Genomic DNA, 56,253 nt, shown 5'->3' with positions numbered 1-56,253 from the left:
ACGGATGGCCCAGCGGACTGGCCGCACTGGTGATGTACAGGGTTTTGAGGTCTGAACCGCCGAACACGCAACTGGTGGGACGACTGACCGGCAGTTCGATGATCCGATCGACTTTGCCGTCCGGGCTCAACCTGAGCAGGCAGCTGCCGTCCCAACGGGCATTCCAGATAAAACCTTCGGCATCCATCGCTGAACCATCCGGGCCGCCACGCTCGTGCGGACCAAACCAGACCTGCGGCGCATCGAGGGTTCCGTCGGTACGGATGAAATGTCGATACAAGGTGCCGTCGAAGCTGTCGCCGAAATACACGCTGGTGGCGTCATCGCTCCACAGCAGCGTGTTGGGAATGCCCAGATTGCGCAGCAACGGCGCAACCCGCCCGGCGCGATCGATGCGGAACAGTCCACCGGAACGGTGGACGATGGGCAGGTCTTCGCCGTTTGCGCCGATGTTGTTTTGCATGGTGCCGAGCCAGAGCCGGCCTTGGGCGTCGCAACGGGCTTCATTGGGGCGGTTGCCCGGTTGCGGATCGGCAACGCAAAACAGTGTCAGGCGCGGCGCCAGGCCCGGTGAATCGAGATCGAGCCGATACACGCCGCTGCTCAATGCCACCAGGGCATCGCCGCTTTCGCAGGGAATGAACGCCGACACGTGCTCCGGCATCTGCCAGATCTGCACGTTGGCGCCGATCAACCGCAACGCCTGCTTACCGGCGATATCCACCCAGTACAGGGCTTGGGTCGGCGCATCCCAGAACGGGCCTTCGCCCAGTCGTGCCCGATGCTCGGTCACCGCAGTCCACGCCATGAAACCTCCTGCGTTGTTCTTGTTTTTATTGTGTAGGAGCCAGCTTGCTCGCGAAGGTGTGCCAGTCGACCTGGTGGTAGCTGAATACACCATCGCGAGCAAGCTCGCTCCTACAGTGGTTCGAGCTGTCAGCTGGCTTTTTTATCGGCCATGACTTGCGGGTAGTAACGCTTGATCGCAAGGTCCGCGTTATCGATCAGGGTCATGCAGGCCCAGACACCCCGGGCGGTATCCCGGGCTGCGATAGCCTCGGCCAGGTCCCGGTGAATCGGCAGGGTGCGACGCAGTTCATCCGGGTCGGCGGCGGACACTTCAAAGGCCACCGCCAGCAACGCGCCGAGGGCGGGAACCATTTGTTCAATGAATTGATTGTGGCTGGCGGCGAGGATGCACTCGTGGAAGAACTGATCGGCGCGGTTGTAATCGATGCCGCTGTCCACCGCCCGTTCCAGCGCGTTGCAGGCCAACAGGATCTCGTTCACCTGTTCGCCGGTTGCGCGCTCGCAGGCCCAGCGCACGGCCATCGGTTCGATGGTGCGGCGCAGGTCGAGCAGATCGTCGACGAAGTTTTCCGGTAAGCCGCTGCGCGACAACCAGCCAACGACTTGTGGATCGAAGAGGTTCCAGCGCCGCACTGGCAATACCCGCGTGCCGACTTTCGGCCCGACCTCGAGCATGCCTTTGGCAACCAGGGTCTTGATGGCTTCACGGATGACCGTGCGGCTCACGCCGAGTTGTTCGCCGAGGTCGGCTTCGACCTTGAGTGACTCACCTGGCTTGACCTGCCCCGTGGCGAGCCAGCAACCCAGCCAGTCAACCGTCGATGCATGAAAGCTGCTGGACATGGACACCTCAATGCCGTTCGCAATGGAGGCCCACGCTAATCATCATATGATTGGATGTCAATTTGATTTTTTGAGTGTTCGCAGAAACCACTGTGGGAGCGAGCTTGCTCGCGATGACGGAGTAACAGGCAACATGGATGTTGAATGTTATGCCCTCATCGCGAGCAAGCTCGCTCCCACAGGGTTATGGGTCAGGGTTCGAGACCGATGGGGAAGAACTCGCCGCCACTCCATACACCGAGCCAGCGCTGGCCGTCGATCTCGCGACTCACCGCCAGCTCCACCAATTGATAGAACACGTTGCGATGGATCAACGCTTCAAGATTGCTGCGCACATGCACGTAAGGGGCAGGCTCTTGCGTTACCGGGTCGATGACCACACGCATCGGATGATCGGCGCCGGCCTCGGTGGTTTCATCGACGTTGGTGGTAAAGCGCAACACCTGCGCCTCGCCCTCGCCTTCCACGTCCACCGCGATCGCCACGAACGGCGCATCGTCAACCTTGATCCCGACCTTTTCCACCGGAGTGATCAGGAAATAATCATCGCCGTCGCGGCGAATGATAGTGGAGAACAGTTTGACCATCGGCTTGCGCCCGATCGGCGTGCCCAGGTAATACCAGGTGCCGTCCCGGGCGATGCGCATGTCGATGTCGCCGCAGAAATCGGGATTCCACAGGTGCACCGGCGGCAAGCCTTTGGTCTTGGGGATTTGCCCCAGCAAGTCGTTGGCTTTTTGCGGGCCACTCATGGCGTTCTCCTTGAAATTACTGGTCGCTGAGCCCCAGCAGGCTGCGCGCGTATTGCTCCAGCGGCGGGCCCATCAGGTCTTCGGGTTTTTTATCGTGGAACGTCAGTAAACCGCCACGACTCTTGATGGTTGCAGTATCAATCAAATACTGGGTGCTGGTCTCGATCAACATGATCTGAATCATACCGCTGTCGATGCCGAGACGATCCAGGGCTTCCTGGTCCAGCCACTCGTCCGAGTTGCCGATACGGTCGTCAGACTTGGCAAACCGGGTGTAGAGCAGATAGTGCGCACCGGCCGCACGGGCTTCGCCCATGGCCTGGTCGAGGCCTTCCGGCGTACGGGCACGGCGGACCATCGGGAAATATTCGACGAAGCCGTCGAACGCGACTTCGGCAATCACGTTGGGCCGTGGATAAACGGCGCTGCCCGGCGGCATGAAAGCGCCCTGGGCGATGTAGACGAACGAGTCCGGCTGAATGCGCAGGTTGTTTACGCGACGACTGTCACTGTGATCAAGCAGCCCCGCATCGCTCATATGGTAACGAGTCCCTTCGGCCATATCGCTGACGTTCATGCAGCCACCAAGTGCCAAAACGGCCAGCAGCAAAACCAGGCTACGCATCCTATCCTCCAGAGGCCGGTGTCGGAAAACCGGCGAATGGCCGTAGGATGCAGCTTCCGCGCCAGCTCATTAACATCAGCATCTGACAGACCGAATCGCGAGCAAGCTCGCTCCCACAGGGGATTGCATATCACCCGTGGGAGCGAGCTTGCTCGCGATTGCGCAGGTTCAACCGCCGATAATCTTCATGACAGTCGCGCCGCCAGAGAACGCCACTTCCTGCTTGTCACCCAAGGCTTTCACCAGCAGCCGCTGCAAGGCCGGCAGGGCCTGATGGCGTGGCTTGTCCAGCAGATCACCGATGTAATGGCGATTGCTCGACGACAGGCAGCCATGCAGCCACCCGGTGGAAGACAAACGAAGTCGCGAACAGGTACGGCAGAAAGGCACGCTCTCGTTGGCGATCACGCCGAAATAACCCTGGCCGGGAATTTCATATCGAACGGCCGTCGCATCGACCGGGGCATCGGCTTGCAGGTATTCGTAGCGCTCGCCGATCAGGCTCAGCAATTGCTGGAGACTGACGAACTGCTGCAGAAAAGCATTGGCATCGTTGGCCAGGTGGCCCATGCGCATCAGTTCGATGAAGCGCAATTCATAACCGCGCTCCAGGCAGTAGTCGAGCAGCGGCATCACTTGATCGAGGTTCTGTCCGCGCAGCGGCACCATGTTGACCTTGATCTTCATGCCGGCCGCACTGGCCTCGCTCATGCCGTCGAGCACGGTGGCCAGGTCGCCGCCCCGGGCAATACTGCGGAACGCACTGGCGTCGAGAGTATCGAGGGAGACGTTGAGGCGCCGAATGCCGGCGTTCACCAGCAGCGGCAGTTTCTTCGCCAGTAACTGTCCATTGGTGGTCAGGCTGATGTCTTCCAGGCCCATCTGCCCGACCGCCGTCATGAACGCTTCGAGTTTCGGGCTGACCAGCGGCTCGCCGCCGGTAATGCGCAGACGCTCGATGCCCGCCGCTTCAATCAGATAAGCCACGCCGCGCGCCATGGCTTCGGCCGACAATTCATCCTGCGCAGCCACCAGCCGCTTGCCGTTGGGCACGCAGTAGGTACAGGCGTAATTGCAGGCTGAGGTCAGACTGATTCGCAAGTTGCGAAAACGCCTGCCTTGACGATCAACGATCATGGTCACTCCGGCGGAAGAATATCGGGCCGCTAAAACTTGACTCAGAAATCAAGTTTTAGCAAGTCCTCTACCTGAGTATATTCCTGCGCTACTGCGCCATGTAGCGAAATCATGGCGCAATAAGGCAACTGAATGGCTCAGTTGCCGGAAGTGTCGGTGTCACGCTTGCGCTTGTTGCCCATGCGCACGCCGATGTCCATCAGGAACTGGAAGAAACCTTCCTGATCTTCCAGCACATTGCTCCAGAACGGCGAGTGATACAGCGCGACGGCACCGTGCACCAGCGCCCAGGACGCGCAGTAGTGGAAGTAAGGTGGCACGTCTTCCAGCTTGCCTTCGCTGATCCGGCCCTTGATCAGCAAGGTCAGGCGTTCGAAGTTCGAGGCACGGATCTTGTGCAGCTCCTCGATCATCTCCGGCACCTGGTTGCCCTTGACCACTTTCTCTTCGAGGCGGTCGAACAGGCGATAGCGTTGTGGATCGCGCATGCGGAATTCGAAGTAGGCCCGGGACAGGGCTTCCTTGTCCTTGTCGACATCGGCCGAATGCAGCAGAGCGTTCAAATCGCGCTCGTAGTCGAGCATCAGGCGCAGATAGATTTCCGCCTTGGATTTGAAGTGCTTGTAGATCGTGCCTTTGCCGATACCGACGGCATCAGCAATCATCTCGACGGTGACACTGTCTTCACCTTGTTCGAGGAACAGCTTGAGCGCGGTATCGAGAATTTCCTGCTCGCGGCGACGGAATTCACGGACCTTACGAGGTTCTTTATGCATAAGAAAAGGTCTGTCGGGGTCAAAATTCGAAGCCGCGTATTATGCCTAACTTACGCAAAAATGCACGGATCATCCGACCATATCTGCGCTTTCTGGTCATTCCGCGTACGTTTACAGGGTGATGAGAACTCTTCCGAAGCGCACGTATTCCAAATTTGTTTAAAAACCCGGACCGGTAAACTGGACGAGGCGCAATCCTGATCAATACTTGAACTGTCGGCGGGGCATCTCCCCCAAGTGTCACGCCGATATTGGTACCAACGGACCGCGTGCCATTGTTTTACTCCTAATGGTCTTAACCCGGATTCACCCCCCAGAACCCGGGTTTTTTTTGCCTGCGATTTAACCTTTTACGTGTGCCAGCGGGAACAGTCGCTTGAAATTCGCCGTGGTTTGCTCAGCAAACCGCTCGTAGGGCTCACCGCGCAACATTGACAGAAATTCCGCAACTTCACGCACGTACTGCGGCAGGTTTGGTTTGCCGCGATAGGGGATCGGTGCCAGGTACGGCGAGTCGGTTTCCACCAGCAAACGGTCGGCCGGCACCTTGCTGGCCACATCACGCAATGCGTCGGCATTGCGAAAAGTGACAATCCCGGACAGGGAAATGTAATAGCCCATGTCCAGCGCGGCCTTCGCCATCTCCCAGTCTTCGGTGAAGCAATGCAACACGCCTGCCTGGGGCAGCGCCGCGTCCCGCAGCAAGTCCAGGGTATCGGTGCGGGCGCCACGGGTATGGATGATTACCGGTTTGCCGGTCTGCTGCGCCGCTTGCAGGTGCAGGCGGAACGATTCCTGCTGCAACTCTGCCGCTTCCGGCTCGTAGTGGTAATCGAGGCCGGTTTCGCCAATCGCCACCACCCGCGGGTGATTGAGCTCCTGCAACAGCCAGTCCAGCGCCGGCGCGGCCCCCGGCTGCACATCCAGAGGGTGCACGCCTACCGAGCAGTCGACATCGTCATAACGTTCGGCCAGGGCCTTGACGTCGGCCGCGTTGTCCGCGCTGACACCGATACACAGAAAGTGCCCCACCCCACGCTGCCGGGCAGCTTCCAGGGCAGCATCCAGGGAGCCCTCGTGGGCGGTCAGGTCAAGGCGATCAAGGTGACAATGGGAATCTACGAGCATAAAGGGCTGCAACTTGTATGGGTGGGACGGTCGGATGTTCTGATACTCAGAGTCTAGGCGCAGACAGTCATCGTTGGGCAGGCAACGACACCCATTGCACCAGCAATGCTTCCAGCAACAAGGCCGGGTTGAGGTTGGCCTTGCTCAGAACTTTCTGCCGCTGGGCGAGGATCCAGTCCTGAATATCGAGGACTTTGCCCTGGGCGCTTTTCTGCGCCAGGTATTGCACGACCTTGCGCATGTCGGTCAGGCCGAGGCCGGCTTCATCCTGAGTCAATTGATAGCGCAGGATCAGGCTCGACCAATCGCAGAACCAATCGAACAGGCGCAACATCGGAATGTTTTTCCATTCTTCGGCCAGTTGCGTCGGCGACTGCTGTTGCTTGAGGAGTTTTTTCACCCCTTCCACCACTTGCGCGCGCTGTTCACGCACGCCCTGGGCCTGGAGATTGACCGCCGCCAGCGGCGAACCGGCAGCCAGCGTCAGCAGTTCGACGCGCTCATCTTCGGAGCACTCCGGCAACGCCTGGGCCAACCACTTCAAGCTCATGGCCTCGCCCGGTAGCGGACAGGCCTGCTGCACGCAGCGACTCTTGATGGTTGGCAACAAGCGGCTCGGCTGATGGCTGACCAGCAACAGAACGGTATCGCCGGACGGTTCTTCAAGGCTTTTGAGCAAGGCGTTGGCGGCGTTGATGTTCATCGACTCGGCCGGCTCGATCAGCACCACTTTGCGCCCGCCCAACTGCGCGGTCTGCACCACGAAACCGACCAGGTCGCGAACCTGGTCGACCTTGATCGCCTTGTCGGCTTCTTCCGGCTCCAGGATGTAGTTATCCGGATGGCTGCCAGCCTTGAGCAGCAGGCAGGATTTGCATTCGCCGCAGGCTTGCAGCGCGTTCGGGCGCTGGCACAGCAAGCTGGCCATCAAGCGCTCGGCCAGTGCCCGCTTGCCGATTCCGGCAGGGCCATGCAGCAGGTAGGCGTGCGCATGCTGGGTGCGACCGGCCAGTTGCTGCCAGAGGTTTTCCTGCCACGGATAGGCCTCAGCCACGGCTCAACTCCAGCAGGCGCGGCAGCAAGGCATCCAGCGATTGCTGAACCTGTGCCAACGGCTGGGCAGCATCGACCAGCACATAACGCGCCGGATCCGCCTTGGCCCGCTTGAGGAAGGCACTGCGTACCGCGTCGAAAAAGGTCCGGCCTTCGAGCTCGAAGCGATCCAGACGACCACGAGCGCTGGCGCGGGCCAGGCCGACCTCGACAGGCAGATCGAAAATCAGAGTGAGGTCCGGGCGCAGATCGCCCTGGACGAAGGTTTCCAGGGTCGCGATGCGCTCCAGCGACAAGCCGCGACCGCCGCCTTGATAGGCGTATGTCGAGTCGGTAAAACGATCACACAAGACCACGGCACCGCGGGCCAGCGCCGGGCGAATCACCTCGGCCAGATGCTGGGCACGCGCCGCGAACACCAACAGCAACTCGGTATCCGGGTTCATGACTTCATCGACCGGGGCCAGCAGCACTTCACGAATGCGCTCGGCCAACGGCGTGCCACCCGGCTCGCGGGTCAGCACCACCTCGATGCCGGCGGCGCGCAGGCGCTCGGCCAGGTATTCGCGATTGGTGCTCTTGCCGGCGCCTTCCGGGCCTTCCAGAGTAATAAACAAGCCAGTCACAGGCAGTCCTTAATCAGAGTCATTGCGGGCTTTTCGGTACGCTTGCATCGGGTTCGGGCGTTTCAGGGGCTGGCGCAGGATCTTGCGCCGGTACTTGTGGCAGCCCCTCGGGAGCCGTGTTCGGTGAAGCGGCCGGGATCGGCGCCTGCTCCTGCGAAGACTTGGCCTCCTGCATACCGTTTTGCTCAGCCTGGATTGGCGGCATCTCGGGCGCAGTAGCGGGAGCCGGGCTGGAGCGGTAATCGGCGCGGCGCTTGATCTGGAACTCCTTCACGGCATTGTTGTGGGCATCCAGGTCGTCGGAGAACACATGGGTGCCATCGCCACGCGCCACGAAGTAAAGGCTGTTGCCGTCCACCGGATTGAGTGCCGCATGGATGGCTTCGCGACCGACCATCGAAATCGGCGTCGGCGGCAATCCCGCATTCATGTAAGTGTTATACGGCGTCGATTCCCTGAGGTGAGCCCGGGTCAGCTTGCCGCTGTAGCGGTCGCCGAGGCCGTAGATCACCGTCGGGTCGGTCTGCAGCAGCATGCCCATCGCCATGCGCCGCACAAACACGCCGGCAATCTGCCCGCGCTCCTGCGGTACGCCGGTTTCCTTTTCCACCAGCGAAGCCATGATCAGCGCCTGGTAGGGTTCGGTGTACGGTGTATCTGCAGCGCGCTTCTCCCACTCCTTGGCGAGCACTTCATCGAGGCGGTCGTAAGCGGTTTTCAGCACCTCGACATCGGACATGCCCCGCACGTAGCGATAGGTGTCCGGGAAGAAGCGCCCTTCCGGAAAAATCCCGGTGTGGCCGAGCTTGTCCATGACCTGGCTATCGCTCAAACCGTCGAGGCTATGTTCGAGCTTCTCTTCCCTGGCCAGCGCTGCGCGGACCTGACGGAAACTCCAGCCTTCGACCAGGGTCAGGCTGTACTGAACCATTTCCCCGCGTTTCCACAGGTCGATCAGGCCTTCGACGGTCATGCCGGGCTGAATGCGGTATTCACCGCTGTGCAGGGGTTGTCTGGCGAGGTTGAAGCGCCAATACACCCGCAGCCAGAATGCGTCCTTGATGACGCCGTTGGCTTCGAGTCGGTAGAGGGTGCGGGTCGGCGTGGTGCCCTTGGGCACATCCAGCAATTGTTCCTGGGTAATGTTCAGCGGCTGTACCAGCGCCGAATGAATCTTCCAGGCTGAAGCACCCATCAGCAGCCCCGCCAGAACCACACCGGTTTCCAGCAGCAGCAAGAGTTTACGTCTCACGTATCAAGCATCCAGTAGCACACGGGCAATGGTTTGGAGTTTACGGGTGAGCGGCCCAACCGGCCAGTGAAGAGCAGCATAGGCGCGCACCGGCCAGACACCATACACGCTGTTGCAGACAAAGACTTCGTCAGCCCATTGCAGCTGTTCGAGGGGGATATCGGTGATTTGCGTGGGAATTCCCAGCGACTTGGCCTGAAACAATATTTCTGCGCGCATCACGCCTGCCACGCCGCAGCGCTTGAGGTCCGCTGTGATGAGCACGTCATCCCGCACCAGGAACAAGTTGCTGAACACACCCTCAATTACGCGCCCGGCCTGATCGAGCATCAAGCCTTCGGCATGCTCGGTGTCCTGCCATTCGGCACGGGCGAGGACTTGTTCAAGACGATTGAGGTGTTTGAGGCCGGCCAGTAATGGCTGCCTGGACAATCGCGTGGCGCAAGGAAACAAACGAACACCCTGTTCACCATGCGCGGCAGGGTAAGCCGCAGGTGGACTGCCTTGCACAATGCGTCGGGCCTGGGCCGAAGGATCGGGGGCATAACCGCGCAGACCGTCGCCACGGGTGAGAATGAGCTTGAGCACCCCGTCACCCAGTGCCGCGGCGTAGGCCAGCAGTTCGTTGCGGATCAGCTCCTGCTCGGCCGTTATCGCCAGGCGCGAACAGCCGTCCGCCAGACGCGACAGATGCCGGTCCAGCAACACGGGCTGGCCGCTGCGCACGGCGATGGTCTCGAACAGACCATCGCCATAAGCCAGGCCGCGATCCTTCAGCGACAAAGCGTCAGCCGGCTGACCGTCGACCCAGCTGTCCATCAGCCTGCGAACCGACGGAACACCAGCGAACCGTTGGTGCCGCCAAAACCGAAGGAGTTGGAAACGACCACATCGATATCCATGTTGCGCGCCGTGTGCGGCACAAAATCGAGATCGCAGCCTTCGTCCGGCTCATCGAGGTTGATGGTCGGCGGCGCTACCTGACTGTTGATTGCCAGCACGCTGAAGATCGCCTCGACCGCGCCCGCCGCACCCAGCAGGTGACCGGTCATGGACTTGGTGGAACTGACGGCCAGCTTGTAGGCGTGCTCGCCGAATACCGACTTGATCGCATTGACTTCGGCCAGGTCGCCTGCAGGAGTCGAGGTGCCGTGGGCGTTGATGTACTGCACTTGATCGCCATTGATTTTGGCATCGCGCAGCGCATTGGTGATGCAGCGCGCAGCACCCGCACCATCGGCTGGCGGCGAGGTCATGTGGTAGGCATCGCCACTGGTGCCGAAGCCGATCAGCTCGGCGTAGATGGTCGCGCCACGCGCCTTGGCGTGCTCGAGTTCTTCCAGTACCAGCGCACCGGCACCATTGGACAACACGAAGCCATCGCGGCCCTTGTCCCATGGACGGCTGGCGCGGGTCGGCTCGTCGTTGCGGGTCGACAGCGCGCGGGAAGCACCGAAGCCGCCCATGCCCAGACCGCAGGCCGCCATCTCGGCGCCGCCGGCAATCATCACGTCAGCTTCGTCGTACATGATGTTGCGGGCAGCCATGCCAATGCAGTGTGTACCGGTGGTACAGGCCGTGGCGATGGCGTAGTTGGGTCCCTGTGCACCGAGGTGGATGGACAGGAAACCGGAAATCATATTGATGATCGAGCCTGGCACGAAGAACGGAGAGATCCGTCGTGGGCCGGTCTCGTGCAGCGTGCGGGCGGTTTCTTCGATATTGGTCAGACCGCCAATACCCGAGCCCATGGCAACGCCGATACGCTCACGGTTGGCGTCAGTAACTTCCAGACCGGCATTGCGTACCGCCTGAAAACCTGCGGCCAGACCGTATTGAATGAACAGGTCGAGCTTGCGGGCTTCCTTGACCGACAGGTATTCCTCGACATTGAAGTCCTTTACCGAGCCGCCAAAACGGGTGGAATAGGCAGAAAGGTCGGTGTGTTCGATCAGACCAATGCCACTGCGGCCAGCCAGAATGCCCTGCCAGCTGCTCGGCACATCCGTGCCCAGTGGCGACAACATACCCATACCGGTGACTACGACGCGTCTACGCGACACAGCACTCTCCTTTTTTCAAATGACGACTTTGCATCAGGCCTAAAGAAAAAACCGCACGCCATGATGGCAGTGCGGTTTTTCCATGACAGCGAGCAACGATTACAAACTATTACGCCTGGTGGCTAGTAACGTAGTCGATTGCAGCTTGTACAGTAGTGATCTTCTCGGCTTCTTCGTCAGGGATTTCGGTCTCGAATTCCTCTTCCAGAGCCATCACCAGCTCAACGGTGTCAAGGGAGTCGGCACCCAGGTCTTCAACGAAGGAAGCAGTGTTGACCACTTCTTCTTCTTTAACGCCCAGTTGCTCAGCAACGATTTTCTTGACGCGCTCTTCGATGGTGCTCATACCTTGTTTTCACTCCTAATGGACAAATTCAGGCAGCTGGCCAGTGGGTAAGTGTATAGAAAGGCTTTTCAGCTTTTCAACTGAAAGCTTCACTCCTCGAACCCGGTGACCCTCTGCCTATAAATAGATTGCAGCTTTATAACGGATTTTAGACAGCTCGTATGACATTTTTTTGAAGCAATCCGTCACATTTGAATTACATGTACATCCCGCCGTTCACCGGGATTGTAGCTCCGGTAACGTAAGCCGCACCGTCCGACGCAAGAAAAGCGACCACGGACGCAATCTCTTGAGCCTGCCCCAGACGACCCAGCGGAATCTGCGACTGCAAGGCTTCACGCTGTGCCTCGGGAAGTTCACGGGTCATATCGGTATCGATGAACCCAGGAGCCACCGAGTTTACCGTAATCGAACGCGAACCGACTTCGCGCGCCAGAGCACGGCTGAAACCTTCCAGACCGGCCTTGGCGGCAGCGTAGTTTACTTGGCCTGCGTTGCCCATGGCACCCACAACCGAGCCAATACTGATAATTCGGCCCCAACGAGCTTTGGTCATGCCGCGCAAAACGCCCTTGGACAGGCGGAACAGACTGTTCAGATTGGTATCGACAACGTCGTGCCACTCGTCGTCTTTCATGCGCATCATCAGGTTATCGCGGGTGATACCGGCATTATTGACCAGAATCGCCGGCGCACCGAATTGCTCCTGAATGCTCGCCAGAACACTTGCCACGGACTCGTCGCTGGTGACATTGAGTTCCAGGCCAGTGCCCTGAATACCGTTTTCCTTCAGGGTCGCAGCAATGCGCTCAGCACCCGACGCGGAGGTCGCGGTACCAACAACGATGGCGCCCTGACGACCCAGTTCCAGGGCGATAGCCTGGCCGATGCCACGGCTGGCACCGGTGACCAGTGCAACTTTACCTTGCAGACTCATGCAAGCTTCTCCTGATTCAGGCCAACGCTGCACGGGCGGCAGCGAAAGCGTCTGGGGTATTGAGGTTGGATGTCGACACGCCTTCGGCGCAACGCTTGTTCAGACCGGCCAGCACTTTACCCGGGCCACACTCGACCAGGTTGGTCGCGCCCTTGGCGGCCAGTGCCTGGACCGATTCAACCCAGCGTACTGGCTTGTACAGTTGCTCGAGCAGATCGCGCTTGAGGGTTTCCAGATCGGCCGGCACCTGGGCACTGACGTTCTGCACCACGGGAATCTGCGGTGGCTGCCAGTCGATCGCCGCGATCGATTCGGCGAAACGCTCGGCAGCCGGGCACATCAGTTCGCAGTGCGACGGCACGCTGACCGGCAACGGCATGGCACGCTTGGCGCCACGCGCCTTGCAGCCCTCGATGGCGCGCTCGACGGCAGCCTTGGCACCAGCGATGACCACCTGGCCCGGCGAGTTGAAATTGACCGCGCTGACCACTTCGCCTTGCGCCGCTTCGGCACAGGCTGCCAGTACGTCGGCATCTTCCAGACCCAGGATGGCGGCCATGCCGCCCTGCCCGGCCGGAACGGCTTCCTGCATCAGCTGGCCACGACGCTCGACGAGCTTCACCGCATCGCCCAGGCTCAGACTGCCTGCCGCGACCAGCGCGCTGTATTCACCCAGGCTGTGCCCGGCAACGTAAGCCGGGCGCGCACCACCTTCGGCCAGCCACAAACGCCACAGGGCGATAGAGGCGGTCAGAATGGCTGGCTGGGTTTTATCGGTTTGATTGAGTTGCTCTTCCGGCCCTTGCTGGGTCAGTGCCCACAGGTCGTAACCCAGTGCATCGGAAGCTTCTTTGAATGTTTCAAGGACAACCGGATGTTGCGCGCCCAGCTCGGCCAGCATGCCGAGGGACTGCGAACCCTGTCCTGGAAAGACGAATGCGAGGGAAGCAGACATGTAACAAGCCCCTAATGATCTTGTCGTCGGAGAGTTGGCGCCCCGCTTTGGGGACGCAAGAAACTGACAGTTGGATGGCCCATCGAACCAAGCGGTCACATTTAAGCATTGTCCGACGAAAACGCCTAAAGCAACAAATCCTCCAGACGACCGTGCAGGCGCTCGGGAAGATTCTCCTGAATCTCGATCAAGGCGCGCTGAATGGCACTCTGAAACCCCTGAACCCCTGCAGAACCGTGGCTTTTCACCACAATGCCCTGCAAGCCGAGAAAGCTCGCACCGTTGTGCCGGGCAGGTGCCAGATCGGCCTGCAGGCGCTTCATCAACGGTAGTGCAAGCGCACCGACCACGCGAGAGGCTACGCTCTTCCTGAACAACGCTTCGATGCGCCCGGCAATCATGGTCGCCAGACCTTCGCTGGATTTGAGCAGGATGTTGCCGACAAAACCGTCACACACCACCACATCCGCTTCGCCACGGTACAAACCGTCGCCCTCGATAAAGCCGATGTAATTGATGCCACGGGCGCCTTGCAACAAAGTCGCGGCCAGCTTGACCTGTTGATTGCCCTTGATGTCTTCGGTGCCGATGTTCAGTAACGCCACCCGAGGACGCGCTATGCCCAGGGTCTCGGCCGCCACCGAACCCATGACCGCAAACTGCAACAGATGCTCGGCACTGCAATCGACGTTGGCGCCCAGGTCGAGCAACTGGCAATAACCCTTTTGTGTCGGAATCGCCGCCACCATGGCCGGACGGTCAATGCCGGGCAAGGTCTTGAGCACGAACCGCGACAACGCCATCAGCGCACCGGTATTACCGGCACTGACACAAGCCTGGACCTTGCCATCACGCAACAACTCAAGCGCCACGCGCATCGACGAGTCGGGCTTGCCGCGCAAGGCCTGGGCAGGCTTTTCGTCCATGGTGATGACTTCGGACGCTGGCATTATTGACAGGCGCGCGCGATCCACAGCCGGATGGCCAGCGATCAGTTCTTCAAGAAGGGAGGGTTGACCGACGAGGGTCAGGTGCAGCGAGGGTGTAGCAGACAGACAAGCAAGGCTGGCCTGGACAATGCTGCGGGGACCGAAGTCCCCGCCCATTGCGTCAATCGCGATGACTTGAGCGGACAAGTGATTACTCGTCAGCGCCCTTGTCGATCACTTTACGGCCACGGTATACGCCTTCTGGCGATACGTGGTGACGCAGGTGAACTTCACCGGTGGTTTTTTCTACAGACAGGGTGCTAGCCTCGAGAGCGTCGTGCGAACGGCGCATGTCACGGGCAGAGCGGGATTTTTTGTTCTGCTGAACAGCCATAATTGATTAACTCCTAAACGTTTGGGTCACGCTTTAACTGCGCCAATACACTGAACGGGTTGGACCGCGTTACCTCGTCCTCGCTCGGTTCGGGCTCATCTGCTCCCGCCGGCTGCTGGCATTCTTCCGGATGATGAGCAGGCACAATGGGCAAGGCGAGCAGAAGCTCCTCCTCGATCAGTGACTGCAGATCCAAAGGATCTTCGCCCAGTTCCAGCACGTCATAACCTTTCGGCAACGACTGGGTATTCGCACCCTCCTTCACCACAGCGTAACTGCATTCGCTATGGATCGGCAGGGTGACCAGCTCAAGACAACGCTGGCAAACCATTTTGACTTCAGTGTCGATAAAGCTGTGGATGACCACAGATTTACGTTCATCTCGTTCAAAAACGAATTTAGCCTGCACCGTACCGACATTGTCGGAAAGCGGGTCGCAGAGTCTCTCCAAATCGGCCAGCAGCATTTCACCTTGAAGGGTGGTGCCACGATCAGCCAATTTGCGCGGGTCAACGTGAGGTGGAATCGGGTCATTCAACATAGGCGCAGCATTATAGGGATGCACCCGCCCATGTCAAAGGAAATTCAGCCCTGTCCGTCACTTGGAAGCCTCGCTAGAATTCGCACACGCCTTATGGAGTTGTGCATGCTGCCTTTATTACTCGCTTCCAGCTCGGCCTATCGCCGGGAATTGCTGACCCGCCTGCAGCTGCCTTTCACTTGCAGCTCGCCGGATATCGACGAAAGCCATCGCCCGGGTGAGTCCGCCATCGAGCTGGTCAAGCGCCTCGCCGAAGAGAAAGCGCGCGCCCTGGCCGACAGCCATACCGCTCATCTGATAATCGGCTCCGACCAGGTCGCCGTGCTGGGAGAGCGGATTATCGGCAAACCCCACACATTCGAAAAAGCCCGGGAACAACTGCTGGCCGCCAGCGGTGCCAGCGTGACGTTCCTCACCGGCCTGGCCCTGCTCAATAGCCAGACAGGGCGCTGCCAGGTCGATTGCGTGCCGTTCACCGTACACATGCGCACACTCGACGCACCTCGCATCGAACGCTACTTGCGCGCCGAACAACCCTACGACTGCGCAGGCAGCTTCAAGGCCGAAGGCCTGGGGGTCAGCCTGTTTCGCAGCACCGAGGGACCTGACGCCACCAGCCTGATCGGCCTGCCGCTGATTCGCCTGATCGACATGCTGCTGACTGAAGGCGTACAGGTTCCCTGAATCCCGATACCAAAAAACCGGCCACGCAGGCCGGTTTTTCATGTCACATCAGAATCAGCGCAGCGACGGACCGTTAAAACCCATCCACATCGCCAAATGCTCAGCCACGCTGGCGCCGAGCTTTTTCGAAAAGCGATCGAATGGCGATTCCTGAACGGTGAAGTCCACCAGTTCTTTCTCACCGATCACATCCCGCGCAACCGAACTGGCATTACCCAGCCCATCGATCAACCCCAATGGCAGTGCCTGCTCGCCGGACCAGACCAGGCCAGAGAACAACTCCGGATGCTCCTTGTCCTTCAGGCGGTCGCCACGACCCTGCTTGACGCTATTGATGAACTGCTTGTGGGTCGTATCGAGCACGCCCTGCCAGAAGGCGGTTTCTTCCGGCTTCTGTGGCTGGAACGGATCGAGGAACGACTTGTGCTCGCCAGACGTGTAGGTACGACGTTCGACACCCAGCTTCTCCATGGTGCCGACAAAGCCATAACCGGCTGCCGTCACACCGATGGAGCCGACCAGGCTCGCCTTGTCGGCGTAGATCTGATCCGCCGCACTGGCGATGTAGTAAGCGCCGGAAGCCCCCAGATCGGAAATCACCGCATACAACTTGATATCCGGGTGCAGACCGCGCAGACGCTTGATCTCGTCATAGACATAACCCGACTGCACCGGACTGCCGCCCGGGCTGTTGATGCGCAGGATGACGCCCTTGACCTTCTTGTCCTCGAAAGCCGCACGCAAGCTGCCAACGATATTGTCTGCACTGGCCGACTCCTTGTCGGCAATCATGCCTCTCACATCGATCAACGCCGTGTAATTGGCACTAAGGGTGCCGGCCTTTTCCATATCCATCAGAGGCGAAAACAGGACAATGGCGCCGAACAGATACACAAAAATCAGAAACTTGAAGAATATCCCCCAGCGACGGGACCGGCGCTGCTCCTGTATGCCGGCCAGCAGGGTCTTTTCCAGCAGCTTCCAGCTTTTGTCGTCACCGCTCTCTGCGCTTGCCTTGGCGGGCGCCTTCCATTCGTCGGTCATGCCATCCACCCCAAAAACAACCGGTTAAGCCCGCTGATTCAGCCAGGCATGCAATTCTGAAAAACGGTCGATGGCCAGTCGCGGCTCATACAACCTCAACGCATCGATCGATTGAGCGCCATAACTGACGGCCACCGAACCCATGCCGGCGTTGCGCGCCATCTGCAAATCAAAGGACGAATCACCCACCATCAACGCCTGTTCCGGGCGGACCTCGCAATGGGCGAGAATCTGTTCGAGCATCAGCGGATGGGGCTTGCTGGCGGTTTCGTCGGCGGCGCGAGTGATATCGAAGTAATTCTCCCAGCCATGGGACTTCAACACCCGATCCAGCCCGCGACGGGCCTTGCCGGTCGCCACAGCCAGATGATAGCCCTCGGCACGAAATGCCTCGAGCGACTCGACCACACCCTCGAACAGCGGCGAAGGCTCAGCCTCCGACGCGATGTAATGCTCAGCATAGTGCTCGCGGAACGCGATCAGCTCGGCGTCGCCGATTTCGGGGTACAGGGTGCGAATCGCTTCCGGCAAGCCCAGGCCGATGATGCCCTTGACGGCCAGATCATCGCGCAGCTCAAAACCGGAACGCTGCGAGGCAACGTGCATCGCCTCGACAATCCGACCAATGGAATCGGCCAGAGTGCCGTCCCAATCAAAGATCAACAGCTTGTAGTCAGATGGGCGCACTCAATCGCTCCACGGTTTTGGCCCACATCTCGTCGACCGGCGCTTGCAGCTTCAGCTCACCACCATCGGGGAGCGGCACCGTCAGCATGTAGGCGTGCAGGAACAGGCGCTTGCCGCCCAGATCGCGGATTTCCTTGCTGAAACCTTCGTCGCCATACTTGGTGTCGCCAGCGATGCAATGCCCGGCGTGCAAGGTATGGACGCGGATCTGGTGAGTCCGGCCGGTAATCGGCTTGGCTTCGATCAGGGTGGCAAAGTCGCCGAAGCGGCGCAGGACCTTGAACACGGTCACGGACTCCTTCCCCTCCTCCTCGTCGACCTCGACCATGCGCTCGCCGGAGCGCAGATTGCTCTTGCCCAGCGACGCACGGACTTGCTTGATCGAGCTCGCCCAGTTACCGCGGACCAGCGCCATGTAGCGCTTGTCGACGCCATCACCGCGCAATGCGGTGTGCAAGTGGCGCAACATGCTGCGCTTCTTGGCGATCATCAACAGGCCGGACGTATCACGGTCGAGACGGTGAACCAGTTCGAGCTCTTTGCAATCGGGGCGCAACTGACGAAAGGCTTCGATCACCCCGAAAGTCAGGCCGCTGCCACCATGAACAGCAATGCCCGCGGGCTTGTTGATCACGATCAGCGCCTTGTCTTCGAAGACAATCGAGGCCTCGAGCCGCTGCAACAGGCCTTGTGCCAGCGGCACCGGTTCGTCGCGCTCTGGCACGCGAACCGGCGGCACGCGCACGATATCGCCCGCCTGCAGCTTGTACTCGGGCTTGATCCGACCTTTGTTCACGCGCACTTCGCCCTTGCGCAAAATGCGATAAATCAAGGTCTTGGGCACGCCTTTGAGTCGGGCGAGAAGGAAATTATCAATGCGTTGGCCGGCATATTCCGGCGAGACCTCAAGCAGTTGTACGCCTGGAGTCGGGGGGGTAGTCGTCGTCATGGCGCGGATGATAACAATTTTTTATGGAATTGAAGCACTTAATCATTGCTGCTATAGTCGCGAACGTCGCCAAAAGCGGCCTGGACAGCGGACCAACGGTCAAAAACCGGCCCTGACCAACGCAATTCACCAGGACGCGAGGCCGTCCTACGGGGCTTTCGCTACGTAACGGTGGAGTTTGCAGGTGTAACGAGCGCAGGTGACATGAGGCCTGAATCACGCCACAAAGCAGAGTTTTCCACTCGTTTTGCGAGCCATATTCACGGCCAGTTCACAAAGTGCAGTCAGCTGCGAATGACCCCGAGCGAAGGCATCGGAAACAACGCCTAAATTAGCCATGATGCGTGACCTCCCCTTTCGGAGCTCACGGTAAATGCCAACCCGCTGCGGATTCTGCGCGCGGCAGCACCCGAATTATCAGGGATACGTGTAGGGTGGAGATGCACAACCGCCGGACTGTGTAGCAACAGGCTTTCTCAAGACGCTTCATCTCGTCCACAGCCGCTGGTTGATTCCTCCTCCTGACTGAGTGCTTAAGTAGCCACAGCAAGCAGGACGCGTACGTCGCGATGAAGGCCCACATTGGCCGGACTTCGCTGGACACGGGAAATGGCCAACCACTCCCGACGCACCTGACACCGACCGTGAGAAGTCGTGTGTGCCGAACGCCGTTTCCGGCAGCCCGGAAACCGACGGTACTACATGAAAAGAATGCTGATTAACGCAACTCAACCCGAAGAGTTGCGTGTTGCACTGGTAGATGGCCAGCGCCTCTACGACCTGGACATCGAATCCGGTGCACGCGAGCAGAAGAAGGCCAACATCTATAAAGGCCGGATTACTCGCATCGAACCAAGCCTCGAGGCTGCCTTTGTCGATTTCGGCTCTGAGCGCCACGGCTTCCTGCCCCTCAAAGAAATCTCCCGCGAATACTTCAAGAAAGCCCCGGAAGGTCGCGTCAACATCAAGGACGTCCTGAGCGAAGGCCAGGAAGTCATCGTTCAGGTCGAAAAAGAAGAACGTGGCAACAAGGGCGCCGCCCTGACCACCTTCATCAGCCTGGCCGGTCGTTACCTGGTGCTGATGCCGAACAACCCGCGTGCCGGCGGTATCTCCCGTCGCATCGAAGGCGAAGAGCGCAACGAACTGCGTGAAGCCCTGAACGGTCTGGTTGCCCCGGCCGACATGGGCCTGATCGTGCGCACTGCAGGCCTTGGCCGCAGCAGCGAAGAAATGCAGTGGGACCTCGACTACCTGCTGCAACTGTGGACCGCCATCAAGGAAGCTTCGCTGGACCGCGCCGCGCCATTCCTGATCTACCAGGAAAGCAACGTGATCATCCGCGCGATCCGCGATTACCTGCGCCAGGACATCGGCGAAGTGCTGATCGACAGCGTTGAAGCCCAGGACGAAGCCCTGACCTTCATCCGCCAGGTAATGCCGCAGTACGCCAGCAAGATCAAGCTGTACGAAGACAGCGTTCCGCTGTTCAACCGTTTCCAGATCGAAAGCCAGATCGAAACCGCTTTCCAGCGCGTTGTCGAACTGCCTTCCGGCGGTTCCATCGTGATCGATCCGACCGAGGCCCTGGTGTCCATCGACATCAACTCGGCGCGTGCCACCAAAGGCAGCGACATCGAAGAAACCGCGCTGCAAACCAACCTTGAAGCGGCCGAGGAAATCGCCCGTCAGTTGCGCCTGCGCGACATCGGCGGCCTGATCGTCATCGACTTCATCGACATGACCCCTGCCAAGAACCAGCGCGCCGTGGAAGAAAAAGTCCGCGAATGCCTGGAAGCCGACCGCGCTCGCGTGCAAGTCGGTCGCATTTCGCGCTTCGGCCTGCTGGAAATGTCCCGTCAGCGCCTGCGTCCATCCCTGGGTGAAAGCAGCGGTATCGTCTGCCCGCGTTGCAACGGCACCGGCATCATCCGTGACGTTGAATCGCTGTCCCTGGCGATCCTGCGCCTGATCGAAGAAGAAGCCCTGAAAGACCGTACCGCCGAAGTTCGTGCACAAGTGCCGATCCCGGTGGCGGCGTTCCTGCTCAACGAAAAACGCAACTCGATCACCAAGATCGAACTGCGCACCCGCGCCCGCATCGTCATCCTGCCGAACGATCACCTCGAAACGCCGCACTTCGAAGTACAGCGCCTGCGTGACGACAGCCCGGAAGCCGCGACCAACCAGTCCAGCTACGAAATCGCCGCTGCCGCTGCCGAAGTCGAAGAAGTCCAGCCAGCCGCTGCGACCCGCACCCTGGTTCGCCAGGAAGCTGCGGTCAAAACGGCCCCGGCCCGTGCCAACGCTCCTGTGCCAACAGAGGTGGCCGCTCCAGCCCCTGCCCCGGCCGCCGTACCGGAGCCAAGCCTGTTCAAAGGCCTGGTGAAGTCGCTGGTGAGCCTGTTCGCCACCAAGGAAGAGCCTGCCGCACCGGTTGTGGTTGAAAAACCTGCCGCCGAGCGTCCGGCCCGCAACGAAGAGCGTCGCAACGGTCGCCAGCAGAGCCGCAACCGTAACGGTCGCCGCGATGAAGAGCGCAAGCCTCGCGAAGAGCGTGCACCGCGTGAAGAACGCGCACCACGTGAGCCGCGTGAAGAGCGTCAGCCACGGGAAGTGCGTGAACCTCGCGAAACCCGCGAAGAAACGCCAGCGGTAGCCCGCGAAGAACGCGCACCACGCGCGCCTCGTGAAGAACGTGCACCGCGCGCTCCGCGTGAAGATCGCAAGCCACGTGGCGAGCGTGAAGAACGCGTTCGTGAACTGCGCGAGCCTCTGGATGCCGCTCCGGCTGCTCCGGCCGCCGCTGCTACCGCTACGGCAGCTACCGCTGAAGAACGCCCGGCTCGTCAGCCACGTGAAGAACGCGCGCCACGCCCACCGCGTGAAGAACGTCAGCCACGTGCCGAACAAGCTGCCGCAGCCGCAACTGAAGAAGAACTGACCACCAACGAAGAGCAATTGTCGGAAGACGGTCAGGAAAGCGCCGAAGGCGATCGTCCACGCCGCCGCTCCCGCGGTCAGCGTCGTCGCAGCAACCGTCGCGAGCGTCAGCGTGACGCCAACGGTAACGTGATCGAAGGTTCGGAAGAGTCCGAGTCCGGCGAAAACGCTGAAGCGCCAAGCACTGCCGATCTGGCCGCCGGACTGGCTGTCACCGCAGCTGTTGCCAGCAGCGTGATCAGCGCTCCAGCAGAAGCTGAAGCCAATGTGCAAGCCGAACGCGCCACTGCCGCGACCCTGGAAGCAGCTCCGGTTGAAGCACCAGTCGTTGAAGCGACCACACCGGTCGAAGTCACCGCCTCGCCGGAAATCGAAGTGGCGCCAGCGCCAGAAGCTCAGCCTGCTGTTGAAGCGGCTGCCGAGCCAGCGCCAGTGGTAGAAGCACCTGCCCAGGCTGCGGAAGCGGTTGTTGAAACCGTGACAGACACCGTGCGTGAAGTTCGCGAAGAGCAAACCGCATTCAACTGGGTTGCCGAGCCAGCCGTCGCTGAAGCCGCTGCACCTGCCGCTGAAACCCAAGTGGCTGAAACCATGGTTTCCGAGCCGGTGGTTGCCGCAGCAGAACCGGCTCCAGCACCGGTGGTTGAAGCGCCAGTCGTTGAAGCACCGGTCGTTGCCCAGGCACCTGCTCCGGTAGTCGAAGCCGCTCCTGCCAGCGCCCTGACGCCAAGTGGCCGTGCGCCTAACGACCCGCGTGAAGTGCGTCGTCGCAAGCGTGAAGCCGAGCGTCTGCAGAAGGAAGCTGAACTGGCTGCCGCTGCGGCTCCAGCTGAAGCGGTTGTCGCCGCCGAGCCTGCACCGGTTGCTGCTGAAGTGGTTGAGGCAGCTCCTGCCCCGGCTGCCGAAGTGGCTGCCGAGCCGGTTGAGTCGGTGATCCACGAAGCACCGCGCTCCGTTCAGGAAGCGGTAGAGCAACACGAGCAAGCCCTGGAAAAAGAGCACGAGCCTAAACCTCTCGTCTGATTCCATCGGCCACTAAAAAGCCCCGCCTGGTGATCCCAGGCGGGGCTTTTTTTACATCTGTGAAATCACACCATTCCCCTGTGGGTGCAGCCGGTCGACGCTCGATTGCTCGCGATGGCGGAATGACATTCAACATTGGTGCTAGCTGATCCACCGCTATCGCGAGCAAGCTCGCTCCCACAAGGATCTATGCTGGCCTGAAGGTTAGTGCTTCAGGCACATCCACATCCCACACCACACCAGGATCATCCACGCTCACTTCAACCACCCGGCCTTGGGCGAACAGCGGCTTGGCGCCGCGATCCCCCGATAACGCCATCAACCCCGCCGCGAAGTCCCGTCCGAACCCGACCGGATGCCCGTACCCGCCGTCCTGCACGGGCACGCTGATACTGTCATCGCCAATCCCCGCCACCACTTGCTCGATACTCGATGGCAGGATGAACGGCATATCCCCCAGCACCATCAGCCAGCCATCGAGTTGCTTGCAGGCAGCGACTCCCGCGGCAATGCTGTCGCCCATTCCCGTCGATTCGATCAGCACAATCTCGCAGCCATAGGCCTGAGCCATGCGAATCACTTGCGGGCGGTCAGCAGTGGTCACCAGTACGCGCTTGTCCAGCGTCGCCGGCAGGTTGACCAATGTGTGCTCGATGACGGACCGCACCACGCCGTCACGCCCGATGCAATCGGCCACCAATTTATCCTTTTCGGCACCCGCCACCTGACGAAACCGGCTGCCCTGCCCCGCCGCCAACACGATAACGCCGATGGATTTGCTCATACGCTCTCCCGCAGGACTTTCTTCTGTTTCAGTTCGATGCCGTTTTTGACCGCCACGATTTCCGCTATGAGCGACAAGGCAATTTCCGCTGGATTATGACTGCCGATGTGCAAACCGATCGGACCATGCAAGCGGTCAATCGCCGATTGCGACAACCCCAGTTGAGCCAGGTTTTCCCGGCGCTTCTGGCTGTTGACCCGCGATCCCAGCGCTCCGACGTAAAAAGCCCTGGAATCCAGGGCCGTGAGCAGCGCCATGTCATCCAGACGCGGATCATGGGTCAAGGCCACGATAGCCGTGCGTTCATCGGTCTGGATATTCAATACCGCCTCATCTGGCATGCCCGAAACAAATCGTCCGTGCTGTTCCTCCCAGCCATAGACGAACTCACTACGCGGGTCGCAAATCAGCACCTCGAAATCCAGCAGCCGGGCCATTTCCGCCACATAGCGCGACAGCTGCCCCGCGCCGATCAGCAGCAAGCGCCAGCGCGGGCCATGGATCACCCGCAGGGTCTGCCCGTCGAACGTCAACACGTCATCTTTACTGGCCGGCTGCAAAAGTACTTCGCCGGTGGTCAGGTTCAGTTCACGCGCAACGATTTCATGGGCCTCGCAACGGGCGAGCAATTGCTCGACCCAATCCCCATCGTCGATACGCTCCTCGGTCAAGCGCAAGGTGCCACCGCAGGGCAAGCCGAAACGCGCGGCCTCCTCGCGGGTCACGCCGTAGGTGATCAATTGCACCGGCGGCCCGTCAAGTGCGAGGCGTCCGTCGTGCAGCCGGGCAATCAAGTCATCTTCGACACACCCGCCCGAGACCGAACCAATCACCATGCCGTCTTCGCGCAGGGCCAGCATGGCGCCGGGTGCCCGGGGCGCAGTGCCCCAGGTTTCGACCACGCTGTACAACACCACCTGCTGACCGGCGCGATGCCATTGCAACACGCTGCGCAGGACGTTCAGATCGGCACTGTCCATCAGGCGCCAGCCTTCTGCCAACCCGACAGCTGATAACGAACCGGCAAATTGCGGACGCGTTTGCCGGTGGCGGCGAAGATCGCGTTGCACAGTGCCGGCGCAATCGGTGGCACGCCCGGTTCACCCACACCACCCAACGGAACATTGCCCGGCGGCGTCACCAGATGCACCGCCACTTCTTTCGGCGCCAGGGACATGCGCGCCACTTCGTACATATGGAAGTTATCCTGCTGGACCTTGCCGTCCTTGAAGCTGATTTCCCCCAGCACCGCATTACCCAGGCCCATGACGCAGGCGCCTTCGAATTGCGCGCGAATCCGCTCGGGGTTGATCTGCGGCCCGCAATCGACGGCGATGTCAGCCTTGTGCACCACCAGCGTACCGTCGTCCTTGACCTCCACCTCGATCACCGCCGCCACATACGTCACGAAGCTGTAATGCACTGCCAGGCCCAGGCCGCGTCCCTTGGGCAACTCACGCCCCCAACCGGCGGCTTTGGCGGCGGTCTCCAGTACCGTGCGCAGGCGCGCGGTGTCGATCGGATAACGCTCGGGGGATTCGCCGTAGTTCCACTCTTCACTCAAGGTACGCGGATCGATCTGACGGTCCGGGCCGAGCAATCTGATCTGGTACTTCAGCGGATCCTGCCCGGCCTTGTGCGCCAGTTCATCGATAAAACTCTGGATCGCGAAACCATGGGGAATGTTCGACACCGAGCGATACCAACCTACCCGGGTATGCACCGTTGCCTCGGGGTTTTCCAGGCGAATGTTGGGGATCGCATACGCCATGTTGGTGAACCCCATGCCCAGTTCGAACGCCGCCTCATGGTTCATGCCCGGCGCAAACAACGCGGTGATGCTCGGCGCCACCGTACGGTGCAACCAGCCGGATGGCAGGCCATCCTTGTTCAGGCTGGCCTTGAGGTATTCGGCCGACACGGTGTGAAAATAGGAACAGTGGATGTCGTCTTCGCGGGTCCATTGCACCCGCACCGCTTTGCCGGGGAATTCCTTGGCGAGGATGGCGGCCTCAATGATGAAGTCAGGCTTGGACTTGCGCCCGAACCCGCCCCCGAGCAGAGTCACGTTGAACGTGACCTTGTCGAACGGCAGGCCCAGGCGCTCACCGATCCGTTCCCGGGTGACCTGCGGCGCCTGGCTTGGCCCCCAGGCTTGGCACGCACCGTCCTTGAACCGCGCAATGGCGACCATCGGTTCCATCGGCGACTGTGACAAATGCGGCAAGTAGTAGGAGGCTTCCAGCGTGCTATCGGCGCTGACCATGGCCTCATCGAGGTTGCCGGTATTGCGCACCACCTTGCCGGGCTTGAGCGAGGCGGCTTCGAGTTCCTTGCGATAGGCAATCGAGTCGTAGCTGGCGTTGGGGCCGTCGTCCCATTCGATTTTCAGTGCCTCACGGCCCTTTATCGCCGCCCAGGTATTGCTCGCCACCACGGCGATGCCGCCCAGGGGTTGGAACTCCGAAGGCAACGGACGGCTTTCGATCTGTACCACTTTGACCACGCCTGGGACTTTCATCGCCGCGCTGCCATCGAAGCTTTTGACCTTGCCGCCATACACCGTAGGCCGCGCGATGGTCGCGTACAGCATGCCGTCGAAATGCACGTCGGCGCCGTACACCGCACGACCATTGACGATGTCCTCACCGTCGATGGCCTTGGTGCCTTCCTTACCGATATATCGAAATTCCGCAGGTTGCTTGAGTCTCAGGCTTTCACGCGCAGGCACGGCCAAAGCGCCAGCGGCGGCGGCCAGCGCGCCATAGCCCAGTTCGCGGCCCGACGGTTTATGAATGACTTTATGAAGTTGCGCCTGGCACTCACCGACTGACACTTTCCATTGGTCAGCGGCGGCTTGTTCCAGCATCGCGCGTGCGGCGGCACCGCAGCGACGCATCGGCTCGTACCAGTGACGCATGCTGCGCGAGCCGTCGGTGTCCTGGTTGCCGAAGCGCGCTTCATCGCCGGGGGCCTGCTGTACCTTGACCATCGCCCAGTCGGCTTCCAGTTCATCGGCCACCACCATGGTCAAGCTGGTGCGCACGCCCTGGCCCATCTCCGAGCGGTTGCAGATAACGGTCACCGTGCCATCGGCGGCGATGCTCACATAGACTTTCGGATCGTCGACCCAGCCGTGGGGCATGCCGTCGGCGCCGAACTTCTTCTCTTTCTCTTCGGCAAACGCGTCTTGCCAGCCCCAACTCGCGGCGACCACCAGCGCACCGGTCGCCCCCACGCCCTTGAGAAAACCACGGCGACTGAGGTTGCTCAGGGTGAAATCATTCGGTAACCGGCTCATGCCTTGGCCTCCTTCAGGTGAGTGGAAGCCTGACGGATCGCGGTCTTGATACGGTTATAGGTGCCGCAGCGGCAGATGTTGCCGACCATGGCTTCTTCGATCTGCTCGTCGCTCGGGTTCGGATGGGTCTTGAGCAGTGCCGTCGCCGACATGATTTGCCCACCCTGGCAGAAGCCGCATTGAGCCACTGCCGTGTCGAGCCAGGCTTGCTGCACGACTTTGCCGATCGGATCGGCGTGCAGGTTGTCGATGGTGCTGACATTCTGCCCGACGACTGAACCGATGGGCGTAATGCAACTGCGTGCCGGAGCCCCTTCGATATGAATGGTACAGGCGCCGCACAGGCCCATGCCGCAGCCGAATTTGGTGCCGTTGTAACCGGCCACGTCGCGGATCGCCCAGAGCAGCGGCATGTCCTCGGTGACGTCGAGTTGATGGTCTTGACCATTGAGTTTCAGGGTAATCATGGGCACGCCCGCATAGGTCTTGAGTTATGGGGTCGAGCAATCTGCCGCTGGATCTCGGTGGGTCGCACGCAGATCGACTCAGGCTAATGGGCTCTCTTATGCTGACTCAAACGGTCTGCACCGGGCCTTTGGTGGAGCAAGAGTGTGCATCGTTAGCTGACTAAGTTAACCGAGCATTAACAAAAAAGCCCTGCACAATAAACATTGTGCAGGGCTTTTTGATCCGTCCTGAAAGCTTAGCTCAATACCGGTTCGGCTCCATTTCCAGATCGACATGGAAACGCTCGAGAATGTCTTTCTGGATGCGCTGCGCCAGGTTCAACAGTTGCAGGCCCGTCGCGCCTCCATAGTTGACCAGCACCAGCGCCTGCAATTTATGCACGCCAGCATCAGCTTCACGGAAACCTTTCCACCCTGCCCGCTCGATCAGCCAACCGGCGGCCAGTTTCATCTGCCCGTCGGGTTGCGCATAGGCCACCAGGTCCGGGTATTCGCCCTTGAGCCGTGCAGCCAGCGCCGACGACACCAAAGGGTTCTTGAAAAAGCTGCCGGCATTGCCGAGTACGGCCGGGTCCGGGAGTTTTTCGTTGCGGATGCTGCAAATGGCCTGGCTGACATCGCTGGCGGTCGGATGCTCGATGCCTTGTTCGGTCAGGCGCTGGCGCACCGGGCCGTACTCCAGGTGCAGATGCGCGGCGCGGTCGAGGGCGAAACGCACACGCAGGATCAACCAACGCCCCGGCTCCTGCTTGAACAGGCTGTCGCGGTAGGCGAAGTTGCACTCTTGCAGGGTAAAGTCGCGCAGTTCGCCGGTCTGGCGATCGAGGGCGGTCAGGCCGGCGAACACGTCCTTGATCTCGACGCCATAAGCGCCGATGTTCTGCATCGGTGCCGCACCGACAGTGCCGGGAATCAGGCTGAGATTTTCCAGGCCGGACAGCCCCAGGGACAGTGTGTGTTGCACAAATGGATGCCAGGGCTCGCCTGCCTCGGCCTCGATCACCACTTTGCCGCCCTCATCGCTCAACACGCGAATCCCGCGCGTGGCCATGCGCAGTACCAGTGATTCGATATCCGCCGTCAGCAACAGGTTGCTGCCGCCGCCGATCACCAGCACCGGGACCTTGTGCTCCAGCCCATAGGCCAGAGCTTCGCGCACATCGGCGTCGCTATGGGCCTGGGCAAACAGCCGGGCCTGGACATCCACGCCAAAGCTGTTGAACGGTTTGAGCGAAACCTGTGATTGAACCTGCAAACTCATAACCGTCCCTTCAATTCGATCACCAGCAAATCACTGGCGTGCTCGATCAGGTCCAGCACCTGCTCGAAGCCTTGTTCGCCGTCGTAGTACGGGTCCGGCACTTCATCGACTGGCGACTGGTAGCGACGCAGGAACAGGTCCAATTCGGCCTTGCCCTTGGCCGGCTGCAAGGCCTTGAGGTTGCGCAGGTTGCTGTTGTCCATCGCCAGGATCAGGTCGTAGGTGGCGAAATCGGCACGACTGACTTGCCGGGCGCGCTGGGCGGACAAGTCATAACCGCGCAGCTTCGCCGCGGCCTGACTGCGCTTGTCCGGCGCCTTGCCGACATGCCAGTCACCGGTGCCGGCGGAAGCGACTTCGACCTGATCGGCCAAGCCGGCCTCGCGCAACTTATGCCGCAGCACGCCTTCGGCCGTGGGCGAGCGACAGATGTTGCCCAGGCAGACAAACAGAACCCGCATCACGCCTCCAGCAGGCGACGAACGCGCTCAAGGTCTTCAACGGTGTCGACACCGGGTGGCGGCGCGATCAGTGCATCGGCGACGTGAATTCGTACGCCGTGCCACAGCGCACGCAGCTGTTCCAGACACTCGGTGTTTTCCAGCCAGCATGGACCCCAGCTGACGAAATCCTGCAGGAATCCGGCGCGATAGGCATAAATGCCGATATGGCGGCGGTACGGCACACCTTCGGGCAACTGCTCACGGTTCACGGCGAAGGCATCCCGCGCCCAGGGCAAGGTAGAACGGCTGAACGTCAGCGCCAGGCCATTGAGGTCGCTGACGACCTTGACCACGTTGGGATTGAACAGGGTGTCCACGTCTTCGATCGGCTCGGCCAGGGTGGCCATGCGCGCTTCGGCGTGGGCTGCCAGGTTGGCGGCCACCTGATCGATCACGTTCGGCGGGATCAGCGGCTCGTCGCCCTGGACGTTGACCACGATAGCGTCGGGCGCCAGGCCCAGCTTCATCGCGACTTCGGCCAGGCGATCGGTGCCGGAGTTGTGATCTTCACGGGTCAACACCACTTCGGCGCCAAAGCCATTGCAGGCCTCGACGATGCGCGCGTCGTCGGTGGCCACCACCACCCGCTCGGCGCTGCTTTTGCTCGCCTGTTCCCAGACGTGCTGGATCATCGGCTTGCCGGCGATCAGCAGCAACGGCTTGCCGGGCAGGCGTGTGGAGGCGTAACGCGATGGAATGACGACGGTAAAGGCTGTGGTCATTTATCCAGGCGCTCGTCGGTGGTCAGGGTGCGCGCTTCGGATTCGAGCATCACCGGGATGCCGTCGCGAATCGGGTAGGCCAGGCCTGCGCCCTTGCTGATCAGCTCGGTCTTGTCGGCGCTGAGCTTGAGCGGGCCTTTGCAGACCGGACAAGCGAGGATATCGAGCAATTTGGTGTCCATGAGCATTCCCTGGAAAAAACGGAGTTAAGGCAACAAACGAGCCGGCAGCAGGCGCATCAACTGCGTGTCGAACCAGGCCACGAAGGCCGGCGACGGCACAGCATCGACCGCCAGGTACCACCAGTCGGCGGCGGCAAAGGCACGGCATTTCACCGCGTCCTTTTCCGTCATCACCAATGGCAATGACGGCATGAAATTCAACGCCTCCACGCTGTATTCGGCGTGGTCGGCAAACGCATGTGGGACCGGCTGCCAGTGTAGCGTTTCGAGAGTCTTGAAGAAACGTTGTGGATTGCCGATGCCGGCCACCGCGTGCACGGCCTGGCCTGCGCCAAAGTGGTCGAGGGGACGCCGTTCGCCGCTGCGCAGGTTGACCAGCGCGGTGGGTTGCAACTGGAAGGCAAATCCATCATCGCGGTCGGTCACGGCACCGTTGTAGAGGACCGCGTCGACGCTTTGCAGGCGCTCGACCGGCTCACGCAACGGCCCGGCAGGCAGGCAACGGCGATTGCCCAGGCCACGGGCGGCATCGATCAGCACCAGTTCCAGGTCACGGGCCATGCGGTAGTGCTGCATGCCGTCGTCGGACAGGATCAGGTCCAGCGGCTCACTGGCCAACAAGGTTTTGACGGCGTTGCTGCGATTGGGGTCGATCATCAGCGGGACGCCCGTGCGCTGGACGATCAGCAACGGCTCGTCACCGGCGACGTCGGCGCTTTGCTCGGCCTCGACTCGCCATGGCAGTTGCGGCGGTTTGGCGCCGTAGCCGCGGCTGACCACGCCGACCCGCAGGCCGCTGCGCTGGCAGTGCTCGATCATCCACAGAATCAGCGGTGTCTTGCCGGTGCCACCCACGGTGATGTTGCCGACCACGATCAGCGGCACCGGTGGCTGATAGATCTCGCCCTCTCCGGCCAGAAAGCGCTTGCGCTTGTTCATGACCACGCGCCGGTACAGCCATTCCAGCGGCTGCAACAGTTTCAGGGTCGGATGACCTGCGTACCACGCGGCGAGCAATCGATCGGACATGGCCATCAGGACGCGGGGGGCGCCGCTTCGACAGTGGTCATGCGCAAATGGCTGAAACCGAGCTTGCCGGCCGCATCCATGGCGGTGATGACGGACTGATGCTGTGTCTTGCCATCAGCGCTGATCGACAGTGGCCGGTTGGTGTCGCCATTGGCTTCCTTTTGCAGCGCGTCCATCAGCGAAGCCAGGTCGCTTTTCGGCAGGATCTGGTTGTTCACCGAGAACACACCGTCGGCACTGATGGCAATGTCCAGAGGCTTGTTCTGATCGTCGGCCGGCGCGCCGCTGACCGCTTCCGGCAGATCGACGCGCAGCTGGGTTTCACGGGTGAAGGTGGTGGTCACGACAAAAAACAGCAGCAGGATGAACACCACGTCGATCAGCGACGCGAGGTTGATGTCCACCGTTTCCCGTGGTTTGCGGCGGAATTTCACGCTTTGCTCCCGGCCAGGTCCACATCGCGGTCGCCCTGCACTACCTCGACCAGTTTGATCGCTTCCTGCTCCATCCCTACCACCAGTTCATCGATCCGGCGTTGCAGGAATCGATGGAAGAATACCGCCGGGATACCAACCATCAAACCGGCAGCCGTGGTGATCAGGGCCTTGGAAATACCACCGGCCAGTACCGAGGCGTTGGTGGTCATGCCTGAGCCTGTGAACGCGCTGAAAATATCGATCATGCCCAGCACGGTACCGAGCAAGCCCAGCAACGGGGCCATGGCAGCAATGGTGCCCAGGGCGTTGACGTAGCGTTCGAGCTCATGGATGACCCGTTGAGCGGCCTCTTCGATGCACTCCTTCATGATCTCGCGACCATGCTTGGAGTTGGCCAGGCCGGCCGCCAGGATCTCGCCCAAAGGCGAATTGGCGCGCAGTTCCTTGAGCTTTTCCTTATTGAGCTGTTTGTCCTTGATCCAGACCCATACCTGCCCGAGCAAGTGCTCCGGGGTCACGCGGCTGGCCCGCAGGGTCCACAGACGCTCGGCAACGATCGCCATGGCCGCGATGGAGCTCAAAATGATCGGCAGCATCATCCAGCCGCCGGATTTGACCAATTCCCACACAGTGACAGCCCCCTCGAAAAAGTGCGCCACTCTAACATAGGGGGTGGACGCACCGAAGACCGTGATGTCGCATCCGGTCGGGCTTTGATAACGCTCGGTTATGGGTTCAAGGGCGGCGGATCGCGCCAGAAACGCCGTTCCTGGCGCAATGACCACGGCGGCTCGAAGCGCCCCAATTGCAGACGAATGGCACCCTGTTCGACGCTGTCGTAGATCGCCATTCCACGTTTTTGATAACGGGCGATGACCGTGGGATGCGGATGGCCAAACGAATTGCCCTGCCCGCGGGAGATCAGCGCACCTTTGGGTTGCAGGACATCCAGCAGGGCATTGGACGACGAACTGCGACTGCCGTGGTGTGGCGCCTGCAGCCAATCGGTGGGCCGGGCCAACGGACTGTCCAGCAGGGCTCTCTCGGCGGCGGCATCGATGTCGCCACTCAACAGCAGCCGTTCGCCATTGGCCTCGATCAGCAAGACACAAGAGTTCTGGTTGCTATCGCCGGCCAATGGCCAGTGCCAAAGCTGGAAATCGACTTCATCCCAGGTCCATCGCCGACCGCTCTCACATCTCCCGGCCTGCAGTTGCGCAGGCAAGTCTGACGGTTCACCACTGACCACCTGTTTCACCGGCAACCCCCTGGCGATCGCCGGGGCACCGCCGGCATGATCGGCGTGGGCGTGGCTGATCAGCATCAGGTCTATGCCCTTTACCCCCAGTTTGCGCAATGCTGGCAGCACCACCCGTTCCCCCTGGTCGAGTTCTCCGAAACGCGGTCCGGCGTCATACAGCAACGTGTGATGCCGGGTGCGCACCAGGATCGCCAGGCCTTGACCGACATCCAGTTGCCAGACTTCCGCCATGCCCTCCTGCAACATCGGCCTGGGCGAAAAAAACAGCATCAACAGCATGGGCCACCCTAACGGGCGCATCGGCAAGCCTCGCGGCAGCAAGAGCAAAAAGGCGCCAATAGCACCGATTGCCCAGGCCCATAGTGGGACTGCCGCGGGCACCCACGCAGGAACCTGACCGGAGACGAACCCCAATCCGCTGAACCAACCGTCGATCAGACCGCCCGCCAGCCACAGCAATTTCTCACCCACATAAGGCACCGGCAGCAACAGCGTCCCGAGCAACGCCGGTGGCAGTACCACCAGACTGATCCAGGGCACCGCAAACAAATTGGCCAGCGGCCCGCTCAGACTGATGGGCAACCCCAGTGCCAATAACAACGGACACAGCCCGATTGCAATCAGCCACTGGGCACGGGTCCAGGTCTGCCACCAACGCCACGGCCCCAAACGTCCGCCGAACGTCACTATCAAGACTGCCACGGCCGCGAAAGACAGCCAGAAACCAGGCTGGAGACTCGCCAGCGGCGCCAGCAGCAAAATGCCGTTGAGTGCCAACAACAGTGGCCACCACGCACCGAGATGACGGAACCGCAGACGCCACAACAACACCAGACCAATCATCAAGCAGGCCCGTCGCACCGGCACCTCGAAACCGGCCAGCATCCCGTAGCCGAGCGCAGCGGCGAATGCCAGGCCACACGCCCAGGGCAACCATGGCAGACGGTTCGGCCATAACCCAAAGCGGGCCAGGCCGGCGATCAGCAGATACACGACGCCCGCCAGCAATCCGATGTGCTGCCCGGAAATCACCAACAGATGAACCGTGCCGGTGTCCTGCAATATCTGCCAGTCTTCGCGACTCAACCCGGCGCCGTCCCCGAGCACCAACGCCGTCAACGCGCCGTTTCGCCCTTGGGCATCCACCGCAAGCAAACGCTGACGGATTGCATCGCGCCAGGCCCATTGGGCCGGCGCAAGGCGTTCGCCCTGCTTGATCGTCCCGGTCGCCCCGATGCGTTGTGCCAGCAACCAGGCCTGGTAGTCGAAGGCCTGCGGATTGAGCAGCCCTACCGGACGCTTCAACTTGACTGCCAGGCGCCAGCGCTCGCCACTGTTCACCGGCGGCCCGCCATACCAGGCCAGACGCATTTGCTGCGGCAGCCGGGTACGTCGGGACTGGATGTCGGTCAACTCGAAACGCACGACACCGTCGTCATGCCGGGGCAAGCCAGTGACCCGCCCTTCGACCCAACGGGTTTCTCCGTCCAGCGCCGGCGGTAACCGGTCATCCAGCGCCCACTGCGCATTCGCGCATGCCCAGCTCAAGCCGAACAAGTAAAACGCCACCGGATAAGTCCTGAACGGCAGCAACATCAAACCCGCCACCGGCATCGCCAGCCATAACCAGACCGGCGGTAATGCCGGTAAAAAACGCAAGGTCAAAAGACCCAACGCCAGCGCCATCATCCCTGTGCGCATAAGCCCGTCCTTGAAAGTCCCCTTCAAGGCTTAGCCCGCTCGTCGCATGGGCGCCGTCAATAATTGTCACAAAATCTGAATAGGCAGTTCATGGAATCCAGACATACTTGCCGCCCTGACCGACCGAGAAGCCTTATGCCCCGGCGCTTATTCAAACGCTACATGCCAGACCCGATGAGCATCAGGGAACACAAGTCCTTACGCTTTCTCGGCACGCTGTTGCATGACCCGAACCTGTGGCACCTCAACCGCCACTCCGTTGCCCGCGCCATGGCGGTGGGGCTGTTCGCCGCGTTCCTGCCGATCCCGCTACAGATGCTGCTGGCGGCAATCCTCGCCATCATCGTGCGCGGCAACATGCCGATTGCCGTGAGTCTGGTCTGGCTGACCAATCCGATCACCATGCCTGCCGTGTTCTTCTGCACCTACCAGACCGGCGCCTGGCTGATGGACGTTCCCGCCCGGCAGTTGCCGGACTCACTGAACTGGGAATGGATCACGGGTGAAATCTCGACCTTGTGGCAACCGTTTCTGTTGGGCTCGGTGGTAACCGGGCTGGTACTCGGCGCACTGGCCTACTTCCTGGTGATGATGTATTGGCGCTGGTGGGTGGCCAGGCAGTGGAAGCGGCGCAAGAAGAGCCGGATGTGAGAATGCAAAACGGCCTCCACTTGGGAGGCCGTTTTTTTGCGGTGTCCGGGCTGACGCCATCGCGAGCAAGCTCGCTCCCACAGGGATCTTCAGTGCTACATGGATCCATGTGTGGGAGCGAGCTTGCTCGCGATGCAGGCGACGCGGTATTCCTTAAGTCCGCATCCCGCGCCCGCTGACCAGCAACCTTGCACTACCGAGATACAGCACCGCGGTCGCAACCAGCATGAAGGCGATGGCCACGCTGATGCGGATATCCGATACGCCAAGGATGCCGTAGCGGAACGCGTTGACCATGTGCAGCACCGGGTTGGCCAAGGACACGGTCTGCCAGAACGGTGGCAGCAAGGTGATCGAGTAGAAGACCCCGCCCAGGTAGGTCAGTGGCGTCAGCACGAAAGTCGGGATGATCGAAATGTCATCGAAGTTGCGCGCAAACACGGCGTTGATGAAGCCCAGCAACGAGAAGATGGTCGCGGTCAGCACCACCACCAGAATGGTCACGCCCAGGTGATGCACCTGCAAGTGGGTGAAGAACAGCGACAGCAGGGTCACGATGATCCCCACCATCAGGCCACGCAGCACGCCGCCCAGGGTATAGCCAATCAGAATGGTGTGCGGCGACAACGGCGAGACCATCAATTCTTCAATGGACCGCTGGAACTTGCTGCCGAAGAAACTCGACACCACGTTGCCGTAGGAGTTGGTGATCACCGACATCATGATCAGCCCCGGCACGATGTACTCCATGTAAGTGAAGCCACCCATGTCGCCGATCTGCCGACCGATCAGATTACCGAAGATCACGAAGTACAGGACCATGGTGATGGCCGGCGGCAGCAGGGTCTGGGGCCAGATCCGGGTGAAACGCCGGACTTCACGGTAAACGATGGTGTTGAGGGCAACGAGGTTGGGGCGCAGCTCGGAACTCATACCGCCACCTTCGACAGATTTTTCTCCACCAGGGACACGAACAACTCCTCGAGGCGATTGGTTTTGTTACGCAGGCTCAGCACTTCGATGTTCTGCTGCGCCAACTGGGTGAACAGCGCGGTGATGCCCATGGACTTTTCCACCTGGACTTCCAGGGTGTGGCTGTCGATCAGCCGGGACGGATAGCCGAGCAACTGCGGCGCAGCTGGCAGGTCGCCCTTGAGGTCCAAGAGGAAGGTTTCGACATGCAGCTGGCTGAGCAACTGCCGCATGCTGGTGTTCTCGACGATGGTGCCGTGGTCGATGATGCCGATGTTGCGGCACAGCTGCTCAGCCTCTTCCAGATAGTGGGTCGTGAGGATGATGGTGATGCCTTTCTCGTTCAGCTCGGTGAGGAAGCTCCACATCGAGCGACGCAGCTCGATGTCCACCCCGGCGGTCGGCTCGTCGAGGATCAGCAGACGCGGTTCATGAACCAGCGCGCGGGCGATCATCAGGCGACGCTTCATACCGCCGGACAGCGAGCGCGATGGCACGTCCTTCTTGTCCCACAGGCCGAGCTGGGTCAGGTACTGTTCGGCGCGTTCCTTGGCGATTTTCGCCGGGATGCCGTAGTAGCCGGCCTGGGTCACGACGATGTCGAAGGTCTTTTCGAACTGGTTGAAGTTGAATTCCTGAGGCACCACGCCGATGGAGCGCTTGAGCTGCGCAGGATTCCTGTCCAGGTCGTGACCGAAGATGTTCACCGTGCCGCTGGTCTTGTTCACCAGGGTCGAGAGAATGCCGATGGTCGTGGACTTGCCGGCGCCGTTCGGGCCTAGCAAGGCGAAAAAGTCACCTTCGGCGACATCCAGATCGATACCACTCAGGGCCTGGAAACCGTTGCCGTAGGTTTTGGTTAGCTGCCGGATGGACAGAGCGGAACTCATATCTGATTTACGCACCAAGAAGGGAAGAAAAGGATAAGTATGGGCGGCGGCGAACAAAACAACCGCAGCGGAGTGGCACAATGGTGCTTGTCGCCGCCACACAAGTACAGTCAAGCGTGTCGATAGTGAGTATTAAGTCAACGCGGTCATGACCGCCTTTTGATACGCCGGACGCTGTTTCAACCGGCCATACCAGGCCTGCAGATGCGGTTGTGGCGCACGTTCGATCGGCATCTCGAACCAGGCATAAATGAAACTGCCCAGGGGAATATCGCCCATGCCGATCTCGTCTCCGGACAGGTAGGGCTTGTTCGCCAACGCCTGATCGGCCATTGCCAGCAGCGTGTCGCACTCCTTGATCGCCGCCTTGATGGCGGGCCAGTCCTGCTGGTCTGCCGGGGTACGCAGCACACCCCAGAACACGGTACGGAACGGGCCGGCAAAGCTTGAGGTGGTCCAGTCCATCCACTTGTCGGCAGTGGCCCGGGCCTTGGGACTATTCGGGTACCAGGCCGTGCCGTCGGCATGCAAGGCCATCAGGTAACGCACGATGGCGTTGGACTCCCACAACACAAAACCGTCGTCTTCAATGACAGGCACGCGACCATTGGGATTCATGGCGCGGTATTCGGGTGTATCGACGACACCAAAGGCGCCACCGGCATCGATCGCCTCGTAGGCCAGTCCCAGTTCTTCGGCGGCCCACAATGGTTTTCTGACATTCGACGAGTTTTTCCGACCCCAGATCTTCAGCATGACCGCCTCTTTTTCGGTAAGTGGGCAGGCAGCATACGCCGGATCAGGCGCGACTCAAATCGCTCTGCATGTCGCCCAATAGTGGTTGCTGTTGCTCACCGAACAGGTGCGGATAGCACTTTTCCAGGTGTTCGAAAAAGAACGCTTCAGGTACGTCGGCGAACTGGCCGTGATCGACCAGGTACTCCATCAGCTTCGCGCCATCGCGGTTGAAGGGATGAAAAACGCTGTCGTTGATCCCGTCGAATTCCAGCGGCGCCACATTGAACAGGTCGCAGAGTTTGCGGTTGAACGCGGGTGTCGCCTTGACCCAGCGATCCTGCAAGTAAAACTCGGTGTAGCCGTGCATGGCGAACATGTCGCTCTTGAGCAATTCGAGCAGCCGTGGCGTCGACAAATGATTGCGCACATCCGCCAGGCCGATCCGCGCGGGAATCCCGCAATGCCGCGCTGCACCTGCCAGCAACGTGGCCTTGGGCACGCAGTAACTCTCCCCGGCCGCCAGCGCATAACTGCCGCGCAGGGTCTGCGGGTCGCGACTGAACGTGTACGGGTTGTAGCGCACCGCTTCGCGCACGGCGTAATAGAGACTGATCGCCTGCTCTAGCGGATCGCGACTGGTGCCACGGTGCTTTTCGGCGAACTCCACCACGGACGGATGGTCACTATCGATGAAGCGGCCGGGACTCAGATACTCGCGCATGAAAATAATCTCCTGGGGAAGCCCCGAGTCTAGCGAGAGCTTCAGCACAGAGATAACGACGTTTCGGCCAAACATGGCCGCTTTGCCGCTCGTTCAATGAACGTATTTCCCACGTGTGCGGCCCATTTGTCGCACGAAAATCATCCGGGGTTTCCCACGATTCGAATCACATCGCTCCAACCAGCCTGTTTCGCGGATGCCGTCTAAGCTCTGTGGGCTGGTTCGCCCTGGTTTCACGGAGGAATGAATATGCTGTTGTTGTGGATACTGGTTTTGCTGGTCGGGATTGCTTATTTGGCCCACCGCCGCATCGCCCCGCTGCCCGCCTTGGTCATCGTGGCCATCTATGTCGTGGCCATGGGCGCTTTCAGCCGCGCACCGGGCTGGCTGCTGCTGGTTTTCTGGGTGTTGATCGCCGCCGTCGCCGCGCCTTTGCTGCTGCCCGACCTGCGCCGCAAATTGTTCAGTGCGCCGATGTTCAACTGGTTCCAGAAAACCCTGCCGCCGATGTCGCAAACCGAACGCGATGCCATCGACGCTGGCACGGTCTGGTGGGACGGCGAACTGTTCAGTGGCCGTCCGGACTGGAGCAAGCTGCTGTCCTATCCCAAGGCGCAATTGAATGAAGAGGAACAGGCCTTCATCGACGGGCCGACCGAAACACTCTGCGCCATGGTCAGTGAATGGCAGCTCGGTCAAACCATGGACCTGCCGCCGCAAGCCTGGACATTCATCAAGGACAACGGCTTTTTCGCCCTGATCATCCCCAAGGAGTTTGGCGGCAAGGGCTTCTCCGCCTATGCCCACTCGCAAGTGGCGATGAAACTGGCGAGCCACAGCGGCGACCTTGCTTCAACCGTGATGGTCCCCAATTCCCTCGGCCCGGCCGAACTGTTGCTGCATTACGGCACCGACGAACAACGCAATCACTACCTGCCTCGCCTGGCGCGCGGCGACGACATCCCGTGCTTTGCCCTGACCGGTCCGCTGGCCGGCTCCGACGCCGGCGGCATGCCGGACTCTGGAGTGATCTGCAAAGGTGAATGGGAGGGCCAGGAAGTCCTCGGCCTGCGCCTGAACTGGGAAAAACGCTACATCACCCTCGGTCCGGTGGCCACCCTCCTCGGCCTGGCCTTCAAGGCCTACGATCCGGATCACCTGCTGGGTGACAAGGAAGACCTGGGCATCAGCCTGGCACTGATTCCGACCGACATCGCCGGTGTCGAGATCGGCCGCCGGCATCTGCCATTGGGCGCGGCATTCATGAATGGCCCGAACTCGGGCAAGGACGTGTTCGTCCCGCTGGAGTTCCTCATCGGCGGCCAGGAGATGCTCGGCAAAGGCTGGATGATGCTGATGAACTGCCTGTCGGTCGGGCGTTCGATTTCCCTGCCGGCGGTGGGCACCGGCATGGCCAAGTTCACCAGTCTGGTAACGGGCCAATACGCTCAGGTTCGCGAGCAGTTCAATGTGCCGATTGCCTCGTTCGAAGGCATCCAGGAAGCCATGGCCCGCATTGGCGGCAACGCCTGGATGATGGACGCCGCCCGCATGCTGACCGCCAATGCAGTCGATCTGGGCGAGAAACCGTCGGTGCTGTCGGCAATTCTCAAGTACCACCTGACCGAACGCGCCCGCGACTGCATTAGCGACGCCATGGATGTGCACGGCGGCAAGGCGATCATCATGGGGCCGAACAACTACCTCGGTCGCAAATGGAACGGCGCGCCGATTTTCATCACCGTCGAAGGCGCGAACATTCTCTCGCGCAACCTGATGATCTTCGGCCAGGGCGCGATTCGCTGCCATCCCTTCGTGCTCAAGGAAATGGCCCTCGCCGGCCGTGAAGACAAGGATCAGGCGCTCAGAGAATTCGATGACCTGCTGCTCAAGCACATCGGTTTCGCCGTGGGAAACGCCGCCAGTACGCTGGTGCTCAATCTCGGTTTCGGGCATCTGGAGCACACCCCGGGCGACAAACTCAGCCAGGGTTATTTCCGCGCACTCAACCGTCAGGCCGCTGCTTTCGCCCTGCTCGCCGACCTGAGCATGATGTTGCTGGGCGGCGCACTGAAACGCCGCGAACGCCTGTCTGCACGGCTAGGCGACGTATTGAGCAACCTTTACCTGGCGTCCGCCGCGCTCAAGCGCTACAACGACCTTGACTCACCGCAGTACATGGCACCACTGCTGACCTGGGCCATGGAAGAAAGCCTGGGCCAGGCGGAACGGGCGATGGATGAACTGCTGAGCAACTTCCCGAATAAAGTCGCGGGCTGTCTGTTGCGAGTGATCGTGTTCCCGTTCGGGCGCCGGCACAAAGGGCCATCGGACAAACTCGGCGCCGAAGTCGCAGGGGTGATCGGCCGCGCCAAGGGCGACCCGGCACTGGAGGAAGTGCTCCTGGGGTGCTACCGCCCGCAAGCGAGCGACGATCCGGTCGGTGCATTGCAACACGCCTGCAATCTGTTGAGCGCCGCACAGCCGCAGCAGAAAAAACTGCATATGGCACTCAAGAGTGGCCAGGTCAAACCGGTGGCCGGCGAGTCGGTGATCGATGCCGCCCTCGAGGCTGGCGTATTGCAGCCGGTGGAGGCCCAAACCCTGCGAGAAGCCGAGGCGGCCCGGCGCAAGGTGATCGATGTCGATGACTTTGGCAAAGAGGCCTTGGCACTGGCGGAGGGAAAAGTCCGCTGATCCCGTCAAGCATGTAAAAACGGGCGCGGGCGCTTTATACTCCCGCGCCCGTTTTGCTCTTGAGGACTTATCTCGTGTCCAACATCGTTGCCGATCATCTCGTTTTACTCGACCACCTGCGCAGCATCCTGGTCGCCGTAGGTGAGGCCGAGCAGGTTCCCGACGAAAGTCATGCCTTGTTCCTTGAGCGCTTCGACGAACTGCTTGCGTTACTGCCTGTCGACCCGATCGAAAGCCAGTACCTGGGCCAGGACATCCTGTGCCAGGTCATCACTCGCTATCCGCAAATCGCTCACCTGGTCCCGCGCGACCTGCTGTGGTATTTCGCCGGCGACTGCCTGCACTACATGCCCGATGATGAAATCGACCTGTATCAGGCACTGGAAGAGCGCCGCTTCGAAGCCGAACAGAACGACGAGCCCTTCGACTGGAACCAGGAAAAGCAGTTGCTGGCGCTGTCGAACCAGGACAGCAAGCACTGATCATCAATCAGTGATGCCAAAGGCCCGCATGCTTGAGCATGCGGGCCTTTTTTTTCCTTCAGCGCACCCCGTCAACTTCAGGCAACCGCACTGTGCCGCGACCTTTTCCGCAGCGTCCGCCTGCCTAGCTCCAGCCTTTGCACCAATAGTTTTCTCTCTATCTCATGGCACTTTGGTTTGATTGAACTACCTTCAAACTACAAGAAGTCATAACGGCTCGAGTTTTCACGTTAGCTTCAGTGATCAGATAGCGGATTGGCAAAAGGAGTTACCTCACCATGATCCTGGCAGGCGTTTTCCGGCTCTGTACCTGCATTGCCGATGACTTTCCGGGGGGACCAGGTCGAACCATAGGCGCGAGTATCGCTCCGACAGGCAGTCCAGGTCACCGGATCACTGAAAACCGTTTCAGCAATGGTCGCTCGCTATCCAGCCAGATCAGCGAATTGCGCCCGCTCGTGTGTAGCACGCAAGGAATAACGCCAAGGCCGTGGATAAGTGGTCTGGCGCATTGGGAGAGGTAGTCCGGTCCCCGTGAGTGATCCGAGACAACTTAGTCAGCCTGAAGATGGCCTATCCAGCGAGGATGTCCTTAATGAGCTTTCGTACCGAGCCCGCTTTCAAGCGAATTATCCATGGCCTGTTCTGGATGGGCCTCAGCGTGGATGCGGCTCAGGCCGCGCCGGCCAATTGTTCACAACTGGATAATTGGCCGACAACGTACGAGGTCGGTCAGGGGCTGCAGAATGAACTGCGCAGCCCCGTTCCAGTAACACAACTGGCGGTGGGTGACCCGAAAATTGCCGACGTGCAGCCCAGCGGCAGCAGCGCGTTCATACTCACGGGCGTTGCGCCGGGGACCACCAGCCTGATGGTCTGGACCGCCTGTTCGAAAACGCCACGCCAAAGCATGGTGTTCGTCAAGGGTAGAGCCACATCGGCGCTGACCAGTGTGCCGTCGGTACCTTCCGACGATCCGTTGCTGCCGAGCCAGGTGCAGACCGATGTCCGTTTCGTTGAAGTCAGCCGGACCAAGCTCAAGGAAGCCTCCGCCTCGATTTTCGGCGTCCGAGGCAACTGGCTGTTCGGCTCGCCGAGAACCTTGCCCACCATCGGCGGCATTGTCACGCCGGCGATACCGGTGAGAAACGACCAGTTCAACCTCACGTTTGCTACCGGCAGTACCCTGGTGGCGATCAACGCGCTGGAAGGCAGCGGTTTTGCCTACACCCTGGCGCGACCAAGCCTGGTTGCGCTCAGTGGGCAAAGTGCGAGCTTCCTGGCCGGCGGTGAAGTACCGATTCCAGTGCCCAGTTCAGGCAGCGATAACGTGTCCATCGAGTACAAGGAATTCGGTATCCGCCTGACACTGACGCCGACCATTGTCGGGAAAAACCGTATCGCACTGAAGGTGGCGCCGGAAGTCAGTGAACTGGACTTCACCAACGCCGTGAGCATCGCCGGCACGATAGTCCCGGCCCTGACCGTGCGCCGGACCGATACCAGCATCTCCCTGGCCGACGGCGAAAGCTTCGTCATCAGCGGCCTGATCAGCACCCACAACGACTCCCAGGTGAACAAGTTTCCGGGCTTGGGCGATATCCCGGTTCTGGGCGCCTTTTTCCGCGACAACACCATTAACCGTGAAGAGCGCGAACTGCTGATGATCGTCACCCCCCATCTGGTCCAGCCACTGGCTGCCGATGCACAACTACCGACATTGCCTGGCGAGCAGCTGCGCAATTACGACCCGAACTTCTACCGCATGTTTTTCCTGGAAAATGGCGACTTCGACAATCTCAGCGGGCTCTCGAAATGAACCGGAGCCTGAACCAGACTTGCCTCGCCCTCACTCGTAATGGTGACTTTGAACGCTTGCCGGGCCAGCCTTATTGCCATTGGCCAGGCGTTCAACCTGTTGTCGCCAGGGGACACTCGATGAAAGCAGTCATTGCAATAGCGGCGACGTTAATGCTTGCAGGTTGTGCCAGCAATGGCATGACTTCGCGGCCAGCCAGCTGTGCCAAGCCCGGTTCGGAGCAAGAACTGGCCCTGAACCTGGCCGACAACATGGCTGAAGAAGGCCGTTTATATGCCAGCCTGGCGAATCTGGAAGGTTTGCCCGATAGCATGGTCCAGGTTCGCCTGCGCAAGGCTAGGGTGTTGCGCTTGATGGGGCGTAATGGCGACGCGCAGCCATTGTACGAAAGCTTGCTCGGTACCTGTCTGGCGGCTGAAGGGGAACATGGCCTTGGTCAGTTGGCCGCCGCCAAAAATGATAACGCCACCGCTGCCACTCACCTTGAGCGTGCGGTGAGGATGGCCCCCACCGACGACAGGATGCGAAATGACCTGGGGGTCGTCTACCTCAATCAGCAACGGATCCCTGAAGCACGCTTTGAGTTCATGACCGCCATGGAACTCAAGCAGGCAAACACACTGGCGGCACTCAATATGGTGACGCTGCTGATCTACCAGGATAACTGGAAGGCGGCCGCCGAACTCGTGACCCGCGCCGACTTGAGCCCCAAGCAAGTCGTAGAGGCTCAAACCCGCGCGGAAAAACTCAAGACCTCCGCCAAAAAAGTGGTGGCTACCGATGGGAATCGCAAGACTGAGGTAGCCGATGCCTCTACCAGTGCGAACAAGTAGAACGTACGAGGAGTCGAGATGAATACCAAAAGGCTGTTGATCGTGTGCATGGCTTGCCTGTCAACCACTGCCTGGGCCATTGAGCCGGGCCCTTCTTCGCCGTATCAACAAGGTACCGAGCAGTGGTTGCAGCTGCAGATTCGCGGTGTGGTTGCCTCCCCTCACCTGCAAACCGCTTCGGCTACCGAACGTGACCTGGCCATGCAGCGCTGGCTGAACAGCTTCAACTACCCGATTCCGGAATTTTATGACCAGGATACAGCGGGAGACTTGAGCATCAGCGGCGGCAACTGAGGCATATCGATGGGTGATCAACTTCTGGCTTAATTCAGAGTGGCCTGGCTGCAACGCCGGGCTTGATGTTGTGCGCGACAAAAGCAGTGGCATCTACGCATTATCCACCCTTGGACGGATTACCCTGGAGCAGATGTGTAGATCCTTGGCGGGAAAGTGCAGGTCAGGTACGGGTGGCAAGGCCGTCGCACTCGACAGCCTCAAACCGTTTGACCTCACCCGAATGCTCTCAAGACCCCGATCAGGGCTGGACCGATGGCAACCAGAAAGAAGCTCGGCCACAGGCAAAAGATCAGCGGAAATATCAGTTTGGTGCCGATTTTCGCCCCCGCCTCTTCGGCGGCCTGGGTGCGCCGGTCACGGAATTCATCGGCATAGATGCGCAGGGTGTCGGCCACGCTGGTACCAAAGCGGATGCTCTGCGCCAACAAGCTGACCAACCCTTGTACGTCATCCAGGCCGGTGCGCACAGCCAGTTGCTTGAGTGCCTCGGTACTGGTAATGCCCGCGCGGATTTGCGCATTGACCTGGGCCAGTTCCTCCGCCAGCTCAACATGGCTGACCGACATCTCTTCAGCCACACGTTCGATGGTCGTGGGCAGGGCCAAGCCCGACTCCACGCAGACGACCATCAAGTCCAGCGCATCTGGAAACCCGACACGCAGCCGGTTTTGACGCAATTCCTTACGCTTGCTGACATACAGTGCCGGCAGCAACCAGCCGATACCGGCCGCCATGGTCACCACTAACAGACCGATCATCAATGAGACCTTGGGGATCAACGGCAACAGCAGCAACGCAAGGCCAATCAATAGCAGCGGTAACATCAGGCGCACCGCCCAGTACATCTGCACCGCCGAAGAGGAACGATAACCCGCATGCATCAACAGGGTCCGGGTTGCGGACGTCTTGGTCGACTCGGCCGAAGCAAAGCGCTGGCCGACCCGTTCCAGCAGCAATTGCAGGTTACCCGGAGCCTCCTGCCCGACCGCATTGCCTAAATTACCACGCTTGATCAACGCCAGGCGGCGCTGCACCGGGTCCTGAAGGCCCAACATCAGCAACATCAGGGCGACGACCGCAAACACCGTACTTAAACCGATCACGCTGATGAACAATAAGCGCGCCAGTTCTTCGTTCCCCGTAAGCCGACTGAACAACCCCAGTAAAAAGTCCATGATCCTGTACCTCCCGGTAGCGAGTACCGCTTAAACCTGAATCCGGATGATTTTTTTTATCCAGAAAATCCCGATCAACATGGCGCCGAAAGCCCCGATGATCAGCTTATGGCCCGTGGGATCATTGATCAGCACAGGAAGGTAACTGGGGCTTGTAACGATGATCGCAATCGCCAGCACGAAAGGAATCGCCACCAGCACCCAAGCCGACATACGTCCTTCCGCCGACAAGGTCTTGATCTTGCGCTGAAAGCGGAAGCGGCCTCGGATCAGCCGACTCAGGCGTTCCAGCACTTCCGTCAGATTGCCGCCGGTCTCGCGATGGATGAGGATCGACGTCACCAGCATCATCACCGTCATGCTTGGCATGCGCTCCAGCAGGCCGAGCATGGCCCGGCGAACATCGTTGCCATAGTTGATATCGGAGAAGGTCAGGCCAAACTCATGAGCGACCGCCCCTCGGTGTTCCTCGGCGACCAGGCGCAGGGTTTCGTTGAACGGGTGCCCGGCGCGCAGGGCCCGGCACATGGCATCCAACGCATCCGGCAAACCTTCCTCGAACTGCGCAAAACGCTTGTTGCGATCACGCAGGATTTTCAGGACCGGGATCCAGGCCACTACAAAAGCCACCGCCAGCGCCATCCACCAGATCGCCGAAAACATCAGGACTACTGCGCCGGCTGCAACGCCGAGGGCAAGCCCGAGCAATATCACCCGATAAGCACGATATTCATGGCCCGACTGCTCGATCAGCTGTGTCAGGTTCGCCATAAAAGGCAACTGCTCGAGCATCGCCTCCAGTGGCGACAAGCGCGTCAGGTACTTCTGCCTCAGTACCGTTTGCATGTTGGGTAGATGGTTGGCTTTCTCCAGTACATGCAAGCGGCCGCGGATGAGCTTGCGCATCTTCCCGGCTTCGCCGAATACCGGCACCGCCACGCCCTGGGACAGAAGGAAGACGGCGATAAACACCATGCCAAGGAACATCAGAATGAATTCACCGGGAACCTGATTCATGACTGCCGTGCCTCCATCCACTCAGGCCTGAACATCGTAAGCGGCAACTCGATGCCGCGCTTGGCAAGCACATCGCGGAAGGCGGGGATCATGCCGCTGGGCCGGTATTCACCCAGCACTTCGCCGTTTTCACCCAAGCCATGGCGCGAAAAGGAGAAGATTTCGGTCATGGTGATGATCTCGCCCTCCATGCCGTTGATTTCCTGCACGCTGACCAGACGGCGCTTACCGTCCTCCTGACGTTCCAGCTGGATCACCACATCGATGGCCGAAGCAATCTGTTGACGCATGGCTTTGATCGGGAAGGTCGCCCCGGTCATCGACACCATGTTCTCGACCCGCCCCAATGCATCACGCGCGGTGTTGGCATGGATCGTGGTCAACGAGCCATCGTGGCCGGTATTCATAGCAGTCAGCATGTCCAGCGCCTCGACGCCGCGCACTTCTCCGATCACGATGCGGTCAGGACGCATCCGCAGGCTGTTGCGCACCAATTCCCGCTGGCTCACCTCGCCGCGCCCCTCGATATTCGAAGGCCGGGTTTCCAGACGCACCACATGGGGCTGCTGCAGTTGCAGTTCGGCCGAATCCTCGATGGTGACGATCCGCTCGTTGTGCGGAATGAAACTGGACAGGACATTGAGCATGGTGGTCTTGCCGCTGCCGGTACCGCCGGAAATCAGCACGTTCAAGCGCCCACGGACAATCGCCTTGAGCAGCAGGGCGATTGCCGGGGTCAACGTCCCCACCTGGATCAGGCTGTCGGTATTGAGCAGATCCACCGCAAAGCGCCGGATCGACATGCTCGGGCCGTCAATGGCCAGCGGCGGGATAATCGCGTTGACCCGCGAACCGTCCTTGAGCCGGGCATCCACCAACGGCGAGGACTCGTCGATACGCCGCCCCAAGCTGGAGACGATGCGGTCGATGATGTTCAACAAATGCTGATCATCGCGAAAGCGCACATCGGTGCGTTGCAGTTTGCCGAAGCGCTCGACATAGACCGAGGCAAAGCCGTTGACCAGGATGTCGGACACGCTGTGATCGGCCAGCAAGGGCTCCAGGGGGCCAAGGCCGAGCACCTCGTCGGTGATCTGCTTGATGATCAATTGGCGGCTGGAAGTACTCACCGGTGCCGAATGCTCATCGAGCAGACGCTGGCAAATATCACGAATCTGCCGCGCGGCCTCAGCCTGCTCAAGGGAGTCCAGCAAGGACAGGTCCATGACCTTGAGCAACTGCTGGTAGATCTTTTCCCGCCACTCGGCCTCCACCGGGGTGACCTGGGTTCTGGTTTCGTACATGACATCCGGGATTGCGTGCTCCCAGGCCATCAATTGATCTGCCGGATCCGGCTGGTCACCGTCCAACGGGGTCACCGACGATGAGGCGGTTTTACCGGACTGTTTGCGCAAGCGGTTACGAAAGTCGCTGATCATGGGTCATCCCCCGAAAAAACGGTTGAAGGCGCGTTTGAATAAGCCTTTGTTCCCTACAGCCTGTTGACCGACCAGATCCTCGGTCATGTCGCGCAGTGCAACAGTGATCGCTGCCTTCGGCGCATGCAGCCCCAACGGCACGCCAGTGTTCTGACTCTGGCTGACCAGGTTGAAGTCGTTGGGTAATTTCGACAGGTTCGTGCAGCGCAGCGCCTCGCCGATATCCTTGAGACTGACCGCTGCCGACTTGTCATAGCGGTTGACCACTATCTGCAATTGATCCCCACGCACGCCCAGATCTTCGCGAAGAATCCGCACCAGGGAGCTGGCATCGCGCAGATGGCTGACGCTCTGCTGCACCACCACGTACACCCGGTCCGCCTGTTCCAGCACGGAGCCGGTGAGGTGGTCGATTTGCCGTGGCAGATCGATCACTACCCAGTCATAGCTGGCGCGGGCCAACTGCAACAAGGTGTCAAGTTGCTCGGGTTGGGCATCCTGCGGCAGACACAGCTCACCGGCCCGGCCACCCAGCACATGCAAGGTCGGGCTGAAGTGGCTGCAAAAACCCCGTAGCGCAACACTGTCCATGCCGTCGATCTGATGCAACACCTCAAGATGGCTGTGGGTTTGCGCCACATCCAGGTAATGCGTCACGCTGCCAAATTGCAGGTCCATATCCAGCAACAGGGCAGTGCCACCCTTCATGCTGAGCTGCTGAGCCAGGTTGCAGGCCAGCATGGTGCCGCCGGATCCGCCCTTGGAACTGGTCACGGCGATCAGTTTCCCTTCTGTCCCGCTGCCGGTCCGAACCTCCAGGACCAGCCGATTCAAGGCGGCGACCAGTTCTGCCTCGGCGACGGGCTCGGGCAGCACGTCCCGGGCGCCGGCCTGCATCGCCAGACGCATGCCTTCCTGTTCGCTCAGTAGACCGCACACCAACATCGGCGGACGCTCATGGGCCGGGCGCTGCAACAGTGCCGCCAGCTCCTCGCGCCACAGGTGGCTGACGCGCAACAGCAAAAGATCGGGCATCCGGTCTAGGCCGTAGAGCGGGTCGACATGCCCATTGCTCACCAACCGAGTACTCACCTCCAGGCTGGGCATGCGTTGGCAGACACTCTGCAGGTCACGCAACGACGTGGCATCACGGCTGCTGATCAGCAACCTGAGCCCGGTTTTACCGGTCGAACTGGAAAGTGGAGTGTCCTTGGTATTCAGCATGGCGTGATCTCCCCGGAATCGGAATGACGCCCGAGGCTTTCGCGTGGCAAGGTTGCCCTGAATGTTGGCAGGGTAATGGGCACGCCGAACCCGGGAATAAACAGGTTGAAAACGAAGTTTTGCAGACTCAACTGGACATAGCGGATGGCACGGAACCCATTGGCCCCACTCGTATCGGCAGGGTTGGCCACCACTGCACCGTCTACGTCCAGATAGCTCAGCGTCAGGTTGGTGGTGGCCAGATTGCCGATCAGCTGGCTCGTACCAGCATCGCCCGCGGCATTGAAGATAGCCCGCCGCAACACCACCGGATCGCTGATATTGCAAACCGCCGCCAGGCGCGTACCACGGCGAACGGCTTCATCCAGCGCATTGACCGTAAAGTACAGGCGGCCCATTTCCACTACGCCGAACAACAACGTGAACACCAGCAGCCCAATGAAAGAGAACTCCACTATGTAGGTGCCGCGCATGTGTTTTCTGTTCATCACAGCGCCCTCATCACGGTAGTGGCGACCAGCGGAATGCTCAGTGCAATCTGATTGCCAAAAAATCCTGGAATCGCTCCATTACAATTGCCACTGCCAATCACCGGGCAAAAGTTATAGGTAATGGTGACCCGTACATGGTCGACGCCCACTGCGGCGACCACTACGTTTGTGGTCGTCAACCCGGAAACCACCGGCGTGCCTGTCTGGCTGGGTACGCCATACACCGCCACATTTTTTGTCTGGGTCTGCAGCGTACTGCTCAGGGCAACCATGCCAAGCGTCGAGTTCCAGGCCTGACTGGCAACAAAACGGTCGGCGTCGCGGCTGGCCTGCAGCAATACGTTGTACTGGTAGAGCATGCGGCCTAACTCGCCGAGGCTCAGCAACAACAGGAGCAAAACCGGCAGCACCAGGGTGAACTCCACCAGCGCCACGCCTTGTTGGGCCTGTGGTCGTTTAAACGAGTGATGTCTCATGACGCCTCCTATGAGTCAGTGCTCGGAGTGCCGCTGCCGTTGAGATAGGTTTTGTAAAGCTGGATGATCTGCGGGCCGGAATCGGTTGACGGCGAGGGGCCGGCCACGTTGTCGCCTTCGCACTCGCGCACAAATTGGCCGAAGATCTGCGCTTGCGTGCCGCCGCCATCCATAGGCTGCACCACGAAATAGCAGCCAAAGCCCAGAACAGGGATCGTGGTTGAACCGCCCTGTTTGCCGGTGCAGTTACCAACGACGATTTTCAACATCCGACGCTCGAATACCCCACCGCTCTGACAACCACTGCCGGACCCCGCCACACAGTCGGCAACCCTTGCCTTCCAGTCGTTGTAGTCCAGTATCGCTTCGCCACCCGCGGTGAGACTGCCCCCACTCGAAGTAACGGGCTGCCCCTTGTACTGCGTCTGCGCCGGAGTGACTGAGTCGTTGTAAGTGATCGCCGGATTGCTCGACGACGTCACAATGTCTGGCGGATAGCTCGAGGCACTGACCGGGCCGTTGTAGATGCCGAAGCGCGTATTCAAGCCCTGAGATGCAGGGCCGACCGTGTTACCGGGTGAGGTCTGGACAGTCTCCCCTACATTGCGGCAGACCGAGCCGCCACCGGCCAGATCTTCTCTGACCGAACTGCCGCCCGAACCGAAATCGAGCAATTGAAAGTTACCAGGGCCAATGGCGGACGAATTGTTGGCAGCTGACTTCAACACCTGCAAATCACCAAACTGGAAACCCCAGAACATGCCAGCGGCCGGGTCGTATTTAGTCGAGTCGCCACAGATCATTAACGGTGCGACATCACATGGGTTGGTAGGGCTGGGACCGGCGGTTGCGATCGCCGCCACCGCTTTGGGTCCCAGGCCACCAGCGCCGAAGACCTGGGCGAAGTTCCAGAAAAATCCTGTCAGGCCATAGCTCGGTACCGATACCCGGACGTACTTGGCATCCGTCGGTCCGGGATAGGAGAACGGGCCATAGACGCTGCTTGCCAGTTCCACCACCGCAAATGCCCCGGCGTTGCCGCCCACAGCCGTGGCCAACTCGTTGTTGCCCGCGGCATTGGCATTCTGTACCAGCGTATTGAGCGCGGCGGTGCGCGTCGCGCTGGCACTGTTGGTGCCACCCTCCACCTGGCTCAGGGTTTTGGCGCCACTCAGGGCGGCGGCGTCCACCGCATTCTGCAGGCGCGTCTTGTTCAGCATGATATGCCCGCCGTCCAGAGCCAGCGCCGCCATCAGGCCGATCACTCCCAGCGTGATCACCATCAATACACTCACCGATCCTTCCTGGCGCCTTGGCGTCGAAGTGAACGGCCGCTGAATACGAAGATTCATCATCAAGCCCTCGATTGGCGATACTGATCCGGATAGGCTCCGCCATTACACTGGTGCCAAGGTACGGTTGTACCCTGTCAGCGAATGTTGACTACTTTGGCTTCGGTCCCGCGGATAACGGTGATACCCCCGCCCTCGCCGCTGCGCTGTACCACGCGTTTTGGCGCCTCGGCGGTGGCCACAGCCATGGCCGGGGCAACAGGTGCAACAGGCGTGGCTGGCGCAACGGCCGCCGCTTTCTTCTCGAGGTTCAGCGGGTTACGCAGCGCCAGTTGCAACTTGCCTTCCGTCTGTGCCGTGACCAGGGTTTCCGCTTCAGCGGCCGACATCTCCAGGGTCACTGCGCGTACCACTACCGGCTGGGTCTTGTCGGTGCCTGCGGTCTGATCCACCGCCAACACTCGCAAGTTCTCGAGGATGGTCCTGGACGTGGCGTTGTTACTGCCAGCATTGGTGGTTTTGGTCGCCAGTACATCGACCCGGTTACCCGGCAACAGGAACCCGCCCACGCCGACCACATCGTCCACGCGTACCGATATGGCGCGTTTGTCAGGATCAATCAAGGAAGCCAGGGTACTGCCCCCCAGGTGTTCGCTAAGCCGTGCACCGCGCACGATGTCGCCCCGCAGAATGTCGAAGGTTGCGATCTTGCCCACGGCTTTTTCGCTGGCATCGAAGGCATCGTCCGGGATCGTATCCATGGGCATGCGTACGGTCGTGACCTGTTGGGGCTCGACCATCTGCCCGAATGGAATTTCTACCGTGGCGACCACCACGTTTCGAAGGTGGTCATCCGGGCTGGCATTGAGCCGCGCGCTCAGCCAGGAATCGGCCATCCATGCAGCCCCCAGGCCCATGGCCAGGGAAACGCCTATCAGGGTAAGGGTACGAGAGCTCATGTCAGTATCTCCGCATCAAAGAAAGTTGAGCTGGACGAAGTAGTTGTGCCAGGCCCATTCCAACTCTTTCGGTGACAGTGGTCCGGAACCGCCGATATAACGCTGGCGATCGAGCGCCATGTTCAGGAGATCTCGGGGATGGCAGGGCACCAGGGGCATGCCTTCACTTGCATAAAGCCTTTGCAGCACATAACGCACCAGCAGCGGGTCATAAGAAATACCCAGACGCTCGCTTTCCATACGCCAGATCTTTTCGTACTCCTCGGGCTTCAGGTAACCGAATTGCAGCTTGTAGCCAATCCGGCGAAGGAAGGCCTCATCGGCCAGCTCCAGGGGATTGAGGTTGGTGGAAAACACCAGAATCAGATCGAATGGCAGCTCGCAATGCCGACCACCGCCCAGGTTGAGGAAATCGCGCTTCTCTTCCATCGGGACGATCCAGCGATTCAACAGCTCGGCGGGTGCCATGCGCTGGCGCCCCATGTCGTCGATGATGAACAGGCCATTGCTGGCCTTGAGCTGCAGGGCAGCCTGGTATTGACGGGTGAAAGGGTCATAACGAACGTCCAACTGTTCCATGCTCAACTCGCCGCCAGTGATGACGATCGGGCGTTTGCAGCACAGCAGTCGACGGTCGATCCCTTCGTTGAGCATCAGGGTGTTCTGTTGAGCGTTGTCATCGAGCCGCTGATGCACTTGCGGGTCATAGATCTCGATCACCGACTCGTTGATCACGATGGCATGAGGGACCCAGATGGCCTCGGCGAACAGACGGATCAGCCGACTGCTGACATAGGTCTTGCCGGTACCCGCGGGGCCATAAATCATGATCGCGCGCCCGGAGTTCATCGCCACACCCAACTGATCGAGCATCTCCTCCGTGAGCACTACGCCTGCCAGGGCATTGCGCATATCGTTGGCGTTGATGCGACCATGGTGAATGGTCTGTAGCTTGATCAGGGACCGGTAAGTACTCACCGGGAAAGGTGCCGCACCGATATAGCCACTGCGGGACAGGGCATCGCGGGCGACACTGCGACCACGTTCGGTCAGGCCATAACGCAACATCTGCCCGCCCGTTTGACTCACCTGGCCGAGTACTTCGACACGGCCATCCTTGCGCAGAAACGCCAGGACCTCTTCAAGTACCGCGCCGGTCAGCGCCAGGCGGTCCACCAGCCGCGACATGTCCAGCACACCGGCGTCAAACAAATGCTTGCACACCAACTCGCCGAGAAAACTGTCGGTCAGACCAGTTTCGCGGATTGTGCACGGCTGAGGAGCCAGTCGCTGCACCGCTTCCCGCTCATTGGGGAAGGCATCAGTATCAACCATGACATGCATGACTAATCTCCCAACCCACTGGCAACGAGTTGCCAGTAGATGCTGCCCAGCGTGCCGAGCAAAATTGCAATCGAATAAGGAAAAGGCTTGCCGGCTACTTCATCCGAAGTTGGCGCCAGATAAGCCTGTGCCCTTAGAATCAGCCAATAACGCCCCAGGGTCTGAAACAGTTGACCGCGATACAGCACTATCAAAAAACCGCATACGCCGCCGGCTATCAAACTGAACATTGCAGCCCACAACGCAAAATGGAATGGTAGAAAACTGCCGACCATGGCCATCAACTTGACGTCGCCAGCGGCCATCCCACCGAAGGCGTACATTGGCAGGAACAGCGCAAAACAGATCAGAATGCCCAACAGACTGTCACCCAATCCGCTGATGCCACCCGAATACATTTGAGCCCCCAGTCCCAGGGCAAGGCCCAACAGAACCAGCATGTTGGGAATACGGTGGCGAAGCAGATCGCTCACCACCGCGACGCCCAGCAGTCCTAGCAGCACAACTGTCGATACCAGCAATTCCATGGACATGGCGCGTCTCCCCTACCGAGATTATCGTTAGCAGGCAGCACCTTTGACCGCAGCGCACAGCGCGGTGATCTTGGTGTTCACCTCGCCGCCCAAAGTTACAAACATTGCGGCAACAGCTACCGTAATTAACCCACCGGCAACGGCGTACTCCACAATGGTCAGGCCATCTTCATCTTTGGCGAACTTGCTTATCGAAGTTCTGATTGTTTGCAGAGTCATTTTTGTGAACCTCACTTCAGCGGCCATACGGCTCAGAAAGTACATTGGCGGGGACAGCGCGAAGTCCATTGAGTTGCCCGGTCTATTAATGAAACAGTAAAAACCGGTTGCTCCATGGATATCACCGCGCCCCGCCACCGTGAGTTGCAATCATCAGCAGGCAGCACCTTTGACCGCAGCGCACAGCGCAGTGATCTTGGTGTTCACGTTGGTACCCAAAGTTACAAACATTGCGGCGACAGCCACCGTAATCAGCCCACCGGCCACCGCATACTCCACAATGGTCAGGCCATCTTCGTCTTTGATGAACTTCAGTACCGAAGCCTTGATTGTTTGCATGATCATTTTGCCCACCTCACTCGAATGTTGTTTTTTCTGAGGCAGTACGTTCTGCGCTGCCTGAGTGCAACACTAGTCAGGGGCAAGGCATAGGCGTTAGGAAGATTTTGCACATCGTTAGGACTTTTTTGCGGGACGGCTAAATACGGGGCATTGGCCTTTGCAGCAGTAATGGAAGGGGTAAACAAGGCGTTGAAAACCAAAGGCAATTGCCATTGATTCACATGCGACAGGCGGTTCAACCAGGTTTTTTCGAAGACACACGAGCAAACAATCGCCCGTAGCTGCCTTCCAGGCGATCCATAGAGCGAATAGAACTAAAAATCGTCTTTTCTATCAGGATTAAATCTGCAAAGTGATGGCACCTTGGCAATACTCCTTAGCGAGAGAGTCACCAAGAACCTCAGAGTAGAGACATGACGTCCAATGTAACCAGAAGGCCATCACTCTTATGGTTCGATCTGACTCATGATCGTTCCACGAAAGAACTCGTCGCGCAGTTCGAGGGTTCCTGCGACTGCAATCTGGCGAAAAACTCCGTGCTGCCCATCCGGGAACAGGCAGACATGATCTGCGTCCATTTTGATCGCCCCGACACGCCAGGCTTGAGGCTGTTGCTGGAGATCAAACGCACCACCCCCAGCATCCCGATCACCATGTTCACCGTGCAGCACTCGGAGGAACTGGCTGTCTGGGCCATGCGCTCCAGCGTCTGGGAATACATGGTGCTCCCGCTCTCGACCACCGAGAAGAAGCGTTACCTGACGGCGGTGGTGCAGCTCTGCGAGCTGCGCCGAAATGCCCACGGCCAGGTCAAATCATCGCAAATCGACCACGCCCCGACCCTGCCGGACAGCATCCGGCGGACCTCAGGACATCAAAAACACCAGGCGCTGAGCAATGTCATGCTGTACATCGAACAGCACTTTCGAGACAGCATCGATCAGAGGGAATTGGCTCAGCGTTGCGGCATGACGACATTTCGCTTCAGCCGCCTGTTCAAGGAAGCCAATGGACTTGGCTTCACGGATTACATCCTGGACAAGCGCATGAACTTCGCCAAAGATCTGCTCGACAACAGCCAGATGCCGATTACCAGCATTGGCTATGAGGCCGGCTTCAAGGATCCTTCCTACTTCGCTCGTGCGTTCAAGCAGTTCGCCAACTGCACGCCCAGCGAATACCGCCTGGCACGCCAACTCAGAGCGGCTGCCGCTGTGCAACTGGAGCAGGATGAAGAAACCTCTGAAGCGCTCGAAAGCCTGGTACAAAGCCTCAGCAGTTGACCTGTTTTTTTACGCGCAAACAAAAACGCCGCTCAATGAGCGGCGTTTTCGTTAAATATGGAGCGGGAAACGAGACTCGAACTCGCGACCCCGACCTTGGCAAGGTCGTGCTCTACCAACTGAGCTATTCCCGCAAATGGCGTCCCCTAGGGGACTCGAACCCCTGTTACCGCCGTGAAAGGGCGGTGTCCTAGGCCACTAGACGAAGGGGACA

Annotated in this window: 58 protein-coding genes and 2 tRNA genes (1 of these 60 only partly in view); 9 read left to right on the top strand and 51 right to left on the bottom strand. The window is 60.1% G+C overall.

All coding sequences use genetic code 11. The features are described 5' to 3' along the window. The 18 genes from AC1RDQ_RS25475 to AC1RDQ_RS25390 all read right to left on the bottom strand — a co-directional run. Window positions 1-808: the 5' portion of an SMP-30/gluconolactonase/LRE family protein gene (locus tag AC1RDQ_RS25475; protein ID WP_492588432.1), read on the bottom strand. 68 nt of this gene lie to the left of the window's left edge; only the first 808 of its 876 coding nucleotides appear in the window; the start codon lies at window positions 806-808; its stop codon lies off the left edge, out of view. Window positions 809-936: 128 nt separating this feature from the next. Next, window positions 937-1,653, bottom strand: coding sequence for a FadR/GntR family transcriptional regulator (locus AC1RDQ_RS25470; protein ID WP_057713725.1), 717 nt, complete (start codon window positions 1,651-1,653; stop codon window positions 937-939). Between the two features lie 191 nt (window positions 1,654-1,844). After that, a complete protein-coding gene (locus AC1RDQ_RS25465) occupies window positions 1,845-2,405 on the bottom strand; it encodes a DUF1285 domain-containing protein (protein ID WP_008050421.1) in 561 nt (186 codons plus the stop codon). Between the two features lie 16 nt (window positions 2,406-2,421). Continuing rightward, window positions 2,422-3,030, bottom strand: coding sequence for a DUF4823 domain-containing protein (locus AC1RDQ_RS25460; RefSeq protein WP_057713723.1), 609 nt, complete (start codon window positions 3,028-3,030; stop codon window positions 2,422-2,424). Between the two features lie 168 nt (window positions 3,031-3,198). Further along, entirely contained in the window at window positions 3,199-4,167 is a 969-nt protein-coding gene (locus AC1RDQ_RS25455; protein WP_492588431.1) for a GTP 3',8-cyclase MoaA, read from the bottom strand. 137 nt (window positions 4,168-4,304) lie between these two features. Further along, window positions 4,305-4,943, bottom strand: coding sequence for a TetR/AcrR family transcriptional regulator (locus tag AC1RDQ_RS25450; RefSeq protein ID WP_492588429.1), 639 nt, complete (start codon window positions 4,941-4,943; stop codon window positions 4,305-4,307). A gap of 342 nt (window positions 4,944-5,285) precedes the next feature. Further along, window positions 5,286-6,071 (bottom strand): TatD family hydrolase, encoded by a 786-nt coding sequence (locus AC1RDQ_RS25445; RefSeq protein WP_057713721.1) that lies wholly within the window; start codon window positions 6,069-6,071, stop codon window positions 5,286-5,288. A gap of 67 nt (window positions 6,072-6,138) precedes the next feature. After that, a complete protein-coding gene (locus tag AC1RDQ_RS25440) occupies window positions 6,139-7,125 on the bottom strand; it encodes a DNA polymerase III subunit delta' (RefSeq protein WP_492588428.1) in 987 nt (328 codons plus the stop codon). After that, entirely contained in the window at window positions 7,118-7,750 is a 633-nt protein-coding gene (gene tmk, locus AC1RDQ_RS25435) for a dTMP kinase (protein ID WP_057713719.1), read from the bottom strand. The genes AC1RDQ_RS25440 and tmk overlap by 8 nt, the downstream gene beginning before the upstream one ends. Before the next feature lie 19 nt (window positions 7,751-7,769). Continuing rightward, window positions 7,770-9,002, bottom strand: coding sequence for an endolytic transglycosylase MltG (gene mltG, locus AC1RDQ_RS25430; RefSeq protein ID WP_492588426.1), 1,233 nt, complete (start codon window positions 9,000-9,002; stop codon window positions 7,770-7,772). Between the two features lie 3 nt (window positions 9,003-9,005). Continuing rightward, the gene (gene pabC, locus AC1RDQ_RS25425) at window positions 9,006-9,821 is read right to left on the bottom strand and encodes an aminodeoxychorismate lyase (protein WP_492588425.1); all 816 of its coding nucleotides are present in this window, start codon (window positions 9,819-9,821) and stop codon (window positions 9,006-9,008) included. Further along, window positions 9,821-11,065: a beta-ketoacyl-ACP synthase II gene (gene fabF, locus AC1RDQ_RS25420; RefSeq protein WP_057713716.1), complete on the bottom strand. Its 1,245-nt coding sequence runs from the start codon at window positions 11,063-11,065 to the stop codon at window positions 9,821-9,823. The genes pabC and fabF overlap by 1 nt, the downstream gene beginning before the upstream one ends. A 109-nt stretch (window positions 11,066-11,174) precedes the next feature. Next, the gene (gene acpP / locus AC1RDQ_RS25415) at window positions 11,175-11,411 is read right to left on the bottom strand and encodes an acyl carrier protein (RefSeq protein WP_003175607.1); all 237 of its coding nucleotides are present in this window, start codon (window positions 11,409-11,411) and stop codon (window positions 11,175-11,177) included. 196 nt (window positions 11,412-11,607) lie between these two features. Further along, window positions 11,608-12,348: a 3-oxoacyl-ACP reductase FabG gene (gene fabG, locus AC1RDQ_RS25410; protein WP_090457205.1), complete on the bottom strand. Its 741-nt coding sequence runs from the start codon at window positions 12,346-12,348 to the stop codon at window positions 11,608-11,610. A gap of 16 nt (window positions 12,349-12,364) precedes the next feature. Continuing rightward, a complete protein-coding gene (gene fabD, locus AC1RDQ_RS25405) occupies window positions 12,365-13,303 on the bottom strand; it encodes an ACP S-malonyltransferase (protein ID WP_492588424.1) in 939 nt (312 codons plus the stop codon). A 125-nt stretch (window positions 13,304-13,428) separates the two neighbouring features. Continuing rightward, window positions 13,429-14,439, bottom strand: a complete 1,011-nt coding sequence (gene plsX, locus AC1RDQ_RS25400) for a phosphate acyltransferase PlsX (RefSeq protein WP_079246722.1) — start codon at window positions 14,437-14,439, stop codon at window positions 13,429-13,431. 4 nt (window positions 14,440-14,443) lie between these two features. After that, the gene (rpmF, locus tag AC1RDQ_RS25395; RefSeq protein WP_003179396.1) at window positions 14,444-14,626 is read right to left on the bottom strand and encodes a 50S ribosomal protein L32; all 183 of its coding nucleotides are present in this window, start codon (window positions 14,624-14,626) and stop codon (window positions 14,444-14,446) included. A gap of 13 nt (window positions 14,627-14,639) precedes the next feature. Further along, on the bottom strand, window positions 14,640-15,167 hold the full coding sequence (locus AC1RDQ_RS25390; protein WP_007942001.1) for a YceD family protein: 528 nt from the start codon (window positions 15,165-15,167) through the stop codon (window positions 14,640-14,642). Between the two features lie 105 nt (window positions 15,168-15,272). On the opposite strand from AC1RDQ_RS25390, the gene AC1RDQ_RS25385 reads away from it, so the two are divergent. Continuing rightward, a complete protein-coding gene (locus AC1RDQ_RS25385; RefSeq protein ID WP_492588423.1) occupies window positions 15,273-15,851 on the top strand; it encodes a Maf family protein in 579 nt (192 codons plus the stop codon). 54 nt (window positions 15,852-15,905) lie between these two features. Here AC1RDQ_RS25385 and AC1RDQ_RS25380 read toward each other — a convergent pair whose 3' ends face one another. From AC1RDQ_RS25380 to rluC, 3 genes are read right to left on the bottom strand one after another with little or no spacing between them, the layout of a single operon-like run. Beyond that, window positions 15,906-16,895: a S49 family peptidase gene (locus AC1RDQ_RS25380; protein ID WP_057713712.1), complete on the bottom strand. Its 990-nt coding sequence runs from the start codon at window positions 16,893-16,895 to the stop codon at window positions 15,906-15,908. 24 nt (window positions 16,896-16,919) lie between these two features. Then, window positions 16,920-17,582, bottom strand: a complete 663-nt coding sequence (locus tag AC1RDQ_RS25375; protein ID WP_057713711.1) for an HAD-IA family hydrolase — start codon at window positions 17,580-17,582, stop codon at window positions 16,920-16,922. After that, window positions 17,569-18,531, bottom strand: a complete 963-nt coding sequence (rluC, locus tag AC1RDQ_RS25370; protein WP_007977058.1) for a 23S rRNA pseudouridine(955/2504/2580) synthase RluC — start codon at window positions 18,529-18,531, stop codon at window positions 17,569-17,571. The genes AC1RDQ_RS25375 and rluC overlap by 14 nt, the downstream gene beginning before the upstream one ends. 702 nt (window positions 18,532-19,233) lie before the next feature. Here rluC and rne point away from each other — a divergent pair. Then, the gene (gene rne / locus AC1RDQ_RS25365; RefSeq protein WP_492588421.1) at window positions 19,234-22,497 is read left to right on the top strand and encodes a ribonuclease E; all 3,264 of its coding nucleotides are present in this window, start codon (window positions 19,234-19,236) and stop codon (window positions 22,495-22,497) included. A 187-nt stretch (window positions 22,498-22,684) separates the two neighbouring features. Here the strand turns inward: rne and AC1RDQ_RS25360 are convergent, their stop codons facing one another. The 12 genes from AC1RDQ_RS25360 to AC1RDQ_RS25305 form a co-directional block, all read right to left on the bottom strand. Next, window positions 22,685-23,281: a nucleotidyltransferase family protein gene (locus AC1RDQ_RS25360; protein ID WP_218494403.1), complete on the bottom strand. Its 597-nt coding sequence runs from the start codon at window positions 23,279-23,281 to the stop codon at window positions 22,685-22,687. Next, on the bottom strand, window positions 23,278-24,261 hold the full coding sequence (locus tag AC1RDQ_RS25355) for an XdhC family protein (protein WP_492588420.1): 984 nt from the start codon (window positions 24,259-24,261) through the stop codon (window positions 23,278-23,280). The genes AC1RDQ_RS25360 and AC1RDQ_RS25355 overlap by 4 nt, the downstream gene beginning before the upstream one ends. Continuing rightward, window positions 24,261-26,582, bottom strand: a complete 2,322-nt coding sequence (locus AC1RDQ_RS25350) for a xanthine dehydrogenase family protein molybdopterin-binding subunit (RefSeq protein WP_492588419.1) — start codon at window positions 26,580-26,582, stop codon at window positions 24,261-24,263. The genes AC1RDQ_RS25355 and AC1RDQ_RS25350 overlap by 1 nt, the downstream gene beginning before the upstream one ends. Then, the gene (locus AC1RDQ_RS25345) at window positions 26,579-27,049 is read right to left on the bottom strand and encodes a (2Fe-2S)-binding protein (protein WP_015096391.1); all 471 of its coding nucleotides are present in this window, start codon (window positions 27,047-27,049) and stop codon (window positions 26,579-26,581) included. The genes AC1RDQ_RS25350 and AC1RDQ_RS25345 overlap by 4 nt, the downstream gene beginning before the upstream one ends. 241 nt (window positions 27,050-27,290) lie before the next feature. Continuing rightward, window positions 27,291-28,310: a UDP-N-acetylmuramate dehydrogenase gene (murB, locus tag AC1RDQ_RS25340; RefSeq protein WP_090457214.1), complete on the bottom strand. Its 1,020-nt coding sequence runs from the start codon at window positions 28,308-28,310 to the stop codon at window positions 27,291-27,293. Then, window positions 28,307-28,771, bottom strand: a complete 465-nt coding sequence (locus tag AC1RDQ_RS25335; RefSeq protein ID WP_090457215.1) for a low molecular weight protein-tyrosine-phosphatase — start codon at window positions 28,769-28,771, stop codon at window positions 28,307-28,309. Before AC1RDQ_RS25335 ends, murB begins: the two co-directional genes overlap by 4 nt. After that, on the bottom strand, window positions 28,771-29,535 hold the full coding sequence (gene kdsB, locus AC1RDQ_RS25330) for a 3-deoxy-manno-octulosonate cytidylyltransferase (protein WP_090457217.1): 765 nt from the start codon (window positions 29,533-29,535) through the stop codon (window positions 28,771-28,773). Before kdsB ends, AC1RDQ_RS25335 begins: the two co-directional genes overlap by 1 nt. Beyond that, on the bottom strand, window positions 29,532-29,717 hold the full coding sequence (locus AC1RDQ_RS25325) for a Trm112 family protein (protein WP_003179363.1): 186 nt from the start codon (window positions 29,715-29,717) through the stop codon (window positions 29,532-29,534). Before AC1RDQ_RS25325 ends, kdsB begins: the two co-directional genes overlap by 4 nt. Window positions 29,718-29,741: 24 nt before the next feature. Continuing rightward, window positions 29,742-30,752 carry a tetraacyldisaccharide 4'-kinase gene (gene lpxK, locus AC1RDQ_RS25320; RefSeq protein WP_492588418.1) on the bottom strand — a complete coding sequence of 337 codons (1,011 nt, stop codon included), beginning with the start codon at window positions 30,750-30,752 and terminating at the stop codon, window positions 29,742-29,744. Further along, complete coding sequence (locus AC1RDQ_RS25315) at window positions 30,752-31,180, bottom strand: ExbD/TolR family protein (protein WP_057713701.1); 429 nt, start codon at window positions 31,178-31,180, stop codon at window positions 30,752-30,754. The genes lpxK and AC1RDQ_RS25315 overlap by 1 nt, the downstream gene beginning before the upstream one ends. Continuing rightward, complete coding sequence (locus AC1RDQ_RS25310) at window positions 31,177-31,812, bottom strand: MotA/TolQ/ExbB proton channel family protein (protein WP_057713700.1); 636 nt, start codon at window positions 31,810-31,812, stop codon at window positions 31,177-31,179. The genes AC1RDQ_RS25315 and AC1RDQ_RS25310 overlap by 4 nt, the downstream gene beginning before the upstream one ends. 98 nt (window positions 31,813-31,910) lie before the next feature. After that, the gene (locus AC1RDQ_RS25305; RefSeq protein WP_492588416.1) at window positions 31,911-34,145 is read right to left on the bottom strand and encodes a DNA internalization-related competence protein ComEC/Rec2; all 2,235 of its coding nucleotides are present in this window, start codon (window positions 34,143-34,145) and stop codon (window positions 31,911-31,913) included. Window positions 34,146-34,280: 135 nt separating this feature from the next. Here AC1RDQ_RS25305 and AC1RDQ_RS25300 point away from each other — a divergent pair, with 135 nt between their 5' ends. Beyond that, a complete protein-coding gene (locus AC1RDQ_RS25300) occupies window positions 34,281-34,796 on the top strand; it encodes a DUF2062 domain-containing protein (protein ID WP_057713698.1) in 516 nt (171 codons plus the stop codon). A 153-nt stretch (window positions 34,797-34,949) separates the two neighbouring features. On the opposite strand, the gene AC1RDQ_RS25295 is transcribed toward AC1RDQ_RS25300, so the two are convergent. From AC1RDQ_RS25295 to AC1RDQ_RS25280, 4 genes are all read right to left on the bottom strand, one after another. Further along, entirely contained in the window at window positions 34,950-35,729 is a 780-nt protein-coding gene (locus AC1RDQ_RS25295) for an ABC transporter permease (protein WP_046037490.1), read from the bottom strand. Continuing rightward, window positions 35,726-36,658 carry an ABC transporter ATP-binding protein gene (locus tag AC1RDQ_RS25290; protein WP_218494395.1) on the bottom strand — a complete coding sequence of 311 codons (933 nt, stop codon included), beginning with the start codon at window positions 36,656-36,658 and terminating at the stop codon, window positions 35,726-35,728. Before AC1RDQ_RS25290 ends, AC1RDQ_RS25295 begins: the two co-directional genes overlap by 4 nt. A gap of 132 nt (window positions 36,659-36,790) precedes the next feature. Then, on the bottom strand, window positions 36,791-37,414 hold the full coding sequence (locus AC1RDQ_RS25285) for a glutathione S-transferase family protein (protein WP_090457223.1): 624 nt from the start codon (window positions 37,412-37,414) through the stop codon (window positions 36,791-36,793). 43 nt (window positions 37,415-37,457) lie between these two features. Continuing rightward, a complete protein-coding gene (locus AC1RDQ_RS25280) occupies window positions 37,458-38,117 on the bottom strand; it encodes a transglutaminase-like domain-containing protein (protein ID WP_492588415.1) in 660 nt (219 codons plus the stop codon). Between the two features lie 249 nt (window positions 38,118-38,366). Between AC1RDQ_RS25280 and AC1RDQ_RS25275 the strand changes: the two genes are divergently transcribed. The 5 genes from AC1RDQ_RS25275 (at window position 38,367) to AC1RDQ_RS25255 (ending at window position 44,242) form a co-directional block, all read left to right on the top strand. Beyond that, window positions 38,367-40,814 carry an acyl-CoA dehydrogenase gene (locus AC1RDQ_RS25275; protein ID WP_492588414.1) on the top strand — a complete coding sequence of 816 codons (2,448 nt, stop codon included), beginning with the start codon at window positions 38,367-38,369 and terminating at the stop codon, window positions 40,812-40,814. A 74-nt stretch (window positions 40,815-40,888) separates the two neighbouring features. Beyond that, window positions 40,889-41,296 carry a PA2817 family protein gene (locus tag AC1RDQ_RS25270; protein WP_007972361.1) on the top strand — a complete coding sequence of 136 codons (408 nt, stop codon included), beginning with the start codon at window positions 40,889-40,891 and terminating at the stop codon, window positions 41,294-41,296. A 595-nt stretch (window positions 41,297-41,891) separates the two neighbouring features. Then, complete coding sequence (locus tag AC1RDQ_RS25265; RefSeq protein WP_492588412.1) at window positions 41,892-43,115, top strand: type II and III secretion system protein family protein; 1,224 nt, start codon at window positions 41,892-41,894, stop codon at window positions 43,113-43,115. A gap of 119 nt (window positions 43,116-43,234) precedes the next feature. Then, window positions 43,235-43,948 (top strand): tetratricopeptide repeat protein, encoded by a 714-nt coding sequence (locus AC1RDQ_RS25260; protein ID WP_492588411.1) that lies wholly within the window; start codon window positions 43,235-43,237, stop codon window positions 43,946-43,948. An 18-nt stretch (window positions 43,949-43,966) separates the two neighbouring features. After that, window positions 43,967-44,242, top strand: coding sequence for a DUF3613 domain-containing protein (locus AC1RDQ_RS25255; RefSeq protein WP_492588409.1), 276 nt, complete (start codon window positions 43,967-43,969; stop codon window positions 44,240-44,242). 215 nt (window positions 44,243-44,457) lie between these two features. Here AC1RDQ_RS25255 and AC1RDQ_RS25250 read toward each other — a convergent pair whose 3' ends face one another. From AC1RDQ_RS25250 to AC1RDQ_RS25195, 12 genes are all read right to left on the bottom strand, one after another. Further along, the gene (locus tag AC1RDQ_RS25250) at window positions 44,458-45,420 is read right to left on the bottom strand and encodes a type II secretion system F family protein (RefSeq protein ID WP_492588408.1); all 963 of its coding nucleotides are present in this window, start codon (window positions 45,418-45,420) and stop codon (window positions 44,458-44,460) included. Between the two features lie 30 nt (window positions 45,421-45,450). Continuing rightward, the gene (locus AC1RDQ_RS25245) at window positions 45,451-46,437 is read right to left on the bottom strand and encodes a type II secretion system F family protein (RefSeq protein WP_492588407.1); all 987 of its coding nucleotides are present in this window, start codon (window positions 46,435-46,437) and stop codon (window positions 45,451-45,453) included. Beyond that, window positions 46,434-47,876, bottom strand: coding sequence for a TadA family conjugal transfer-associated ATPase (locus tag AC1RDQ_RS25240; RefSeq protein ID WP_492588406.1), 1,443 nt, complete (start codon window positions 47,874-47,876; stop codon window positions 46,434-46,436). The genes AC1RDQ_RS25245 and AC1RDQ_RS25240 overlap by 4 nt, the downstream gene beginning before the upstream one ends. 3 nt (window positions 47,877-47,879) lie before the next feature. Continuing rightward, window positions 47,880-49,100 (bottom strand): AAA family ATPase, encoded by a 1,221-nt coding sequence (locus AC1RDQ_RS25235; protein ID WP_492588405.1) that lies wholly within the window; start codon window positions 49,098-49,100, stop codon window positions 47,880-47,882. Beyond that, window positions 49,094-49,588 (bottom strand): TadE/TadG family type IV pilus assembly protein, encoded by a 495-nt coding sequence (locus AC1RDQ_RS25230; protein WP_492588404.1) that lies wholly within the window; start codon window positions 49,586-49,588, stop codon window positions 49,094-49,096. Before AC1RDQ_RS25230 ends, AC1RDQ_RS25235 begins: the two co-directional genes overlap by 7 nt. After that, window positions 49,588-50,067: a TadE/TadG family type IV pilus assembly protein gene (locus tag AC1RDQ_RS25225; RefSeq protein ID WP_492588403.1), complete on the bottom strand. Its 480-nt coding sequence runs from the start codon at window positions 50,065-50,067 to the stop codon at window positions 49,588-49,590. Before AC1RDQ_RS25225 ends, AC1RDQ_RS25230 begins: the two co-directional genes overlap by 1 nt. 8 nt (window positions 50,068-50,075) lie before the next feature. Then, window positions 50,076-51,422, bottom strand: coding sequence for a TadE/TadG family type IV pilus assembly protein (locus AC1RDQ_RS25220; protein WP_492588402.1), 1,347 nt, complete (start codon window positions 51,420-51,422; stop codon window positions 50,076-50,078). Window positions 51,423-51,496: 74 nt separating this feature from the next. Next, window positions 51,497-52,318, bottom strand: coding sequence for a Flp pilus assembly protein CpaB (gene cpaB, locus AC1RDQ_RS25215; protein WP_492588401.1), 822 nt, complete (start codon window positions 52,316-52,318; stop codon window positions 51,497-51,499). Between the two features lie 15 nt (window positions 52,319-52,333). Beyond that, window positions 52,334-53,662 carry a DUF8689 domain-containing protein gene (locus AC1RDQ_RS25210; RefSeq protein WP_090457246.1) on the bottom strand — a complete coding sequence of 443 codons (1,329 nt, stop codon included), beginning with the start codon at window positions 53,660-53,662 and terminating at the stop codon, window positions 52,334-52,336. Window positions 53,663-53,664: 2 nt separating this feature from the next. Further along, window positions 53,665-54,195: an A24 family peptidase gene (locus AC1RDQ_RS25205; RefSeq protein WP_090457248.1), complete on the bottom strand. Its 531-nt coding sequence runs from the start codon at window positions 54,193-54,195 to the stop codon at window positions 53,665-53,667. A gap of 27 nt (window positions 54,196-54,222) precedes the next feature. Continuing rightward, window positions 54,223-54,414 (bottom strand): Flp family type IVb pilin, encoded by a 192-nt coding sequence (locus AC1RDQ_RS25200; protein ID WP_090457978.1) that lies wholly within the window; start codon window positions 54,412-54,414, stop codon window positions 54,223-54,225. Between the two features lie 153 nt (window positions 54,415-54,567). Beyond that, window positions 54,568-54,759: a Flp family type IVb pilin gene (locus AC1RDQ_RS25195; RefSeq protein ID WP_492588400.1), complete on the bottom strand. Its 192-nt coding sequence runs from the start codon at window positions 54,757-54,759 to the stop codon at window positions 54,568-54,570. 410 nt (window positions 54,760-55,169) lie between these two features. Here AC1RDQ_RS25195 and AC1RDQ_RS25190 point away from each other — a divergent pair, with 410 nt between their 5' ends. Continuing rightward, window positions 55,170-56,039, top strand: a complete 870-nt coding sequence (locus AC1RDQ_RS25190) for an AraC family transcriptional regulator (protein ID WP_492588399.1) — start codon at window positions 55,170-55,172, stop codon at window positions 56,037-56,039. A gap of 58 nt (window positions 56,040-56,097) precedes the next feature. Here AC1RDQ_RS25190 and AC1RDQ_RS25185 read toward each other — a convergent pair. Next, a tRNA-Gly gene (locus tag AC1RDQ_RS25185) sits at window positions 56,098-56,173 on the bottom strand. Window positions 56,174-56,176: 3 nt separating this feature from the next. Further along, a tRNA-Glu gene (locus tag AC1RDQ_RS25180) sits at window positions 56,177-56,252 on the bottom strand. Between the last annotated feature and the right edge of the window lies 1 nt (window position 56,253).

This window comes from Pseudomonas sp. GW823-FHT02E01, assembly GCF_058797535.1.
The sequence above is the reverse complement of the archived record's forward strand: the minus strand, read 5'-3'. Positions and strand labels throughout refer to the sequence as shown.

Coding starts and splice junctions, on each gene's coding strand:
- AC1RDQ_RS25470 (WP_057713725.1), bottom strand. CDS start 1,653: ATGTCCAGCAGCTTTCATGCATCGACGGTTGACTGGCTGGGTTGCTGG.
- AC1RDQ_RS25465 (WP_008050421.1), bottom strand. CDS start 2,405: ATGAGTGGCCCGCAAAAAGCCAACGACTTGCTGGGGCAAATCCCCAAG.
- AC1RDQ_RS25460 (WP_057713723.1), bottom strand. CDS start 3,030: ATGCGTAGCCTGGTTTTGCTGCTGGCCGTTTTGGCACTTGGTGGCTGC.
- AC1RDQ_RS25455 (WP_492588431.1), bottom strand. CDS start 4,167: ATGATCGTTGATCGTCAAGGCAGGCGTTTTCGCAACTTGCGAATCAGT.
- AC1RDQ_RS25450 (WP_492588429.1), bottom strand. CDS start 4,943: ATGCATAAAGAACCTCGTAAGGTCCGTGAATTCCGTCGCCGCGAGCAG.
- AC1RDQ_RS25445 (WP_057713721.1), bottom strand. CDS start 6,071: ATGCTCGTAGATTCCCATTGTCACCTTGATCGCCTTGACCTGACCGCC.
- pabC (WP_492588425.1), bottom strand. CDS start 9,821: ATGGACAGCTGGGTCGACGGTCAGCCGGCTGACGCTTTGTCGCTGAAG.
- acpP (WP_003175607.1), bottom strand. CDS start 11,411: ATGAGCACCATCGAAGAGCGCGTCAAGAAAATCGTTGCTGAGCAACTG.
- fabG (WP_090457205.1), bottom strand. CDS start 12,348: ATGAGTCTGCAAGGTAAAGTTGCACTGGTCACCGGTGCCAGCCGTGGC.
- fabD (WP_492588424.1), bottom strand. CDS start 13,303: ATGTCTGCTTCCCTCGCATTCGTCTTTCCAGGACAGGGTTCGCAGTCC.
- rpmF (WP_003179396.1), bottom strand. CDS start 14,626: ATGGCTGTTCAGCAGAACAAAAAATCCCGCTCTGCCCGTGACATGCGC.
- AC1RDQ_RS25390 (WP_007942001.1), bottom strand. CDS start 15,167: ATGTTGAATGACCCGATTCCACCTCACGTTGACCCGCGCAAATTGGCT.
- AC1RDQ_RS25385 (WP_492588423.1), top strand. CDS start 15,273: ATGCTGCCTTTATTACTCGCTTCCAGCTCGGCCTATCGCCGGGAATTG.
- AC1RDQ_RS25380 (WP_057713712.1), bottom strand. CDS start 16,895: ATGACCGACGAATGGAAGGCGCCCGCCAAGGCAAGCGCAGAGAGCGGT.
- rluC (WP_007977058.1), bottom strand. CDS start 18,531: ATGACGACGACTACCCCCCCGACTCCAGGCGTACAACTGCTTGAGGTC.
- rne (WP_492588421.1), top strand. CDS start 19,234: ATGAAAAGAATGCTGATTAACGCAACTCAACCCGAAGAGTTGCGTGTT.
- AC1RDQ_RS25360 (WP_218494403.1), bottom strand. CDS start 23,281: ATGAGCAAATCCATCGGCGTTATCGTGTTGGCGGCGGGGCAGGGCAGC.
- AC1RDQ_RS25355 (WP_492588420.1), bottom strand. CDS start 24,261: ATGGACAGTGCCGATCTGAACGTCCTGCGCAGCGTGTTGCAATGGCAT.
- AC1RDQ_RS25350 (WP_492588419.1), bottom strand. CDS start 26,582: ATGAGCCGGTTACCGAATGATTTCACCCTGAGCAACCTCAGTCGCCGT.
- AC1RDQ_RS25345 (WP_015096391.1), bottom strand. CDS start 27,049: ATGATTACCCTGAAACTCAATGGTCAAGACCATCAACTCGACGTCACC.
- murB (WP_090457214.1), bottom strand. CDS start 28,310: ATGAGTTTGCAGGTTCAATCACAGGTTTCGCTCAAACCGTTCAACAGC.
- AC1RDQ_RS25335 (WP_090457215.1), bottom strand. CDS start 28,771: ATGCGGGTTCTGTTTGTCTGCCTGGGCAACATCTGTCGCTCGCCCACG.
- kdsB (WP_090457217.1), bottom strand. CDS start 29,535: ATGACCACAGCCTTTACCGTCGTCATTCCATCGCGTTACGCCTCCACA.
- AC1RDQ_RS25325 (WP_003179363.1), bottom strand. CDS start 29,717: ATGGACACCAAATTGCTCGATATCCTCGCTTGTCCGGTCTGCAAAGGC.
- lpxK (WP_492588418.1), bottom strand. CDS start 30,752: ATGGCCATGTCCGATCGATTGCTCGCCGCGTGGTACGCAGGTCATCCG.
- AC1RDQ_RS25305 (WP_492588416.1), bottom strand. CDS start 34,145: ATGCGCACAGGGATGATGGCGCTGGCGTTGGGTCTTTTGACCTTGCGT.
- AC1RDQ_RS25300 (WP_057713698.1), top strand. CDS start 34,281: ATGCCCCGGCGCTTATTCAAACGCTACATGCCAGACCCGATGAGCATC.
- AC1RDQ_RS25295 (WP_046037490.1), bottom strand. CDS start 35,729: ATGAGTTCCGAGCTGCGCCCCAACCTCGTTGCCCTCAACACCATCGTT.
- AC1RDQ_RS25290 (WP_218494395.1), bottom strand. CDS start 36,658: ATGAGTTCCGCTCTGTCCATCCGGCAGCTAACCAAAACCTACGGCAAC.
- AC1RDQ_RS25285 (WP_090457223.1), bottom strand. CDS start 37,414: ATGCTGAAGATCTGGGGTCGGAAAAACTCGTCGAATGTCAGAAAACCA.
- AC1RDQ_RS25280 (WP_492588415.1), bottom strand. CDS start 38,117: ATGCGCGAGTATCTGAGTCCCGGCCGCTTCATCGATAGTGACCATCCG.
- AC1RDQ_RS25275 (WP_492588414.1), top strand. CDS start 38,367: ATGCTGTTGTTGTGGATACTGGTTTTGCTGGTCGGGATTGCTTATTTG.
- AC1RDQ_RS25265 (WP_492588412.1), top strand. CDS start 41,892: ATGAGCTTTCGTACCGAGCCCGCTTTCAAGCGAATTATCCATGGCCTG.
- AC1RDQ_RS25260 (WP_492588411.1), top strand. CDS start 43,235: ATGAAAGCAGTCATTGCAATAGCGGCGACGTTAATGCTTGCAGGTTGT.
- AC1RDQ_RS25255 (WP_492588409.1), top strand. CDS start 43,967: ATGAATACCAAAAGGCTGTTGATCGTGTGCATGGCTTGCCTGTCAACC.
- AC1RDQ_RS25250 (WP_492588408.1), bottom strand. CDS start 45,420: ATGGACTTTTTACTGGGGTTGTTCAGTCGGCTTACGGGGAACGAAGAA.
- AC1RDQ_RS25245 (WP_492588407.1), bottom strand. CDS start 46,437: ATGAATCAGGTTCCCGGTGAATTCATTCTGATGTTCCTTGGCATGGTG.
- AC1RDQ_RS25240 (WP_492588406.1), bottom strand. CDS start 47,876: ATGATCAGCGACTTTCGTAACCGCTTGCGCAAACAGTCCGGTAAAACC.
- AC1RDQ_RS25235 (WP_492588405.1), bottom strand. CDS start 49,100: ATGCTGAATACCAAGGACACTCCACTTTCCAGTTCGACCGGTAAAACC.
- AC1RDQ_RS25230 (WP_492588404.1), bottom strand. CDS start 49,588: ATGAACAGAAAACACATGCGCGGCACCTACATAGTGGAGTTCTCTTTC.
- AC1RDQ_RS25225 (WP_492588403.1), bottom strand. CDS start 50,067: ATGAGACATCACTCGTTTAAACGACCACAGGCCCAACAAGGCGTGGCG.
- AC1RDQ_RS25220 (WP_492588402.1), bottom strand. CDS start 51,422: ATGATGAATCTTCGTATTCAGCGGCCGTTCACTTCGACGCCAAGGCGC.
- cpaB (WP_492588401.1), bottom strand. CDS start 52,318: ATGAGCTCTCGTACCCTTACCCTGATAGGCGTTTCCCTGGCCATGGGC.
- AC1RDQ_RS25210 (WP_090457246.1), bottom strand. CDS start 53,662: ATGCATGTCATGGTTGATACTGATGCCTTCCCCAATGAGCGGGAAGCG.
- AC1RDQ_RS25205 (WP_090457248.1), bottom strand. CDS start 54,195: ATGTCCATGGAATTGCTGGTATCGACAGTTGTGCTGCTAGGACTGCTG.
- AC1RDQ_RS25200 (WP_090457978.1), bottom strand. CDS start 54,414: ATGACTCTGCAAACAATCAGAACTTCGATAAGCAAGTTCGCCAAAGAT.
- AC1RDQ_RS25195 (WP_492588400.1), bottom strand. CDS start 54,759: ATGATCATGCAAACAATCAAGGCTTCGGTACTGAAGTTCATCAAAGAC.
- AC1RDQ_RS25190 (WP_492588399.1), top strand. CDS start 55,170: ATGACGTCCAATGTAACCAGAAGGCCATCACTCTTATGGTTCGATCTG.